The sequence below is a fragment of the Parabacteroides sp. AF27-14 genome, from assembly GCF_003635425.1.
Taxonomy (GTDB): domain Bacteria; phylum Bacteroidota; class Bacteroidia; order Bacteroidales; family Tannerellaceae; genus Parabacteroides; species Parabacteroides distasonis.
Window position 1 is genome coordinate 64,576 of record NZ_QTLZ01000017.1, and the last position, 51,687, is coordinate 116,262.

43 protein-coding genes and 2 pseudogenes (1 of these 45 only partly in view) are annotated in these 51,687 nt (G+C 47.0%); 12 read left to right on the top strand and 33 right to left on the bottom strand.

The features are described 5' to 3' along the window. Positions 1–304, bottom strand: partial view of a phospholipase D-like domain-containing protein gene (locus DWY79_RS16090; RefSeq protein WP_122369734.1) — the 5' portion only. 176 nt of this gene lie to the left of the window's left edge; 304 of the gene's 480 nt are visible here — the first part of the coding sequence; it begins with the start codon at positions 302–304; its stop codon lies off the left edge, out of view. 403 nt (positions 305–707) lie between these two features. On the opposite strand from DWY79_RS16090, the gene DWY79_RS16095 reads away from it, so the two are divergent. Next, positions 708–1,007: a type II toxin-antitoxin system HigB family toxin gene (locus DWY79_RS16095; protein WP_008772256.1), complete on the top strand. Its 300-nt coding sequence runs from the start codon at positions 708–710 to the stop codon at positions 1,005–1,007. 11 nt (positions 1,008–1,018) lie between these two features. After that, positions 1,019–1,381, top strand: a complete 363-nt coding sequence (locus DWY79_RS16100; RefSeq protein ID WP_034531284.1) for a type II toxin-antitoxin system HigA family antitoxin — start codon at positions 1,019–1,021, stop codon at positions 1,379–1,381. A 133-nt stretch (positions 1,382–1,514) separates the two neighbouring features. Here the strand turns inward: DWY79_RS16100 and DWY79_RS16105 are convergent. From DWY79_RS16105 to DWY79_RS23085, 5 genes and pseudogenes are all read right to left on the bottom strand, one after another. Continuing rightward, positions 1,515–3,249 (bottom strand): annotated as a pseudogene (locus DWY79_RS16105) (ATP-binding protein). Positions 3,250–3,351: 102 nt separating this feature from the next. Further along, on the bottom strand, positions 3,352–3,831 hold the full coding sequence (locus DWY79_RS16110; protein WP_008772259.1) for a DNA-processing protein DprA: 480 nt from the start codon (positions 3,829–3,831) through the stop codon (positions 3,352–3,354). Positions 3,832–3,844: 13 nt separating this feature from the next. Continuing rightward, positions 3,845–4,578 (bottom strand): annotated as a pseudogene (locus DWY79_RS16115) (PDDEXK nuclease domain-containing protein). 134 nt (positions 4,579–4,712) lie between these two features. Further along, complete coding sequence (locus DWY79_RS16120) at positions 4,713–4,991, bottom strand: hypothetical protein (protein ID WP_008772261.1); 279 nt, start codon at positions 4,989–4,991, stop codon at positions 4,713–4,715. A 2-nt stretch (positions 4,992–4,993) separates the two neighbouring features. Continuing rightward, positions 4,994–5,572, bottom strand: coding sequence for a hypothetical protein (locus DWY79_RS23085; protein WP_230319781.1), 579 nt, complete (start codon positions 5,570–5,572; stop codon positions 4,994–4,996). 171 nt (positions 5,573–5,743) lie between these two features. Here DWY79_RS23085 and DWY79_RS16130 point away from each other — a divergent pair, with 171 nt between their 5' ends. After that, positions 5,744–6,643, top strand: a complete 900-nt coding sequence (locus DWY79_RS16130) for a YafY family protein (RefSeq protein WP_122369736.1) — start codon at positions 5,744–5,746, stop codon at positions 6,641–6,643. Positions 6,644–6,743: 100 nt separating this feature from the next. On the opposite strand, the gene DWY79_RS16135 is transcribed toward DWY79_RS16130, so the two are convergent. The 23 genes from DWY79_RS16135 to DWY79_RS16245 form a co-directional block, all read right to left on the bottom strand. After that, on the bottom strand, positions 6,744–8,264 hold the full coding sequence (locus DWY79_RS16135) for an MBOAT family protein (protein WP_011966257.1): 1,521 nt from the start codon (positions 8,262–8,264) through the stop codon (positions 6,744–6,746). A 9-nt stretch (positions 8,265–8,273) separates the two neighbouring features. Then, positions 8,274–9,605: a GDSL-type esterase/lipase family protein gene (locus DWY79_RS16140; protein ID WP_122369738.1), complete on the bottom strand. Its 1,332-nt coding sequence runs from the start codon at positions 9,603–9,605 to the stop codon at positions 8,274–8,276. Further along, complete coding sequence (locus tag DWY79_RS16145) at positions 9,577–11,025, bottom strand: hypothetical protein (RefSeq protein ID WP_122369740.1); 1,449 nt, start codon at positions 11,023–11,025, stop codon at positions 9,577–9,579. The genes DWY79_RS16140 and DWY79_RS16145 overlap by 29 nt, the downstream gene beginning before the upstream one ends. Positions 11,026–11,123: 98 nt before the next feature. Then, positions 11,124–11,729 carry a rhomboid family intramembrane serine protease gene (locus tag DWY79_RS16150; RefSeq protein ID WP_122369742.1) on the bottom strand — a complete coding sequence of 202 codons (606 nt, stop codon included), beginning with the start codon at positions 11,727–11,729 and terminating at the stop codon, positions 11,124–11,126. Positions 11,730–11,864: 135 nt separating this feature from the next. Beyond that, positions 11,865–12,983 carry a universal stress protein gene (locus DWY79_RS16155; RefSeq protein WP_005857223.1) on the bottom strand — a complete coding sequence of 373 codons (1,119 nt, stop codon included), beginning with the start codon at positions 12,981–12,983 and terminating at the stop codon, positions 11,865–11,867. Between the two features lie 115 nt (positions 12,984–13,098). Next, positions 13,099–13,371: a hypothetical protein gene (locus DWY79_RS16160; RefSeq protein WP_005857225.1), complete on the bottom strand. Its 273-nt coding sequence runs from the start codon at positions 13,369–13,371 to the stop codon at positions 13,099–13,101. Between the two features lie 139 nt (positions 13,372–13,510). After that, positions 13,511–14,203 carry a phosphatase PAP2 family protein gene (locus DWY79_RS16165; RefSeq protein ID WP_122297246.1) on the bottom strand — a complete coding sequence of 231 codons (693 nt, stop codon included), beginning with the start codon at positions 14,201–14,203 and terminating at the stop codon, positions 13,511–13,513. 3 nt (positions 14,204–14,206) lie between these two features. After that, entirely contained in the window at positions 14,207–14,974 is a 768-nt protein-coding gene (locus tag DWY79_RS16170; RefSeq protein ID WP_008779812.1) for a tetratricopeptide repeat protein, read from the bottom strand. 4 nt (positions 14,975–14,978) lie between these two features. Further along, positions 14,979–16,790 carry a BatD family protein gene (locus DWY79_RS16175; RefSeq protein ID WP_122369744.1) on the bottom strand — a complete coding sequence of 604 codons (1,812 nt, stop codon included), beginning with the start codon at positions 16,788–16,790 and terminating at the stop codon, positions 14,979–14,981. 32 nt (positions 16,791–16,822) lie between these two features. Then, positions 16,823–17,563, bottom strand: a complete 741-nt coding sequence (locus DWY79_RS16180; protein ID WP_005862642.1) for a tetratricopeptide repeat protein — start codon at positions 17,561–17,563, stop codon at positions 16,823–16,825. 12 nt (positions 17,564–17,575) lie between these two features. Continuing rightward, on the bottom strand, positions 17,576–18,595 hold the full coding sequence (locus tag DWY79_RS16185) for a VWA domain-containing protein (RefSeq protein ID WP_005857235.1): 1,020 nt from the start codon (positions 18,593–18,595) through the stop codon (positions 17,576–17,578). A 13-nt stretch (positions 18,596–18,608) separates the two neighbouring features. Next, entirely contained in the window at positions 18,609–19,595 is a 987-nt protein-coding gene (locus DWY79_RS16190; RefSeq protein WP_122369746.1) for a VWA domain-containing protein, read from the bottom strand. A 3-nt stretch (positions 19,596–19,598) separates the two neighbouring features. After that, the gene (locus DWY79_RS16195; protein ID WP_008772273.1) at positions 19,599–20,573 is read right to left on the bottom strand and encodes a hypothetical protein; all 975 of its coding nucleotides are present in this window, start codon (positions 20,571–20,573) and stop codon (positions 19,599–19,601) included. A gap of 9 nt (positions 20,574–20,582) precedes the next feature. Then, positions 20,583–21,452, bottom strand: coding sequence for a DUF58 domain-containing protein (locus DWY79_RS16200; RefSeq protein WP_005857241.1), 870 nt, complete (start codon positions 21,450–21,452; stop codon positions 20,583–20,585). Positions 21,453–21,575: 123 nt separating this feature from the next. Next, positions 21,576–22,571 carry a MoxR family ATPase gene (locus DWY79_RS16205; RefSeq protein WP_005857243.1) on the bottom strand — a complete coding sequence of 332 codons (996 nt, stop codon included), beginning with the start codon at positions 22,569–22,571 and terminating at the stop codon, positions 21,576–21,578. Between the two features lie 168 nt (positions 22,572–22,739). Then, entirely contained in the window at positions 22,740–23,831 is a 1,092-nt protein-coding gene (locus DWY79_RS16210) for an HU family DNA-binding protein (RefSeq protein WP_122369748.1), read from the bottom strand. Then, positions 23,824–24,114: an HU family DNA-binding protein gene (locus tag DWY79_RS16215; RefSeq protein ID WP_008778384.1), complete on the bottom strand. Its 291-nt coding sequence runs from the start codon at positions 24,112–24,114 to the stop codon at positions 23,824–23,826. Before DWY79_RS16215 ends, DWY79_RS16210 begins: the two co-directional genes overlap by 8 nt. Before the next feature lie 77 nt (positions 24,115–24,191). Continuing rightward, on the bottom strand, positions 24,192–25,490 hold the full coding sequence (gene rimO / locus DWY79_RS16220) for a 30S ribosomal protein S12 methylthiotransferase RimO (RefSeq protein WP_048927244.1): 1,299 nt from the start codon (positions 25,488–25,490) through the stop codon (positions 24,192–24,194). Further along, positions 25,487–26,440: a signal recognition particle-docking protein FtsY gene (gene ftsY, locus DWY79_RS16225; RefSeq protein WP_005857252.1), complete on the bottom strand. Its 954-nt coding sequence runs from the start codon at positions 26,438–26,440 to the stop codon at positions 25,487–25,489. The genes rimO and ftsY overlap by 4 nt, the downstream gene beginning before the upstream one ends. A 23-nt stretch (positions 26,441–26,463) precedes the next feature. After that, positions 26,464–26,805, bottom strand: coding sequence for a type II toxin-antitoxin system RelE/ParE family toxin (locus tag DWY79_RS16230; RefSeq protein ID WP_005862653.1), 342 nt, complete (start codon positions 26,803–26,805; stop codon positions 26,464–26,466). Continuing rightward, positions 26,795–27,034, bottom strand: coding sequence for a hypothetical protein (locus tag DWY79_RS16235; protein WP_005857256.1), 240 nt, complete (start codon positions 27,032–27,034; stop codon positions 26,795–26,797). The genes DWY79_RS16230 and DWY79_RS16235 overlap by 11 nt, the downstream gene beginning before the upstream one ends. Positions 27,035–27,054: 20 nt before the next feature. Further along, positions 27,055–28,194: a carboxynorspermidine decarboxylase gene (gene nspC / locus DWY79_RS16240; protein WP_048927242.1), complete on the bottom strand. Its 1,140-nt coding sequence runs from the start codon at positions 28,192–28,194 to the stop codon at positions 27,055–27,057. 413 nt (positions 28,195–28,607) lie between these two features. Continuing rightward, positions 28,608–30,947, bottom strand: coding sequence for an ATP-dependent helicase (locus DWY79_RS16245; RefSeq protein ID WP_122369750.1), 2,340 nt, complete (start codon positions 30,945–30,947; stop codon positions 28,608–28,610). Between the two features lie 121 nt (positions 30,948–31,068). Here DWY79_RS16245 and DWY79_RS16250 point away from each other — a divergent pair, with 121 nt between their 5' ends. Further along, positions 31,069–31,302, top strand: a complete 234-nt coding sequence (locus tag DWY79_RS16250) for a hypothetical protein (protein ID WP_005862659.1) — start codon at positions 31,069–31,071, stop codon at positions 31,300–31,302. A 171-nt stretch (positions 31,303–31,473) separates the two neighbouring features. Here the strand turns inward: DWY79_RS16250 and DWY79_RS16255 are convergent, their stop codons facing one another. Beyond that, positions 31,474–33,687, bottom strand: a complete 2,214-nt coding sequence (locus tag DWY79_RS16255) for an outer membrane beta-barrel family protein (protein ID WP_122369752.1) — start codon at positions 33,685–33,687, stop codon at positions 31,474–31,476. 231 nt (positions 33,688–33,918) lie between these two features. Here DWY79_RS16255 and DWY79_RS16260 point away from each other — a divergent pair, with 231 nt between their 5' ends. Both DWY79_RS16260 and DWY79_RS16265 read left to right on the top strand, forming a co-directional pair. Then, complete coding sequence (locus DWY79_RS16260; RefSeq protein ID WP_122369754.1) at positions 33,919–34,836, top strand: helix-turn-helix domain-containing protein; 918 nt, start codon at positions 33,919–33,921, stop codon at positions 34,834–34,836. A gap of 34 nt (positions 34,837–34,870) precedes the next feature. Further along, a complete protein-coding gene (locus DWY79_RS16265) occupies positions 34,871–36,184 on the top strand; it encodes a hypothetical protein (RefSeq protein ID WP_233563995.1) in 1,314 nt (437 codons plus the stop codon). A 222-nt stretch (positions 36,185–36,406) separates the two neighbouring features. On the opposite strand, the gene DWY79_RS16270 is transcribed toward DWY79_RS16265, so the two are convergent. Both DWY79_RS16270 and DWY79_RS16275 read right to left on the bottom strand, forming a co-directional pair. Further along, entirely contained in the window at positions 36,407–36,778 is a 372-nt protein-coding gene (locus DWY79_RS16270) for an RNA-binding protein (protein WP_005862667.1), read from the bottom strand. Between the two features lie 212 nt (positions 36,779–36,990). After that, positions 36,991–42,525 (bottom strand): alpha-2-macroglobulin, encoded by a 5,535-nt coding sequence (locus tag DWY79_RS16275; RefSeq protein ID WP_122369756.1) that lies wholly within the window; start codon positions 42,523–42,525, stop codon positions 36,991–36,993. Positions 42,526–42,693: 168 nt separating this feature from the next. Between DWY79_RS16275 and DWY79_RS16280 the strand changes: the two genes are divergently transcribed. The 3 genes from DWY79_RS16280 to pbpC are packed head-to-tail and all read left to right on the top strand — an operon-like array spanning position 42,694 to position 46,705. Then, positions 42,694–43,737, top strand: coding sequence for a virulence RhuM family protein (locus tag DWY79_RS16280; protein WP_122369758.1), 1,044 nt, complete (start codon positions 42,694–42,696; stop codon positions 43,735–43,737). 12 nt (positions 43,738–43,749) lie between these two features. Next, positions 43,750–44,187, top strand: a complete 438-nt coding sequence (locus DWY79_RS16285) for a DUF6078 family protein (protein ID WP_122369760.1) — start codon at positions 43,750–43,752, stop codon at positions 44,185–44,187. Continuing rightward, on the top strand, positions 44,159–46,705 hold the full coding sequence (gene pbpC / locus DWY79_RS16290) for a penicillin-binding protein 1C (RefSeq protein WP_122369762.1): 2,547 nt from the start codon (positions 44,159–44,161) through the stop codon (positions 46,703–46,705). The genes DWY79_RS16285 and pbpC overlap by 29 nt, the downstream gene beginning before the upstream one ends. 8 nt (positions 46,706–46,713) lie before the next feature. On the opposite strand, the gene DWY79_RS16295 is transcribed toward pbpC, so the two are convergent. Then, positions 46,714–48,162: an alpha-amylase gene (locus tag DWY79_RS16295; protein ID WP_122369764.1), complete on the bottom strand. Its 1,449-nt coding sequence runs from the start codon at positions 48,160–48,162 to the stop codon at positions 46,714–46,716. 105 nt (positions 48,163–48,267) lie between these two features. Between DWY79_RS16295 and DWY79_RS16300 the strand changes: the two genes are divergently transcribed. The 3 genes from DWY79_RS16300 (at position 48,268) to DWY79_RS16310 (ending at position 51,615) form a co-directional block, all read left to right on the top strand. Then, positions 48,268–50,034, top strand: coding sequence for an alpha-glucosidase (locus DWY79_RS16300; protein WP_122369766.1), 1,767 nt, complete (start codon positions 48,268–48,270; stop codon positions 50,032–50,034). A 97-nt stretch (positions 50,035–50,131) separates the two neighbouring features. Then, positions 50,132–50,383, top strand: a complete 252-nt coding sequence (locus DWY79_RS16305) for a GlsB/YeaQ/YmgE family stress response membrane protein (RefSeq protein ID WP_005857281.1) — start codon at positions 50,132–50,134, stop codon at positions 50,381–50,383. Positions 50,384–50,574: 191 nt separating this feature from the next. Beyond that, positions 50,575–51,615 carry a TQO small subunit DoxD gene (locus tag DWY79_RS16310; RefSeq protein ID WP_122369768.1) on the top strand — a complete coding sequence of 347 codons (1,041 nt, stop codon included), beginning with the start codon at positions 50,575–50,577 and terminating at the stop codon, positions 51,613–51,615. Positions 51,616–51,687: the final 72 nt, after the last annotated feature.

The following is a 51,687-nucleotide window of genomic DNA, read 5'->3' on the forward strand; positions in this document are numbered from 1 at the left end:
CGAAAGCGGCCCCTGTCAAATTAGCGGAGCCGATATAGGCCAGCTCCAAATCAAATATCAAGATCTTAAAATGTACCCGAGGACATAAAACCCGCTCCATCCTGCTCCATAACAACGGATACTTATCGAAATCATCCCGAAAGTTCTTTCCCGGTTCTTTCGCATGGATCAAGCGAATCTCTATACCCTCTTTCACTTTCAGCTCCAGAAGCTTCAGCAAAGGTACCGCCTCTTTTCCCTCTTTGATATAAAGATCCTTCAGATCTGCCGTCCCGATCCAAAGCGTACGTCTTACTTGTCGAATCGCCTCTACAAGAAGATCGTAGTGTTAAAATACCTATACTTGGAACTTCAAATTATCGCAGATTACCATATCTCTCTTATTTGATGTTTTCAACTTTATCAACCTTTCGCAAACTGTTCAAGAACTCAATGACCTCTTTCCTCTTTTTAAGGGTCGCTATATCTCCATTTTTGCAATCTTCGATCTCTTTCGATTCCCAGATAACATCATAATCCATAGGGTTACCGCACTCATCCAAATGTGAAGCTGAATAAAAAGATTAGAGAAGACAAAAACTGTCCGAGAACGGATAAAAAGATAAGCCAATGAATGAAGAAACAGGCGATTCCGCTTCGCAAATTTATCCATTATAAAAATTCTGCAATTCAAAATTTTCACTACCTTTGCTTCCAAATAAAGCAAGATGAGAATAGTATCACATAAGAAATTGAAGGAGTTTTATGAGATGAGCGGAAACGAGGATTCTCGTGTGGCTCTTGAACGTTGGTACGATGTGGTAGATAAAGCTTCTTGGAGAAACTTTTCGGAGATAAAGGTTGATTTCCCCGCTACTGATTATGTAGGCAACCAGCATTATGTGTTCAATATAAAAGGTAATAATTATCGTCTTGTTGTCGTTGTAAAATTTACAATAGGGTATGTATTCATACGCTGGGTTGGCACCCATAGGGAATACGATAAGATAGATTGTTCAACCATTTAAATATAACAATTATGGATTCAATAAGCAAGGAACAATATGAATTCGCTCAAGCAAGGATAGAGGAATTGTTGCCGTTGGTAAATGATAACACGCCGGCGAACGACAGAAACGCGGTTGAACTTACGATGATGTCTGATATAGTGATCGCTTACGAAAAAAAGCACTATCCCATAGGTAAGCCGACGGTCGCTGAACTGATAGGGTTGTCCATCGAGGAAAAGGGGATTACCCAGAAACAATTGGCAAGTGAGTTAGGGGTTAGCCCGTCACGGGTGAATGACTATATCTCCGGTCGTTCAGAGCCTACACTGAAAATAGCCCGCTTGCTTTGTCGGGTTTTGAATATATCTCCGGCCGCGATGTTGGGATATTAAAACCTTTGTCTTTTACAGGTCTTGCAAGGGGTACTTACTTTGCCCAAGGATATATACTTACTTTGCCAACGCAGTATATATTACTTTGCCAAGTAAGTATATCTTCTCCTAGGAACCTATATACGGTTCGGATTCAATCCCCGTCGGGTATCTCCTCCATCCGCACCAACTCGTGCCCGCGGAACTGCATCACGATACGGTGTAGCTCCGTGTCTTGTATCAATTGGCGGACACGGGGAGCGGCGGCATACCGATGGATCTGCTCGATCGCCTCTTGCCATTGTTGGTCAGCCTTCGCTTCGCTATCTTTGGAGGATAGGTATTTCATTTCGATAATGTAGCTATGAGCCACCTCATAGTGGCGCAAGTCCGGCATCAGGAACAGGTCGCAAAAGCCGTGGTTCATCTCCAATTCCGGAGCCAGCAAGTAGTAAGAGTTGATGCTCAGGTAGGCGGTAAAGAAACCTTGGAGGTTGCGCTCGCCCTCGATGGCACTGCGGACGGAGGAGTTCTCCTTATACGATTGGGCGATAAACGACAAGGCCTCTTGCCATTGCCCGTCGAAAGCCATGGCATCATAGATATCCCTCAGGTAATCCAGATTGATGTGGCGGTTTGTTTGATATTCTTCCAATGAGAATTCATATATTGCTTGCGCACGTTATTATTGGGAATGCCCAACACAAGCCGGTCTCCACGGGTACCTGTGATCGTCAGCATACCGTAATAGAATAGCAAGCCGGGGAAGATCTCCGGGTTCGCTATCTCTGAGGCGGGGAATGTCGTGGCCAAGGTGGTAACGATCTGCCCCTCGTCGGTAATCTTCCGCAGAACGCCTTTCCGGTTACCATCCAGCTTGTCCAATTGAATGAGCTTCTTCATCTTGTTGTAATCCGTGCGGGTATTCGGGTCGATCATCTGTTTGGGTGCCCCGCCTAGATTGATATAATGACGGAGATAATAAAGAACCATATCGCAATTGAACATCTTCGGGTCTCGTTTAAAGCTTTCTTCAGCGAAGCAATAATTATCGTACCAAGGTTTCATGTCCTCGATCATCGCTTCTATGTCCGTGTCCACCGGCAACTCCCCGGCTGTTTTATAATAAAGAAGCATCTCACTCACATCTTCCTCACTGAAGCCCAGCATCTTGTTAAAACGGTGATCCGTGCTGATGTTCCATCCGATGTTGAAACCACTGGTCAGGTCGTCCAACGTGACAGGGCTGACTCCCGTCATGAAGATACGGTCGAACATGCCTTTATACAGTTTGAAATGATCCCGATAGAAACCGCTGGCATGGGTCAAGGCTTGATAAACCTCGTTACCTTGCTCATTCAACACCACATTCGTGAAGTTATCATACTCGTCAATGATCAGGTAGAGCAAATAGTTGTTCTTTTTTGCCTCGATATCTATTTTCGTCAATTTATCGGCTGCTGAATCCGTACGGAAAAACTCTTCTTGCAATTCCCCGGAATAATAACCCGCATACGTACGCATAAAATCGTTCAACACCGCACAACAATACCGGTTGAAATTCTCTTCCAACGTCCCGCTTCCTGCGTTTGCCCTAGAGAAGTCGAAAAAAAGCACTTGATATTTTCCCTGCAAAGGAGTCGGATGGCTTCCGATCCACAGCTTCCCGAAGCGTTTCTCGAACTTATCCTTTTGCGACAGGTCGTAATACGCACGCAACATGCTCAAGAAGATACTTTTTCCGAAACGGCGCGGACGGATGAAAAACAGGCTATCCGGTTGATCCTCCAACAAGGGCAGGTACATCGTCTTATCTACATAATACTGGTCCGCTCCACCACGTCCACGAAGTTGGAAACTCCATACGGTATTCTTTTTGCCTTTTCCATCGCTTTGCCCTTTTATAGAATGATTATACAGATTACAAATATACGTTTATTCAACGGATTTCGCCTTATCATTGTTTGGGGAAAATGATTTTGTGGGAACATTTAAGTTCTCATCCCCTTTGTCTGTATATCTGATGCCAACAGTTTATTCTCAAATGTCGTTTTTAGAATGTTGAGGCTACTTGATTCGGTTACACCTACAAACAAAATCCGTTCTGATATTTCGCAAATGTATCTGTTGCGTGCCAAAGCTGTGGTTCTTGATTGGCGTGTAGCATTGCTGACAGATATTATAAGCAGGCGGTTTTGTTCCATCGGTGCTTGCAATTCAGCAGGAATGACTTTATACATCTTTCGAGCAAGAACAATGATAATGAGTTGTGTGCCCTTCAATAGGAAATGAAGCACATCCTGCTCTAACTTACTGCTGAATCCACTAATCACGCACTCTCCGTGCCTGCGCATTTCCGTTGCCCAGTCATAGCATTTCAGTACAGTTTCAGAAGAAATGGTGCTTGATGCCAGAAAAGCTGTCTTTTTCAGCTTCAGCAGTTCTTTATTTCCAAGAAATTGTACGTTCATTCCCGTTCTACAATTACTTCAGTTCATTTTCTATATCTTCAATACTTGGTAATGTACCTTTGAAATTTGTCGGATATAGTTTTGATAATTCGTATTCAGAAATACCTATCGGTTGGTTGGATGACTCCAAAGCATATTGAGCTAACACATTATCCTTTGACTTGCATATCAGAAGCCCCAATGTGGGATTGTCCATATCCTTTTTCAATATATGATTTGCTGCGGCCACATATGTACCTAATTGTCCGATATATTCCGATTCAAACTTACCTGTCTTTATTTCTACAACAACATAGCATGTTTGCTCCATCCATTTTCGAGTGTTTTTTTTACGAAGAACATTGCTTTTTCTGGAGCATTGAAGAATTTGTCTATTATATATCTGTGGTGTCCCCACGGAATACGCCAGATTGCACTCTCTTGTAATTCACCCACAGCTTGTGGGTGAATTGTAAAGTGTTTGTTGTAAAGCGTATAGAATCTTTTGGCATATCCTATACTTGTTTCTGACAATCCTTTAATCCCTGGTAATTTTACATGCAAATCGGCACTTACATATTTTAGGATTTTTTCTCCCCACCGGCTTTCAGCCTTTAATGTTACAATGTCTTTTCCTAAAGACCAATAAAACTGTAGCATCTCACTATTAACATGAGTTGCCGCCTTTATTTGACTACGTCTATACCTTTGACTGAGTTCCTCAATCCATGATGCGTAATCTTTATCTATTCTTACTAATTGGCTCATAACCTAATTTTGTTTTATTATTTAACGCTTGGCCTGTTGGCGTTATTGTGATATGCCGTTATCTCTTCGTTGAAAATTACCCGTTGGCGGAATTAATTTAGTGCGTACTTAATTAATTCCGCCAACGGGGTTGTTTATAGAAGTTTCAATATTCCTATGAGATATTCAAGGCAAATACTTATTTTTTGGAATGGTGGAGTGGAACTATTAAAGCTTGAGATTATTCTTAAATAATTTAACAATATAGAAGGGTTATAGCTTTTGGTAGTTAGCTCAAGAATATCTCTTGAATATTTAATCCAGGCATCACATATCAAATCCGACAATTGCGGGTTACCCATTTTATTCAAACCATCATTAATAGTTTCTTTAATGTATTTATAAGCTAATTCTTTATTATAATATGTATTCATGTTTAATTCTCTTTAGTTGTTTCTTCTAATTCCTTCTTTAAATCCTCTACAGTTTTAGGTGCATTCTTCATTGCTTCTTCTGCTATTTCATTAGACTTTTGTGCAACTCTGTTAGCATGTTTATTAAAATGCACTCCAAATCCTTCAAAGTTATCGAACAAAGGCAATAGTAATAATACTAACCATATTATAAAGATAAGATTCTTCCCATTGAATTCTTCAAAAAATGTAAATGAAACAAGCTCCGAGAAATTTATAAACACATATATACTTGAAGCCACAACAAGTATAAGATACCATATCTTACTAATCCAATTTAATTCAGCATCAAGCCGTTCTGAATCTGTAATAAAAGAATGAATTTTTGACCACATCTTCATTGTCTTTTTACTTAATATCCGTTTGTCATTTTCATATACATAGTCTCCTGTCAGACCATCAACTTGTTCTACCACGAGATTCCATCCTCGCAGGTTGAAATAGCCTATACAGAAATCCACACGTTTCTCTCCCACATTGGTAATGATACCTTGTAGCCCTTCTGCGAATTGAGTTTCTATGTTATCGTATATTCTTGCCATGTTTTCAAACTTTACATACATGCTCTTTCAAAAAAGGTAACAAGTCTTCACAAATCCTTTTTACTAAATACAAAGCTAACAAATAAAGAGGAATATCACGCCACGAGTGCTTGAGAAAACGAAAAATCATCCCTACTTTCGCATCTATATTAATAAATACCATATCGGCTTATGAATAAAAACGAGCGTTGCCTCTGGATCGTTGGGACTTTCATCGATTACGGGGATATGTCATTGAGGGAGCTTAACGCACGCTTCCTGGATTATACGTTGAATTATGAGGGGGAGGAGATCCAGCCGCGGACATTCGACCGCGACCGGAGATACATCGCTTCTACCTTTCAGATTGATATAGACTTTGATCCTCGCCTCAAGAAATATCATTTGGTGAATCCGGAGGAGATACAAGACAACCCGATCTTCAAATACCTGTTGGGAAGTATCCACGTGAACAATCTTTCCACGCTGGCGTTAAGGCATAAAGACAAGATCATGTTGCAAGAGATACCGACCGGTGTCGAGCTGCTACAAGTCATGCTGAACGCTATCGACTTAGGGCGAACGGTTTGCTTCGATTATACTTCCTACTACGCAAAAGGAAAGATATTCACCTACGAGGTAATCCCTTGCTTCGTCCGGATGTTCGAATCGCGCTGGTACTTGATTTGCGAATATTTGGATCATAGCCAGACACGGGTATTGGCCTTGGAACGGATGCGGCGATTGAGCATCGGGGAGAAACAGGCGACCTCTTCTCCTCATATAACCCCGCAGCAATTCTACCAGGATTGCTTCGGCATCATCCGGGATGATAAGCTACCGGAGGAGGTGGTACTGAAAGTCTATCACAACCAAGTGGATTACATCCGATCCGTCCCGCTCCATCCCTCGCAAGAGGAGGTGGAGGCTACCGACTATTACACGATCTTCCGGTACTACCTGCGGCCGTCGTACGACCTCGTACAACATTTGCTATGGCATCGGGAGAACCTTGAGGTATTGCGCCTCCGGGAAGAAATGCGAAAGTTTCTTCAAAAGATGCTGGAACGTTACCTTTCCGCGTCAGTATAGGCATCGCCTCACGCCAGTATAGGCGTAGCCTTACGGCACTATCGGTGTAGGGCTATACCGATACCGGCGTGAGGCTATGCCGACATATGTGTTTGTCCCCTTAGAATTGGAAATAAATAAACGGCTGCACTCCCGCACTCTTAAACTGAACAACAATGAAAATCGCTATCGCTAATATAGCGGCCTGTATCAATAATGGGGAACGGGTCACGACTCCTCTCAAGGCATCCTCAGAGCGTTTAGGCATAAAATGCAGCACATAACCGATCACCATCAACGCAAACACCCCTTTATATCCTAAGACGAATTGCATGAACACCTCCGGATGAAAATTCGTGAAGATCTGGCGAAGCATCTCTCCCACGGCCTTCATCGAGGTAGCCCGGAACAAGATCCATCCGAAACAAACCACATGGAAAGTAATCAGGACACCTAATACCCGTCGCCAAGGCTTCATCTCACATCCTAAGGCCTTAAAGCTACTGAAATGCCCCATGATGAACTTATGCGCAGCCAAAGCTATACCATGTAAGGCTCCCCATAAGATGAAACTAATGGAAGCCCCATGCCATAACCCGCCTAGCAGCATCGTTATCATCAGATTCATATAGGTACGAATCTTCCCCTTCCGGTTCCCCCCTAAGGATATATACAGATAATCTTTTAACCAAGAGGAAAGGGAGATATGCCAACGACGCCAAAACTCGGTAATCGTAGCCGATTGATAGGGAGAGTCGAAGTTTATATTAAAGCGGAATCCCAACAACAGAGCGATACCGATCGCCATATCCGAATACCCCGAGAAGTCACAATAAATCTGTAGCGCATACCCATAGACACCCAATAAATTCTCCACACCCGTATAAAGCAACGGAGCGTCAAAAATACGATCCACGAAATTCATACTGATATAATCCGAGATAACCGTTTTCTTGAAAAGACCACATAAGATAAGGAACAATCCCTCACCAAACTCAGATCGCGTCACCGTAGGATTCTTATACATTTGAGGGATAAAATCCCGGGCACGAACGATTGGCCCGGCAACCAGTTGAGGAAAGAACGATACATAGAAAACATAATCGATCCAACGGCCGAGAGGTTGGATTCGTCCCCGATAAACATCTATCACATAGCTTATACTCTGGAAGGTAAAGAAAGAGATTCCTACCGGAAGGAAGATGTTCATCTTAAGCCATTCTCCCCCGGCGGCCATAGTAAACAGTTCGCCTAGGAAATTGAAATACTTGAAATACCCCAGCATACCTAGGTTTATGCAGAGACTAAGCGTAACGAATAATTTACGTTTTAATACCGATGTCGTATGCGAGATACATTGCGCTATCAAGAAATCGGAAGTAGCCGTAAATACCAGCAGCCCGAACCAAAGTCCACTACTTTTATAATAGAAATAAAGGGAAAACAGTGTCACGTAAATAATGCGAGCCAACGTATGTTTCCTTAGCGACATATAAATCATCAGGAAACCGATAAACAAGAAGAAGAACAACCCGCTACTAAACAAGATCGGGGCATTATGATGATATGTCAGGATATCTCCCAGTTTCTCCCACGTGAATTGATGATTACTAAGCCAATCTCTAAGTATATTATATTCCATATAAGATTCTTATCGGTTATTATATGATTCCATGAACGCCCTAAACAAAAGCGTTCCTTGTTCTTGATACCCTTCTTTCGTAAAGTGAATCCGATCCCGTCCCATCAAACGAGAACTATGCCATTTGCGGCACGAGTTTTTCCCTCCTGTCGTAGTGAATAAATCCCAGCAAGCGACCTCTTCTTTCTTCGCTACATTCCGGATAGCACGGGCAGCCCGCTCGGTATTATCATTACGCACATACGTTCGCTGTTTTCCCGACCGGACTCTCCTATAACATTCCGGAGGAGTCGTCAGTAAGATTGCCGTATTAGGCAACTCCTTCTTGACTAACGCCAAGAAAGCCTCTATCTGACCGGAAAACTCATCGGTATTAAAACGTCTGCCAAACGTCTCGTTGGTTCCCATAGAGATGATTAATAAGGACGGTTTTAATAAAGCCAACTGACGTATATAAGCCTCGTCCGTATAATTCACATACATCGCCCCATTCACTCCGATGGAATGGTATAAGATACCCCTGCCTCCATTCTTCAGTGTCAGGCCATAATATAAATTCGTAAAGGATGAGGCCGGTCGCAATGTATTCGTGCCCTCTTTCCGTCTCGTACTCTGCAATTGTAGAGTATCGGTCAAGCAGGAGATCCGGAAAGTGTCGGCTAATACACCGGGAACACATACGGTATCCGCACGAAATGTTTGGACCGAGTCTTTCAAAGCCCCGGCAGGAAGCATGGGCATCGACTTCTCCCCTCTATATAAGATCGCCTCATTAAACTCGTATCCGGCACCATTATTCGGAGTTATCACGACATCAAAATTAATCGAGGGGGAAACAGACTTAATCCCGATCCCACCGATCCCTATCGGGGTTTTCCGGACATGCTGAATACAACGTCCGGCAATCCAATCCTTAGCGACGGATTTGATAAAGTAATCATCCGGCTCGTTGGTCTTGCTCAACTTAAAAGGAGCGATCCAGCCTCGTCCGGCATTCCCGAACGCCTGTTGGAAAAGGCGCATGACACGACCGCTTAAATGTCCGGCTTGGATATGCGAATCCCCCAACTGGACGATCGTGATAGCCGTATCTTTCCCTGCACGCAACGAATCCAGTTCATTGAAGAAATCATTCCACGCCTTACTAGAATCCGGTAAGATCAACGTATCTTTTCCCACTTTCATAGAATAAGATAAAGGAGGCAACGCTACAGTATCCCGAACCGCCAAACTATCAAGAGATACATCTCCGTTTGTCCCGGCTTTAGGTCTCGGAACAGAGAAACCCATGATCACTCCTAAAACAACCAGACTAATTAACCACTTTCTCCGCTTCATCATAAAAATCTTTTTCTGATAATAACGCTTTCAGCAAGGCCCCGGCAATCTCCCGTCCACCCCTGAAGCTTAAATGCGTATAATCCTTACTAGCCCAGTTTAATTCTACGAAACGGACCATACTGTTCTCTCCTCCCATGGCACCGAATACATTCCAGAAAGGAACCCCTGCCTTTTTAGCGGCTTGCCTTTGCGCGTGCAGCAAGGCTAACACGGCCGGCATCGTCTCGAATTCCCCATCGTCTTGACGGCTTCTGTCCGACACCCCCAACATCAATATATCAGCTTCCGGAAAACAAAGTTGTATATGGTTAATGACCTTTACCATCCGGCTACTATACCATCCATAATTCATCACGTTGTCGCTCACGACATTCAACCCATACTGCAAGACAATCAAGTCATACGGACGGATCTTATTCAATGCTTGGCAACGGGAGACATCCAATCGCTCCAATATCATACCCGAGTTTCCCCGAAGAGAGAAATTATCGACCACGACACCTAAATGATCCTCCATAGCGACCCCTAATGCCCGGAACTCAGGAGTATTCTTAAAAGTGAAATCCGCTTCGGTGAACATCCCTTCCAACTCGTATTGGGTTACGATCGATGTGGCGGGAAGCATCTCTTGTAGGGTATCGGCGGAAGCGTTGCAAACCAAGCGCATCTCCGTATTCTTATTCTGCTCATAAATCAGTTTCAAAGAAGAGAACGTCTGAAGCTCCGGATAACGCTTAGTCGTCTTCACATGGATGGAGGCGTTTTCCTCGTTTGCCTCGAACATCATCCCAGATAAAGTATATCCATGCTCATGATCTGTCAGCATAGACCAAGTAGTCCATCCGGAGGCACGTTGCTCCACGGTTGGACGGAACTGTGCCGCTACGGATGTGACCGGTACAAAACCAACACCCCGCCCCCCAAATTCCTTCTGCATCCCGGAACGGAAATCGGCCACCATAATATCTCCTTCGATAAAAGAATCTCCTAAAAAGGCCACACGTACCGGACGATTCAATTCCCGCCTGTTTTTTAAGGCGGCGAAGAATCGTTGCAAACCGATATGTCCAAGAGAATAGTCCTCGATATGAGCCCCCAGCGAATCCGCTCCTTGGACAGCATAGACCGCTTTGTATAACGAATCACGAAGGGCCAAAGCCGCAGAATCTATTCCGGCGGAACGCATGATAGAATCCCTTAATGCTACCGAATCTACTTGAAGGGTGTCCGCTTGTTCCAATTGTTGTTTCAAAGAATCCAAGGAGAGCTTTTCCTCTTTCACCTTGAAATCCGATAAAAGATCTACCTTTTTGATCTTATACCCGAACAATGTATCCGGAAGGCTATATAAACCAAAGCTCATCAACAACGTCAGCGACAGTAACGCTAACACTCTACCCAAATTATTATCTTTGTTCATCTAACTTTTGCTTATAAGGGGACAAAGATAGACAAGTTTACCTACCCGGAAATAATCTTCGGACAAAAAATAACCTTAAATTATCCGTTCAGGGTGGATCATCCCTTAAACGTAAGTTGAGACAAAAAGAGATGCAATAACGAAGGCTCCAGCAGCATTGGGAAAATCAATCCATAAATAGCCCCGTAGAAATGGGCATTATGATTTATGTTATCTCCTGTTTGTTTCGCCATATACTGGCAATAGGCCAGATATAGCAAGCCGAATACGATTCCGGGGACAGGCAGCACGGCGAAAAACAAGATCTTTCCCCAAGGATCAAGGAATATAGAGGTAAATAGAACCGCCGATACCGCTCCAGACGCACCGATAGAGACATAATACGGATCATTACGTCGTTTTATCAAATCATAAAGCGAAGCCACGGTCATTCCCCCGAAATAAAGAGCCAGATAAGCCCCACTGCCGAATCCCATATATCGGAACGTTCGTTCAATATAGAGACCAAATGACCAGAACGTGAACATATTCACTAGCAAATGTGTCATATCCGCATGGATAAATCCATGTGTCACGATACGATAATATTCATGATTCCGGATCGTACGATATGGGATAAACGCTAATTTCATAAATAACTCCCTATTACTAAAACAGATAAAAGAGAGAATCACTGTTATTCCAATAATTAAATAAGTAATCATATATTCTATTATTTTTCTGATGAGCCACAAAGCAAAGCATAAATTCCGGTTTATACAAATATCAGGATATATAATAAAAAAGTGGATATAGGCTTTTCACATATCCACTTTTTTATTTGTTACTTGAATAAGAAGCTACTTCTTGCTATCAATTACCAATAACGGAGTATCGGTGTGGAATAACATTTTTCTCGCGATCGAAGGATTGAACATTCGGGCTAGGATATTACGGCGATATGTGCTTAGGGCTATAACATCAATTTGTTTATCACGAACAAATTTCTCGATGGCTAACAGCAAGTCACCATCGGCTAGAACCGTATGGGAAATATGGGCATGTGGATATTGTTTCTTGAAATATTCACGAACGCCCGTCAAACGAATCTCATTCCATTCATCATTACTGGTAGAGATATTGAATAGATGGATATTAAGATCAAAGCCTTTGATGATTTCCATAAACTCGTCAAACGCAACCAAATCTCTCTGGTTAAACGATGTCGCGAAAGCGATATTCTTAGCGTCTCTCAAATCCGTGAAAGGAACATTCTCCGGTATCGCCAATACAGGAACCCGGTTCACCTCGATTACCTCTCCGGTCACACTACCGATCAGATCCATATCTTTTTGGCTCTTACCTCTCGTTCCCATCACGATCAATGTCGGATGATACTCCTTGCTATAAGCGATGATCTCCTCTTCCGGCAAGCCTTCACGTAATACATAATCGTATTTTACCTTGGGTAATTCGCCAGAGGACATCTTCCGGTTGATATGCGTACAAATATTCTCCATATCGATACGGACACGTTGTAAGATATGCTGTACGGATTCCTCCTCGTTTACTTGGTAAGCCAATGTATCTCCCATCGGGATAGCGGATGGAAAATAGGGGCTGAAATAGGCGTGCATGATCATCACCTCCGCACCTACCGCATGCGCGTAATTAATTCCCAACTCACAAGCCTTGGCGGAATAATCCGAGAAATCAATCGGGATCAGAACTTTCTTGACCGCATTAACCTTCGCTTCTTCCTCTTTCGGCTCCTCAAACCATTTATTATCTTCAATAATGCGTAAAGCATGCGGTAAATCACTCTCCTTAATACGCACACGCACTCCTGCCGAAACGACGGGCTGAATCTGGTTTACATTATGTATATAGACCTCTATGCCTTCTGTTTCGAGGATTGTCTTGAGAATCTGGGCTTTCTCGAACGTGTGGATAGCCAATGTCACTAATTTATCTTCCATACTCAATACATTTTTATAGATGAAACAATCGGGATTTATGAATTGTTGAATATAAAAAAATCCCAAAGCGTTCTTTCATTTAGCTATGGGATTTTTTTATACGAATGAATTTCTCTTACGCTTTTTGTGCTTCGGCATCCTGACTCTCGGCCAATATCTGCAAAGCACGCTCGAAAATAGTCGTGTCATCTAAAACAACCAACCCTCCGTCCGGACCGGGCTCGATATGGAAACCACAACTCCGTCCATCTTGAAAATTATGTCCACCGAAATAGTTACGAACTGTCTCTACCTTTAATCCCAGCTCATCGGCGATGCGTTGTGTACTTCCGTCAGGTAACGAATCTTTAATTCTTCTCAGTTCGTTAAATGTAATCGTCTTTGTCATGGCTTTCTTATTTTGAAGGTTAATACTTTTGTTTAATATTATGGCACTAACTTAGTCATTTAATAGCATTGAAACAAATTATTATTGAGAAAATGAATCGAAAACAAATATGCTTTACGACATACTCAACCAAACTCTCTTATCTAAAGCATGATACCAATTGCTCATTAAATAGAGCTATTAAAAGGATGGTCAACCAAATCGCATAGGTGATCCAGCGTTTCCGGGTATCCGAGTAAATGGCCTCCGGACGTACCCAAGAATCTACCGGAATCAATTTAGGCCTTATATAGAGGTATAACAGATATACAACATACCCGAATAACAGACCGGATAAAGCTCCCGGAATAATATCCGTGATAAAATGCACTCCTAAATAAATACGAGTATAGGAAGTCAAAATCGCCCAAAAGAAAATAGTCCATCCAAATAACTTATTCCTGAAGATCAGCGCCATCAAGGTAGCGAAACCGAAAGCGTTCGCCGCATGGCTGGAGATAAATCCATACATACCTCCACGATAACCGAACACCACCTTTACCTGATCCATAAAATCAGGGTGATGAGTCGGACGGAAACGGGTGAAGATGGGCTTACAAACATGCGAAGCGAACTGGTCGCATAGCGTGATCGTCAAGACTATGGCCAATAAGATCAACAACCACTCCTTCCAGTTCTTCTTATAGCACAATACCACCAATATAAAAAAAGCTAACGGTAGCCAAACCGCCTTGCCTGAATAGATCCACATAAAGCGATCTAAAAAAGCGGAGTCGCTACCGTTAAGCATAAAGAACGCATCACGTTCCCAAACCAATAATTGTTCTAGCATGTATCAGATTTTTTCTATGTCTTTACTAGGCATCCATCCTACGTTCCCGTCCTCAAGCTCGATCTCGCTCCATTCGCCAAGCGTACTCTTCACGGTCACGTTCGTTCCCTCGTGTAATACGAAAAGATCCGTACCGCTAGCGTCGGGCGAGCTTTTCACCGTAACGGTCGGGGCGAATACGATGGCATGTTTACGGTTTATCATCTCATCCTTCTGGTCGCTGGCGAATATATTGGCAAAAACAACCATGATAATAAATAGGACACCCAAATAGAAACCGATCTTCTTCAAGCGTACCCAACGGGAGAAAAAGAACAAGATCAAGCAACCGATAAACAACAGGAAGCACACGATACCTGTCTTCGCCCAAGAGTCTGCGGATCCGAGATTCTCCACGCTCTTAAACCATTTGACCAAGAAGAAATCACCAACCGGCTCAATCTTATCGATCGTCTTCTGACGGGCCATCTGTAAATTGAAGCGAGCATCGCTATCACCCGGATCCAGCAGAAGACAACGTTCGTAGTTCAATATAGCCGGAGCGATCTTACCCGCCTTATAATAGGCATTTCCCAAATTATAATAAACGGCGGCAGACTCGCCATTGCTCTTCAAGATTCCCTCATATAGCTCGATCGCCTTCGCGTAATCTTCTTTCGTGTAAGCGACCTCGGCCTCCTTCAAGGCGGTATCTTGCGCATAAGCAGATCCTATCAGACATAGAGTCAATAAGAAAAACAATACCTTTCTTAAATTTATAGTCATCTTCATCTTCTTACTTTTTAATTGTATTCTCCATTTTACCAATAGCGTCTACCGTCAGCTCATACAGCTTATCCATAGCGTCTGACGCTTGGGACGGAGCGTAACGAGCGAACTCACAAGTATTCAAGATATCCATGAACTCATTCGTCAAGGATTCGTCTACACCGTATTTAGCCAATTCTGTCTCTACGTTATCCTTGGTCAGATCGGATTGCGGGATACTCAGCTTATCGCTCAAATAGCCCCACAACGTACGCAGTACCTCGTCGTAGAATTCTTCCTTCTTGTTCTCTTTCATCAGCTTGCCGGCGTTCTTCAGACGTCTAACCGCCATCTTGTTCGCCTTCTTGGTACGAACCAAGGCGATGTCGGCGTTTTCCTTCACCTGCTTACGATAAATAAAGAAGAATACGATAAACAAGATAGCCGGTACGATATAGCAAAGATAATACATAAAGGAACCGAAGAATATACCATCACCTCCCTCGATAAAGGAGAAGCCTTTCGTCTTTAGGTAACGGATATCCTTGCCTAAGTATTTCACGCTCTCTTTATTACTGAAGTTCGATACGACCGGGGAAGAACCGCTACCGCCCTTGCCTTGCTCCACATGCAACTTATAAGGCTCGGACTTGATGGTCTTATAGGAACCGGACTTGATATCGAAATAGGAGAAAGCGATCGCCGGGATCTCGAAATCACCTGCGTAACGGGGTATCGCCATATATTCGATCGTCTTGCTTCCACTGACACCGGCAGTCGTGGTCTTGATGTCCATCTCTACTTTTGGGTCGTAGACATCGAAATCGTTCGGGAAAACCACTTCCGGGTTCTTCACCAACTTCACGTTTCCGTTACCCGTGATTTTCACCTTTATGGTTACAGCCTCGTCTGTCTTGACGTTGTTCGAGCTGATATCAGCCGTCATGGAGAACGTACCTACGGCACCGGAGAAAGAAGCGGGCTTACCGGAGGGCAAAGGCTTCACGTCGATAGTAACCGGAGAGGTGGTCAACACCTTGCTCACATCCCGATACGAGTCGAAGAAGCTATCGAAGATACTACCGCCACCCGCTTGTTGCATACGGACCTTCACCACGGCGTCGAACTTGCCACTACTGATCGTAATCTTTCCAGAGCGTTGCGGATACAGGATCACTTGACGCATCACGGCCGACTGGTAGTTACGTCCGTTGTAGTTTTCCAAGGTCAGTTGTTTCTCTTGCGGAAGCTCGATCTCTTGCACAAGAAAACCCTCAAACTCAGGATACTTCAAGCCAGTAATTGCGAAGTTCTCTAAGGAATAGACCTTGAAAGTCACCAAGAAACCTTCTTGCTCGAACACGCTTCGTTTGGATACGTCCATCTTCACGAACAGCCGATCGTTAGAGATCGCCCCGCTCGCCGTCGTTGTCTCCGCCTCTTGCTTACCCGCCTTATCAGCCGGAAGCACCTTGATGGCCAAGCCATTCGATGTATAATTAGAGCCGTTCACCTTGATCGTTGCCGGAGCTATATTAAACGTACCTTCCTTCTTCGGCATCAAGACATACGTATACGTAACGGTTGTCTCGCTGGTACTCTTCCCGTTCACCCAGCTACTGCTATAGGAGGTGGATTGGGAGGGACCCATTAATACGTCAAAGTCTGGCATCTCCTGCACTCTCAAATCCTTGCCTTCGGCATTGACGGTGAAAGTCAAGCGAAACTGCTCTCCCATTACCACCGCTTGGGGCGCCGAGGCCTTGAAGGTCACATCCGCGGCCTTTGTCGCCACCCCTACCGTTAACATCAGGATGAATAAGAAAATTAATTTCCTCATTGTGTATCTCATTTTTTCGTTAATTATCCAGTTTACCACTCCTTCTCGGTCTTCCGGCGTTGTTGCTGCTGCATCTGCGCCTTCTTCACCTTCTCTTGGGTGTCTTTCTCGTCTTGCAGGAAGGCGTCCAACATCTGCTGGGCATTGTCCTTGCTCATTTGCTCGTTGGATTGCTGTTGCTCTTGGGTCTTATCCTGCTTCTGGTCGTCTTGCGGCTGTTGTTGTTGCTGTTGCTGCTGATCGTCCTTCTGATCCTTGTTCTCCTGCTTGTCGTCGTTCTGTTGATCTTGGCTCTGATCCTGATTCTGCTGATCCGACAGCAGTTTCTGGGCCAAGGCCAAGTTATAACGGGTCTCGTCATCTTTCGGGTTCAAGCGAAGCGATTGCTTATACACCTCCACGGCCTTGCCGTAATCCTTGTTCTGCATGAAGATATTCCCCATATTATGATACACCTCCGACAAGCGTGCCTTCCCTTCCGGCGTAGCCACCATCTTCTCCCCTTGCCCGGCGATCAATTGATATTGCTCGGCGGCCTCGGGGAACTTGCCTTGCTTGTATAGGGAGTTTCCCAGATTATAGGTTCCTTCCGTAGAGCGGGGATTCACCTCCAAGCTCTTGCGATAAGCGATCTCGGACTCGGTGTATTTCTCGCTCTCATAAAGCTTATTCCCCTCACGCACGTTCTTCCGTTCCGCTTTCTGGGCAGAGACCGCCCCAGCGCTGAGCGCCAAGACCGATACCCATATCATAGATTTATATATACGTCTCATCACTTCGTCGAATTAAGAGAATAATTTTACTTTCCTAAATATACGGTTCTTACGATCCAAGGTCATGAAATCGGCGATCAAGAGGAACAAAGCTATCCAAGCGAAAATCTGGAACTGCTCGTCATACTCGGAATAAACCTTGCTATCCAGCTCCGTCTTATTCATTTTCTCGATTTCCTTCTGAAGGGCTTTCAAGGCAGAGTTCGTATTGTCCGCACGCACATACATACCGTTTCCGGCGGCGGCGATCTCTTGACCCATCTGCTCGTTCAGCTTCGTGATCACCACGTTTCCATCCTTATCCTTCATATAATTATTGCTTCCTTGGATGGGGATCGGAGAACCTTTCGGATCACCCATTCCCACGATGTTCACGTGGATGCCCTTCTCGGCGGCGGCTTTGGCGGCACCGATAGCGTCGTCCTCATGGTTCTCGCCGTCGGTGATCAAGATAATCGCCTTATCGGTCGTCTCGTCCGGGGTAAAGGAACGGGCGGCCAAGTTGATGGCGGCACCGATCGCCGTACCTTGCGTAGAGACCATCGACGGGTTGATAGAGGACAAGAACATCTTGGCGGAGATATAATCCGAGGTGATCGGCAACTGCGTGAAAGCGTCGCCGGCGAACACGATCAAACCTACCTTATCATTCGTAAAGCCGTCCGTCAATCGGGATAGCATCTGTTTGGCTTTATCCAAACGGTTGGGCGACACGTCCTCGGCCAACATGGAGTTGGATACGTCCAGACACACCATGATCTCTACTCCCTGACGCTTCACCGTCTCCAGTTTCGAGCCGAATTGAGGCCCCGCTATAATAAAGATAACCATGGTAATGGCTCCGAACAACAGCCAAAACTTCAGATGCTGGCGCTTGGTCGATACCTCGGGCATCAACTCGGCCAACAACGTAGGGTTACCGTATTTCTTTATCGCTTTCTTCTTCACGATCATGGCGTACACGTAGAACGCCACCAACGCCGGAAGGAGAAAAAGCAAATATAAAAAGTCCGGATGCGCAAATCGAAACATAAGCCTTTTATCTTTATGGTATATTTCTCAACAATGTATTTCTCAATAAGATCTCCACCAGCAACAAGGCGAACACCAGCAAGGCCCAGTTCTTATACTCCTCCTGCTTCTTGCTGTACTCCTGTACGCTGATCTTGGTCTTCTCCATCTGGTCGATCTCGGAATAGATCTCCTTCAGGCTGGCGTTGTCCGTAGCACGGAAATATTGCCCGCCCGTGGTAGAGGCGATCTGCTTCAACGTAGCCTCGTCGATCTCTACCGGTATATTCTGGTACTGCACGCCGAAAGCGGTCTGGAACGGATACGGCGCCATGCCTTTCGTTCCGACTCCGATCGTATAGACACGCACGCCGAACGTCTTGGCGATCTCGGCGGCGGTAACCGGAGCGATCTCGCCGGCGTTGTTCGAACCATCGGTCAGAAGGATGATCACCTTCGACTTAGCGTGGCTGTCCTTGATACGGCTCACGGCATTCGCCAAGCCCAACCCGATAGCCGTTCCGTCTTGGATCATACCGCTTTGGATATCCTTGAAGAGATTCAGCAAGACCGTATGATCGGTTGTCAACGGGCATTGCGTAAAGCTCTCGGCAGAAAAGACCACGAGACCGATGTTATCGTTCGGACGGCCGTTGATGAACGACGCGGCCACATCCTTCGCCGCCTCCAAGCGGTTCGGTTTCAAGTCTTGCGCCAGCATACTACCCGAGATATCCATCGCCAACATGATATCGATACCTTCCGTGGAAGAATTGGACCAACTATTCGTGGATTGCGGACGGGCCAAGATCACGATCAGCAGCGCTACCGCTACCATACGCAACACGAAAGGCAGGTGACGCAAGTACACGATCCATGATGCCGCTCCCGGCGCCTCGAACGCCTCCGACGAGGAGACCTGCAAGCTGGCCTGACTCTTGCTCAGCTTGTAGACGTACCATCCGATCATCGGGATGAGCAACAACAATAAATATAAATAATTAGGATTCGCAAATACCATCTCTTAATCCTTTAAATTAGTTGTATCGTTCGTAGATTCCGGCTCTTGCATCTCCTCCACCTTCGTCTGGTTCACGAACAAATACGCGTTCATCATACTCAAATCATTCTCATCCGGCAGCGGGTTCATCTTGGCGAATTTCACGAAGTCGGCCAATTGCAGAATCTGCCTCAAGTTATCGTACACGCTCTGCGCCTCGGAGTTCTTGCGGATCAGGTCCAAGATCTCACCGGAAGTCATCTCCATGGCACTGATGCCGAAACGATCCTCGATATACTTACGCAGCGTATCCGTGATCAAGGTGTAATACTCCTTGCTTCGTCCTTGCTGCCAGAGTTTCTGTTGCTTGATCTCGTCCAGTTCCTTGATGGCCTGCTCGTGAGGCGGAAGCTTCGGCTCCTCTTTCTTGAATGGTATCAACGACTTCTTCGCACGGATCCGTTTCACGATATAGGCGATCACGCAAATCAAGAACAGGGCCAGCAAGATCCCGTAAATGATCGGATAATAATCGGCCCATACGAAAGGTGGCTTCCATACGGTCTTGATGTCGTTGAACTCCTCCGGCTTGTCCGCGTTCACGGGAATCGTGGAGACCTTCAAGGCGACTTGGTTGGAATATACGGTATCCACCCCGTCTATCACCTTCAACGGAGGTAATAGATAGAGTGACGAATCAAACGAGGTAATCAATACATCCTGCTTGATAACGAGCCGGTCGTTCTCGATCTCCGTAGAGTCCGCCTTGGAGAGATTCAGTACCTCCACACCCGTCATCAAGGTATCGTTCGGGATCACGATCTGCACAGGGCGATCCTTATCCGCCGTTACCGTAAGGTGCAAGGTAGTCTGCTCTCCGATCAATATGGCGGCCGAGTCGATAGCGACATCGATCAACGGTCTCTGCGCATATGCCCTTCCCCCCGCGAGGGAAGCGGCGGCGACCAGAAACAGGATACTTTTCTTTATCAATTTCATCTGCTTGCTTTAATTACGTTTGTCAAAAAGAGCAATCAATGCTTTCACATAATCATCCTCGGTACGGACAGAGACGGAGTCTACACGGCATTTCTTGAACGTATCGCTCATCTTCGCCTGCCGTTTCTCCCACCATTCCTTATAGGCCGCACGCACACGGGCGGAGGAACTGTCTATCCATTGCTCCTTCCCGGTCTCGGCGTCCTTGATCTTCATAAGGCCTACGGCGGGAAGCTCGGTCTCACGACGGTCGTACACCTGAATGGCTACCATGTCATGCTTGCGGTTGGCCACCGTCAAGGCGTCCTTGAAACCCTCCTTGTCGATAAAATCGGAGATAAGGAAAGCCGTGCAACGCTTCTTGATGGCGTTGGTCAAGTATTTCAACACTTGGCTGATATCCGTTCTTGTCTCCTCGGGATGGAAATCGATCAGCTCCCGGATAATATAGAGGATATGTTTCTTTCCTTTCTGGGGCGGGATAAACTTCTCGATCTTGTCTGAGAAGAACACCACGCCGATCTTATCGTTGTTCTGTATCGCCGAGAAAGCCAAGGTAGCGGCGATCTCGGTGATCACCTCCTTCTTCATGACGTTGACGGAGCCAAAGTCACGGCTACCGGACACGTCGATCAGCAGCATCACCGTCAGCTCACGCTCCTCCTCGAACACCTTGACGTAGGGGCGGACGTAGCGGGCGGTCACGTTCCAGTCGATATCCCGGATATCATCGCCGTATTGATATTCCCTTACCTCGCTGAACGCCATACCACGGCCCTTGAAAGCCGAATGGTACTGGCCGGCGAAGATGTTACGGGAAAGACCACGGGTCTTTATCTCGATACGGCGGACCTTTTTTAATAATTCACTTGTCTCCACTTGGTAATTGAAAATTGAAAATGAAAAATTGAAAATTTATTGTTGGTAATTGAAGGTTGAGAATTGAAAATTGGCTTGTCTCTTTCGATTAATTTTCAATTTTCAATTCTTAATTTTCAATTCTCAAGGAACTTCTACTTTATTTAGTATCTCGCTGATTACCTCCTCTGAAGTCAAGTTGTTCGCCTCGGCCTCATAACTCAAGCCGATACGATGGCGCATCACGTCGTGGCATACCGCACGGATATCCTCCGGGATCACATAGCCCCTACGCTTGATGAAAGCGTACGCACGGGCGGCCAACGCCAAGTTGATAGACGCACGAGGGGAAGCGCCGAAAGAGATCATGCTCGCCAAGTTCGGCAAACCAGCCTCAGCCGGGAAACGGGTAGCGAAGACGATATCCACGATGTAACGCTCGATCTTCTCGTCCAAATAAACCTCACGAACCACGTTACGGGCGTCGAGGATCTCCTCTTTCGTCAAGATCGGCTTGATCTCCGGACGTTCTCCGGATATATTCTGGCGTATGATTAATTTCTCTTCCTCCTTCTTCGGGTAATTGATGATCACCTTCAACATGAAACGGTCTACCTGCGCCTCAGGCAACGGGTACGTACCCTCCTGCTCGATCGGGTTCTGGGTAGCCATTACCAAGAAAGGCTTCGGCAACTTGTAGGTATGCTCGCTGATCGTGACCTGACGCTCCTGCATGGCCTCCAACAAGGCACTCTGTACTTTCGCCGGGGCACGGTTGATCTCGTCCGCTAACACAAAATTAGCGAAGATCGGGCCTTGCTTTACCTGGAACTCTTCGCTTTTCTGACTGTAAATCATCGTACCGATCACATCGGCCGGGAGTAAGTCCGGGGTGAACTGGATTCGGCTGTATTTAGCGTCGATCAACGACGACAATGTTTTAATGGCAAGTGTCTTAGCCAAACCCGGCACACCTTCCAACAGGATATGTCCGTCCGAAAGCAAACCGATCAACAAGGATTCAACCAAATGCTTTTGTCCGACGATTACTTTGTCCATACCCATCGTAATCATGTTCACAAACGAGCTTTTACTTTCAATTCGCTCATTCAACTCACGAATGTCTACTGTCTGACTCATAAGATTTATTCTATTATATTGTTATTATATTGTCCCAATTTTACGTTGATTTTTTAGGATGCACAAAATTAGAAATGTTAAATTCGTATCCTTCACTTTTGCAGTTAAATAATACTAACCAACACTTCCTTGTTTTGTTTTATTTTACTTAAAAAAGGGGGATTTCTCTTACTTCCCGGCAAGTATCTCTGTTTGTAGGGCGGCGGCTTTCTCCCGCGACTCACGGCTCTTGGCATCGATGCCATACGATTCCGGAGCGGGTATCTCGATCACGGTACCGATCGGGACGTTGTTCGGGTCTTTTATAACAGCCTTATTATGTTGGTAAATATATACCCAGAATAATTTATTGCCATAATATTCCAAGGCGATCACGGTGAGGCGGTCGCCATGCTTGATCTTCACCTGCCCCAATGGTTTGGGCGCCGGTTCCACATAAGGCTCCGGTTCCGTATGCGGGGTCTTCTCCGCTACCGAGTCCGGATGAAGCATCCAAGCTGATTCTTGAACCGTGTCCTTGACCGTATCCTTGGCTTCCGTTACCACCTCCTCTTGGGCAGGTGCCGGTTTCCAATTATTCCTTCCCAGATAGAAGAATACAGAGATTACGATTATCAAAAAGGCGACGATCATTAATACCCCCTTCTCCTCCGGTTTCTTAGGGGCTCGCTCTTCCGGTCTCTCTGGTATGGGAGATGGCTCCGCGACCGGTTCCGGTTCCAATTCAAGTTCCGGTTCAGATACCGATGGCCGTTCCGGATCAAACGCTTGCTCTGGCTCAAGCAATGGTTCAGGTTCAGGTTCTAGTATCGGTTCGGGCTTCTCTTTGGGCTGGGTATTTGCCAAAGGGATTTCCTTATCCGGCATCACCTCCTCCACGGACTCGTCTTCCGTTTCCTTCTCCTCCACGGACTCATCCATGTCCGAGAAATCCACGTTCTCGTTGATCTCTGTCGTCTCAAAGATAGAGAAAGGCTTGTTTACCTGTTCCCGCAGGTCTTTATCCGGCAGGAAAGAGAATTTATAATGTTCGGGGATCAAGAAACGTTCGCCGGTATTCACGTGGATACTCTCCCGCTTCTCCACGGAGATAATCTTGAAAGTACCCAAGCCCTTTACTTTTACGATCTTATCCGTATAGACCCCTTCGGATACCACCGAGATAAAATCTCTCAAGAAACGCTCTACCTCTCCTCTGTCCTTGCCGGTACGCTCCGATAATAAACCGGCTAAATCTTGTATATTCAGCCGGTTATTCATGATCACCCAATTCCTTTAAACGATTCTTCACGGTCGTTCCGGGCTTGAACACGGGAACTAATTTAGGGGGAACCAGATATCGCTTCCCGTTCGCCGGATTCACGGAAATACGTTCCGCTTTCTTTTTCACCTCGAACTGGCCGAAGCCTTGCAGATAGATCGTATCGTTATCCACTAATTTCGAACTTACGACGGAACTGAGCGCAGAAAGCATGTCGGATACCTCCTTCGAGGTCCAATCCATGCGATTCGCCAATTCCGTTATAAGTTCCTTGTTTTTCATATCTAATTCCATAACAGTTCGTGCTGCTATATTAGTTATTTTTTCGTTAACCGACAAATATATTGACAGTTTTTACATCAATTCAACACTTTACCATACAGATCAAACGCTTGTGCGTCAATCACCTTTACTTGGTAAAAGCTACCCGGACTCAAGGGAGTATCCTTGGAAATCAATATTTCCGGATCTACCTCGGGCGAGTCGTATTGCGTACGTCCCACGTAGAAATCCTCCTCCTCCCGGTCTACGATCACTCGGAAGGTCTGCCCTACTTTCGAGGCGTTCACGTCGGCGGAGATGCCTTCTTGCACACGCATCAAGTAATCCAGTCGGTCTTGCTTCACCTCCTGCGGGATCTCGTCTTTATAATGCTGATAGGCATAGGTACCCTCCTCATGGCTATAGGCGAAAGCGCCCATACGCTCGAAGCGGATATCTTTCACGAAGCGGATCAACTCCTCGAAATCCTGTTCCGTCTCGCCGGGATGACCCACCATCAAGGTGGTGCGTAGATGGATGCCCGGCACTTCCCGGCGCATACGCTCCAGCAGCTCATACGTCTCGGCCTTCGTGATATTGCGGCGCATCATCCTCAACATCGGGTCGCTGATATGCTGGAGGGCGATGTCCATATACTTGCAAACGTTATCACGCTCACGCATCACCGGCAACAGGTCATAGGGGAAATGAGACGGATACCCGTAATGCAAACGAATCCACTCCACGCCCGGGATGTCGGATACCCGCTCCACCAGTTCTGGCAAGGCCATTCGCTTATAGCGATCGAGGCCATAAAACGTAAGATCTTGGGCGATCATCTGGAATTCTTTTACGCCTTGCGCGACCAAGCCACGAACCTCGTCTACGATCTCGTCCATCGGACGGGATTGATAAGCCCCGGTTATGATCGGGATCGAACAGTAGGAGCAGGTACGGTTGCATCCCTCCCCGATCTTCACGTAAGCGTAGTGTCTCGGGGTGGTGAGCACACGATCCGTAGCCAGCTCTTGATGGTACGACTTGCCCAGATCGGAGATCAACTCCTTCCAATTGAATTTCCCGTAGAAACGATCTACCTCGGGAAGTTCCTTCTCCAGATCTTTCAAGAAACGCTCCGACAAGCACCCCATCACGAAGAGCTTCCCGATCCGTCCTTTCTGCTTTTGCTCGCCCAGCTCGAGGATCATATTGATCGATTCCTCTTGGGCGTCGCCGATGAAACCGCAGGTATTCACCACCACGATCTCGCCATTGATCTTATGGGGATCATGCTCTACCGTATAGCCATTGGCAACGAATTGGCGCATAAGTTGCTCCGAGTCCACTAGGTTTTTCGAACACCCCAGCGTAATAATATCTACTTTATTTTTTCTCATTCTCCAAATAACGAATTGACAAACTCACGTTTGCGGAATACTTGCAAATCCTCCATCCCCTCGCCGAGTCCGATATATTTCACGGGGATACGGAAATGGTCGGAGATACCGATCACGACACCCCCCTTGGCGGTACCGTCCAACTTGGTCACGGCCAAGGCGTTCACCTCGGTGGCGGCGGTAAATTGTTTCGCTTGCTCGAAAGCGTTCTGCCCGGTAGAGCCGTCCAATACCAACAATATCTCGTGGGGGGCGTCCGGAATCACCTTTTTCATCACGTTCTTGATCTTGGTAAGCTCGTTCATCAAGTTGATCTTGTTATGCAGACGTCCGGCAGTATCGATAATCACCACGTCGGCATCGTTCGCCTTGGCGGAGCTCAGCGTATCGAAAGCCACGGAAGCGGGGTCCGAGCCCATGTTCTGCTTCACGATAGGTACGCCTACCCGCTCGCTCCAGATCACTAGTTGCTCCACGGCGGCGGCACGGAACGTATCGGCGGCGCCCAGATAGACCTTCTTGCCGGCTTTCTTGAACTGGTAAGCCAGCTTACCGATCGTGGTCGTCTTACCCACCCCGTTCACGCCTACAACCATGATCACGTAGGGTTTCTTGCCCTCCGGAAGTGCGAATCCCTCGGCATCCTCCGTATTGTTCTCTGTCAGCAAGCTAGCGATCTCGTCACGCAGCAGGGTGGTCAATTCTTGGGTGGTGACATACTTGTCACGGGCCACACGCTTCTCGATACGGTCGATGATTTTCAACGTGGTATCTACACCGACATCCGAGGTAATCAGTACTTCCTCCAAATTATCCAACACATCGTCGTCCACCTTACTCTTACCGGCGATCGCCTTGGTAATCTTGGAAAAAACACTCTCCTTCGTCTTCGACAGACCTTTATCCAAGGTTTCCTTCTTGTCCTTACTGAAAAAGCTAAAAATACCCATATTTATTTTGTTTCTGTTTTTATTTACTTCAAATCACACTTATCAAGTAGTTTCCGGATCTCCTTAACGGACATAGACTCAATCTCGCTCTTATCATACATCGTCACAAGAAAAATTGTTCCTTCATCAACGCTGACAAGTACCGTAAAAGTTATCACCCGAGCTCCCCCTCTCTTGCCCTGTGATTTCGAGTGGATGGACATCCGGACCTTACGGAGGCCACCTCCCAAATCCGTTCCCGACAAAGGGTTCTCCAGCAGTTCGTCCCTCAACCTTAGGATATCTTCTTTCAACGACTTATATCGTTTCGCCAAATATTTCACCTCCTTAGCGAAGGGCGGTAATGCCTCAATCTTATAACTCATTCAATAGATCCTCCAATGGGCGAGAGGTTATTTTTCCCGCCTTCAAGTCTTTTACGCTCTGGAAAGCCTCTTCCAGCACCTCCCGCTCGCTTCGCTTGGCAGGCGAGAAGGTCTTCTCTTTTAAGTTCCGCAAGAGCGATAAAGCCTTACGCATAAGCTCCTCATTATCCAAGATACTCATGGCTTCTTCCATGTATGTATATTTCAACTCATTCGCTGTCATGGTCATATTCCTCCCTTTGCTTGTTTTTAATCCATCCTGTTCTTATAATCCTCATAGCCGAACGTACGGTACACCACCAGCTGGTCGTCCTTGTTCCAAAGGGCCAAGGAAGGGTGCGGTATGCCGTTGAACATATTCGTCTTCACGATCGTGTAGTGGATCATATCCTCGAAAATCAGCTTGTCGCCGATCGCCAAAGGCTTATCGAACGACCAATCCCCCATATAATCACCGCTCAAACAGCTATTTCCCCCGATCCGGTAGGTAGGTTTCCCTTCCACGGCATCCGTAGCGAAACGGATAGCCGGTTTGTAGGGCATCTCCAAGCAATCCGGCATATGGCAGGTGAACGAGGCGTCGATAATCGCCGTCTTGATACCGTGGTTCTCCACGATATCCACCACGGTTGTCAGCAAGAACCCGGTCTGCCAAGCGAAGGCGCTACCCGGCTCCATGATCAACTCCAAGTTCGGATATCTCTCCTTAAAGCCTTTCAGTAAAGCGATTAAATGCTCCACGTCGTAATCCTTACGGGTCATCAAATGACCACCTCCCATATTCAGCCACTTGACGTGAGGCAGGAAACGGCCAAAACGCCTCTCCACCTCGGCCAGCGTCCGCTCCAGATCATAGGAAGTGGACTCGCACAAGGTATGGAAGTGCAGCCCCTCGATACCCTCCGGCAACGTGTCTCCCAGCAAGTCGCCGGTCACCCCCATCCGGGAACCCGGGGCACAAGGATTATACAAGTCCGTCTCCACGTCCGAGTATTCCGGATTGATCCGCAACCCACAAGACACCCGGTTACCATCCGCCCGCACCATCGGATAAAAACGATGGAACTGAGAAAGCGAGTTGAACGTAACGTGACTACTGTATCTCAAGATCAACGGGAAATCAGCCTCCGTATAAGCCGGGGAATAGGTATGCGCCGGACTTCCCATTTCCTCGAAGGCCAACTGGGCCTCAAATTTAGAACTTGCTGTCGAAAAAGGAATGTACTCACGTACGATCGGGAACGCTTTCCATAAAGCGAAAGCCTTAAAAGCCAATATGATATTCACTCCCGCACGTTCTTTTACGCTCTTGATCAAGGACAGGTTGTTTCTCAGTAATTTCTCCTCCATCACATAGCAAGGCGAGGGTATCTTGTTGATGTCTATCATGCTGTATCTCAATATTTCATATTAACATGCAAATATAAGAAAAACATTCTGATTTTACAACTATTATCGGGGTAATTCATTGAATATGTCGCAGAAAAAAGACAGTTGTGTTAACTTGCGAATACTACTGTGTTCGTAGACAAATACTATAGTACTTGGGCACAAGCACTATAGTATTTCTGGGTTCTTTTCATTCTCTTTTTAATCGAAAAAAAAGAAAGGAGGCATCTTGCCTCTATTCTTTATATTTTTATTATAATATCTATTTATATCTTATATGATGCGAAAGTGAGTTCGAAAGCCCATTCGAAAATAAACCTTTCCTTTTCTGCCAATCATTAAAATCCAACGACTTAGCTTCAAAAAGCAGTGTTCGATTCGGCATTCGAAAATGAATTCGAGCAAAAACGCACTTAGCCTAACACGCTGAGTTTGGCAAACTTAAGCAAAAGTCGCCTTTCTCCGAAATTCTTGAAGGCGACCGTCACTTTCGCATCACCTCCCTCACCTTCCATCGAGACGATCTCGCCATCGCCGAAACGGTCGTGATTGACCTTCTGGCCCACCCTCAAAACAGAGGCATCCGTGGCCGGAGCCGCCGAAAAGGACGATTCCATCGTGTTTTTTAACTTCGTAAGATGCCCTTGACGCTGTGCCGCTTGCTTCACCGGCGACACGAAATCATCCTCAACCGCCCTTGGTTGCCGGAATGGAGAGGCAAAAGCCGGGCGCCCGTAGCGTTCACGGGCCGAGGCGAATGCATCTGAAGCGCCGGCATCCGAAGGCATATCCAGATACTTAACGTCTATATCCTTCAAGAAACGGCTGGGCGTACACATATCCGTCTTCCCGTTACGATAGCGGCTCTTCGCATAGCTCAATACGCAATTTTGCTCCGCACGGGTAATCGCCACGTAGAACAAACGACGCTCCTCCTCTACCGCTCTCGGGTTATCTTTCGATAGGGACGAGGGGAATAGGTCTTCCTCCAAGCCTACCACGAAAACATTCGTGAATTCCAATCCCTTGGCGGCATGCACGGTCATCATCGTGACCTTATCGGAGTTTTCCTCTTTATCGTTATCTTGATCGGTGAGCAAGGATACCTCCGCCAAAAAGTCGGACATGGCGACTTGCTCCATGCCCTCCTCACGCCGGATCTCGCAAAACTCGGCGATACCTTTCAGCAACTCCTGCAAGTTCTCTTGCTTGCTCACGCCCTCTACGGAACGGTCTTGAAACAGGTCGGAAACGATGCCGCTACGCTTCACCACCAAGGTAGCCAATTCCTCCGCGGAGAGTTTTTTATTCTCTTCAATGAAAACTTCAATCAAACTACGGAAATCGCTCAGTTTCTTAGCTGTACCATTATTTATCGGTAGCGAATATTCCAAGGGGGCTTGAAGTACGGTCCACAGGCTTACCCCGTATTCGGTAGCGGCGCCGACAAGCTTACCTACCGTCGTATCCCCGATTCCCCGGGTGGGATAATTGATGATTCGCTTCAGGGCCTCCTCATCGTGCGGGTTCACGATCAGGCGGAAGTAAGAGATCACGTCCTTGATCTCTTTCCGCTGGTAAAAAGACAAACCGCCGTAAATCTTGTAAGGGATGCCCCGCTTTCGCAACGCCTCTTCCAAGATACGGGACTGGGCGTTGGTACGATACAAGATAGCGAAATCAGCATACGAGAATTTCCCTAATATCCCGTGCATCTCATTGATTCGGGCGGCTACGGTGTAGCCCTCCTCATAATCGGAGTACGAAGTGAAAACACTCACCTTGCTGCCCGCCTCTTTCTCGGAATAGACCGTTTTGGGTATCTGACGTGTATTCTTGTCGATCAAGCTATTGGCGGCGTTCACGATATTCTGGGTGGAACGGTAATTCCGTTCCAGCTTGAAGATACGGCAACCGGTATAAAGATTCTTGAATTGCAGGATATTATCTATATTAGCGCCTCGGAAGGAATAGATGCTCTGGGCGTCATCCCCTACCACGCAGATATGGCCGTGTCTCTCGCAAAGCCGTTGCACGATCAAGTGTTGGGCGAAGTTCGTATCTTGATACTCATCCACCAATACATACCGGAAGAAGTTCCGGTATTTCTCCAAGACGGCCGGATGATCCCGGAACAGGATATTGGTTTGCAGCAACAAGTCGTCGAAATCCATGGCTCCCGCTTGCAGGCAACGGCTCTGGTAACGTTTGTAGATTTCCCGGAGCAAGGGGACCTTGGCGTTTATATCGCTTTCCACGAGCTCTTTATTTTGCTCGTAGGCCGTATAAGTTATCAAGGAGTTCTTCGCGTTGGAGATCCGGCTCTGCACCATTCCTAGGCGGTACACCTTATCGTCCAATTGCATTTCCTTGATGATGGATTTCAGTAAGCTCTTGGAATCAGTGGCGTCATAAATCGTGAAATTGGAAGGATAACCGATATGCTCCGCCTCGTTCCGTAAAATACGGGAGAAGATGGAATGGAACGTTCCCATCCATAGCCGACGGGCCGTTTGGTCACCGGTGATGGCCGCAATACGCTCTTTCATCTCCCGGGCCGCCTTATTGGTAAAGGTCAGCGCCAAGATACTATAGGGAGGCAATCCCAATTGCAATAAATAAGCGATCTTATAGGTCAGTACCCTTGTCTTACCGGAGCCAGCCCCGGCCACGACCAAGGATGGCCCCTCATTGTAAACCACCGCTTCCCGCTGGCTCTCATTCAGTTGATTCAAATACTCTTCCACATTCATCCGTTTTAGGGATACAAAATTAGGGAAAATAAGCGATTCCACATAAAAAAGTTGGGCAGGTCGCCGATAATATATACATTTGCCTGCATATAATCAGTAGTATTAACCAAAACAAGGGACTATGGGAAATTGGGAGAGACAACAGACAATGAGGAAAGAACGGGACAAGGTCCGAAGGGAGACTTTAGGGAAGTTCTTTTTTGACTTGGCTAAATTAATGTTTACGACGATGGTATTAGGAGAAATGCTCCTATTAGCAAAAGACATCGGCGACATTAATAATTGGGGTATGTTAAATATAGGGATTTTAGGTACTTACCTATTAGCCCGAGTTGGAAATAGAATATTAAAATAATATGATCATGATAAAAGATTTAAATGGATTGACAGTGTTGATGCTCGTTGTTACCATTTTAGCCGCTATCTTCTTAGCTTGGCTTTACACAAAGCCCGGCAAGAAATGGTTGGATGAGTTATGATACCGTAGGTGGTGTGCCATATTGTGGATCATGGCACACCATCTTCTTTATTTAGCGTCCAACAGATCATCATTCCTTATGCTCCTCCCCGCCTTCTTCACGCTCGCTTTTAAATCACCGATCCGGTAGCTAATGGCGATGCCGAAACCACGGCTAAACATACGCTCGGTCTGCCGGATATGAAAGTCCGGATATCGCTCGTTAATCTGTATCGTCTTATGATCTCCCAGAAAATCTTGCGCCCGCAGCGTACAAGTCAATTTATCCTTCAAGAAGCTCTTTACCACACTCAAGCCGTAAAAATAAAAGCCGTACGAGTCCATCCCCACATTCGGCTCGGAACGCACGTATCCACCCGACAGGACAAAACGCCACCCGTACTTAAACTTCTGCGAGAAATCGACAAAAGCAGAGCCACAAAAGCCGGAATTACGCACATCCGTATCGTAAACCTCATTCCCCTCCTGCGCCCGTAAATCCAGATAATGCAACATGCTGTTCAGCGACACGCTTGTCCGGGGCGAAGGATTATAGCTTAGATAAAGGTTTCCTCCCGCTGCTTTCACGTCCACGAGATTATCATACGTACTATTCACCACATTCGCCGAATCAATGAACAGATACTCATCAATCACCCCTTTTCCCAAGGTGCAGAGCACGGAAGCCTGCACATTCAATTTCGTTCCGTAATAACTGTATGACGCCGAAAGACGATGATGTTTCTCCGATACCAATCCCGGATTTCCATACGAGATAGAGGTCCCAGACACGAACACCGTAGGATTCAAATAGCTGATATTCGGGCGACGTAAACGTAAGTTGTAAGCCAAGCGAAACAAATTCCGGTCGTCCAAGCGGAAAGCGGAGGTCCAAGAAGGAACCCAATCCGTTACACGATAATTAAAATCCTTGCCTTCGCCTTGTTTATAAGTCACGTCCTGCCAAGTATGTTCCATACGAATGCCCGGGTTCAAGCTCCATTTACCATACTTAAATCCATATCCCGCATAGGCGGAGCCTATATTCTGCACATGCCGATATTCCACCAAAGGTTGTAAATCAGCGGGTAACCAGACACCCTCACCCAACTCCTTTACCTCCGAAGTAGCGTGGCTCGTACTGTTACGCCGAATCAGCTTCAAACCGCCCTCGATGGAATGCGTACTTGTAAAAGGATTCACGTAATCAAGCTGGGCCGTATGCTCATGGGTGCGGGCATGACTGATTTGCCGGGTATAATCGGCCTCCAGTTGGGGTAACGAGACATTGCCCATCTTGTCCTTATCATGAAACACGCTATAAATATCGTTCGGGATATAATCGTACTGATAGGAAAGCGTTAGCATCTCTTCCTTATTTCGTTTGAATAAACGCTGATAATCCGCTTTTAAGGAGGCGCTACCCCATTCGTTCTTCTTACTCATATCCTCGTTATAAGCATAGATTTCTTCCCCCTCTTTATCAAACCTGCTATAATGGCTATTCCAAATAGAGTTGCTGTTTCCGATATTCAAGTTTCCGGACAAGGAGATCAAATTCAATGTATCGATCTCGAAACTGCCTTCCAGACTTCCATAATGGGCCGGATATTTCACGTCTACGTCCGAGAGCATCCGGAGCTTCGCACCGTCTCCCGACTGAGTACGGAGATAATCCGACTCGCTCTCGGACGATTGTTGGCTAAACATATAATTTCCGGAAAGCGATAATCGGCCATATTTCAGCGTAGCGAAACCACCGACACTCTTAAATAAGTTCATCACCGTAGTGTTTATACTCGCGTTATATCCCTCGAACTCCGCTCCTTTCGTCACGATATTCAAGATTCCGCTGACACCCTCCGCATCGTAACGGGCACCGGGATCTGTTATCACCTCCACTTTCTTGATCATGCTGGCGGGGATACTACGCAAGACCTCCTTGGGATTATTGGAGAACATATTCGAGGGACGCCCGTTCATATAAATCTTAAAACTGGATTGTCCGTTTACCTTCACGTTATCCTCGCCATCCACGGTCACTAGAGGGACTTTCCGCAACATCTCCAGCAAGGTATAGGTTCGGGAATCCGGGTCCTCGGCGATACTGTAAGTAGTCTTATCCGCCTCTGCCTTAATCAAGGGTTTCACGGCGACAATGTTTATCTCGGGCAAGTCCTCGTTCAAATACAATGAATCGGGAGAGACGAGTTGGGCAGTCAACGTCGAGTTCCAGTTTCCCACAAGCCCTATCAAGGCCATCATCATCAGAAATCTTTTCATATCCGTATCTTATTTGATTTGTTTTCGGGCAAAAGTAGAGGCAACAGACAACAACAACGTAAATAATCGCCGGATAAGTAGCTGACATTTCCATGACATTTCCATGACATCCGGTCATTTAGCAGGATTTATGTCTATTTCATCCCGAATCCTATCGAAAAGGATACTTTCCTTCTATAATATTTAGTACCTTCGAGCGTTCTTTTTATGTTAATTCTAATCTAGCGAATAATGAATACACGACTATCGGCCAATCTATCCGTTTTGGGTACCTCCTTAATGCTGATCCTCTCGTTCAGCTTCGGTTTCCATAGTTATACGGAAGCCAAGAAAACGATCGTGACAGACTTGAATCAAGCGTTGCAACAAACGATCCTGCAAAACTCCCACCTATGGATGAGCCAAGATTCCATACGCACCTATGCCAATCTATCCAAGCTTTTCGGCAATCCGGTATCCATAGAAAGTTATAACAAGGACTTTTCCGACGCATTGAGTTATACGCCCGACAAGAAGAAAACGGGAATCGTGATCCACGTACTCAATAAAGATCCTCAAACCGAAAACGCTCCCGCTAATGCCAACAAGAAACTCAACGAATATTATATCGCCAGCGATACGATTATCTGGGCTTCATCCATAGCGAACAGCCCCAATACTGCCACGGATCATATCGGGATCTCATTCCAAGGGTACGCCAATTGCTCCACCCTTGCGGTTATCGGGCTATCGGACAAATCTTTGCCCGGCCTATTCCTCGGGCTTGCCTTTTTATCCGCTACCCTGCCCCTATTGCTCAAACGCTATAGAAAGGAACTGATAACGCCTCAATCTATCCATCCGGAAAAGATCATCTCTTTCGGTAATTTGAACCTTTCTTGTGAAACCGCCTCCTTCTATAAGGAGAATGAGGAGAAACTAAAACTCACCCCTCAGCAATATGCCTTGATGGAGATGTTTTTCCTATCGCCTACGCATATCTTGAACCGCTCGGATATCTGCGAGAGCTTATGGCCGGGAAAGATCAACGCCGACGAGACCTTGAACACCTTGATCCGAAGGCTACGGCCTTTAGTGGAGGAAAACAGTAACCTAAAGATCACGACAGACAGAGGACGAGCTTATGCGCTTGAAATAAAAGAGGAATAAATTTTGTACTCCATTTTTAGAATTTAGCAAAATTATGAAATCACAAAGAATAACAACCCCCAAAATGCTACGCACCATCGAGATAGCAGTAAAGAAGCCGCTTCATACTACACCGTCTATCATCCAATTTTTGCAGCAAAGCAAATCCCAAGTTATGCAGCGTGAGAAAGAATCAGACGTTGTATTACAACGAATGAGGATTGGTTCAGAAATCCCTTTGATAACACTATCAGATGGCGTTGCTATTCGATGGTGGGTCCAAGAAGGGGTTCCGGGAAAATATTCATATAAACCATGGTATTCTAATGTATTTCGTTTCGCTTACACACTTGGCGAACAATACATAAAAGAAGGGAAAGAGTTTAAGGATCCAGCGGATGCCATAAATCATGTTTATATTCAGTTTTTATCTCAAAGAGAAAATGCTTCCCTCGTGTTTCCCGATAAAAAAGAGGCTAGGAAACCGGAGTTAGAACTACGTACATTGTTCATTAAGCAGAAAATGGATAGCCAAGGGTATGTTGTTCTAGATGTAAAAGAACTACAACAGAATGACGGAAAAAACAATCAGGGAGCATTTATTGTCACAGCACTCAATAAAGATGCTATAGCATCCGATAAGCCTGAATGTTTCTTTGTAAAAGTGGTCAGGGAATTAAATAATTTTAAAGATTTGATAAAGAGACAGGAAGGAGTGGAAGCTGCTGATCCCAAAAAGTCAGTACCTCGTATGACTGCTGATCAGTTAAATACTTTTACTTCCTTAAAAGATCATTTTGATGTGGGTGGCAGGGCTATTGGTATCTTTCCGGCTGTCCGTGGCATCACCTTGCTGGATCTGCATCGTAACTGGTTATGTGGTAGAGCTTCTGATGATGCATTGATAAGCGCTTGGCATAATGTAGGAAATGTTTTGTCTCGCTTCCATAACCCTAACTTACAGACATTGCCTTCTTCTACCAGATGCGGAGGTAAGATTTTGGGTGGTAAGGGACTTTATACCCACGGAGATCTAAATCCATCAAATATAATGATAGATGCCGAGCAAGGTTCTGCTATGTTAATTGATATTGATGGAGGTCATAATGATTCAGAATATTCCGGCTTAGGAATAGAACTTACTAATCTATTTGAGGCATTTGATGTAGGTATAAAAAGAACAAAAGGGTATGGGGTGGATGGATGTATAAAGGAGGCTGGGAATATTGCAGAAATGTATAAATTACTGTTAGACAGGTTTGAAAGTGCATATTTGGAACGTATTATAAACAACGAAGTTTTTAAGAGATTTGTGAGAGATGAAATTCAACGTAAGAAAGAAGGGATAGAACGTCTGATTGTGCATTGATAATGCGCTTAGCAAACTGGAAGAAATGTCTTGTCTCACCTCTATATATAGTTATATGTCCTATTTAAGGACAAATCTCCTGTTAAGTTCACACAAGATAAACAAGGAGCCGTATTAAAACTTAAGGAGGGTACTTACGAATATCGATCATGTTGTAAGGATTGATTTCTAACAAAAAGAGCGACCATCTCTGATCGCTCTTTCCTTTTTATCTAGATAGAATTAATATCTTCCACCATCCCGGTTAGAACCATAACCGCCACCTCTGTTAGAGCCATAGCCACCGCCTCTGTTGGAACCGTAGCCGCCACCTCTGTTGTTATTGAAACGACCACCTCTGTCGCCTCTATCCTCTCTAGGTCTGGCTTCTGTTATATTGATGACTTTGCCGTCATAACTTGCTTGGTTTAACTCCTCGATAGCCTTTTTAGCTAGCTCATCATCGCTCAGCTCAACGAAACCGAAGCCTCTTGAACGGCCGGTTTCTCTATCCATAATAACTTTTGCTGAAGTAATCTCACCGTAATCAGCAAATAACTGTCTTAAGTCCTCATCAGAGATGTTGTAACTTAGATTTGAAATGTAAAGATTCATTTTGTAAACTTTAATTAAATGGTTAATTGAGCTGAGTATGTCGACTAAAAAAGTTTACCTAACAAATCAAGTTGTGAGCAAATACTTTCTAATACAAACTTAAATCAATCTCAAATATGCTGCGAATGTAATGGTTTTATTCGAGCATACAACTATAAATCCAATAAATTTCGAAAAAATATAAGGGCGGGGTCTGCCCGCCCCCCACGAAATTAGAATACGGTAACTTCTTGTCCCGCGGTATTCGCACGGATTAAATAATCGTACATCGCCTCGCAATACACCGGAGGCAGGTAGAAGCGGCCCGGGTAGACTGCGCAAAGATTGATCTTCACGGTCACTTGACTGCCTGCCGGCAGACGGTCTATATAACTATAAACACGGTCGTCACGAATATCCTGATAATTCACTCCGGCGCTCAAGCTGTCCGTAGCGGACTCATTCAAGAAACGGGTATTCAGTATTTCCCATCCGGCAGGGAAGATCTCCGATAATACCAAATTATTATATCCCCGGGCCGAAGGGTTCTTTACCGTAACCACGGCGGAGAAATTCGTACCTTGCTCCAATTGGGCGACATTGACCGGACGTCCGTTCAAGTCCACATAGCTAACCGCCAACGAGACACCATTCGCATACGCTTTTTCCTCTCCCTGCTCCGGTATTCCCTCGGTTATGATACGGGCGAAGAGCGTAGATTTACCCGTGTTCTTCAACTCGACGCTCGCCGAGGTCCCCGCCTTATCCAATAAGGTCTCGGACCATATATTCTTATCTGTTTTCACCTGTCCATCCTTTCCGCCACAAGCATACGTGAAATCCATGGCCCCGTCTACCCGATATTTAGCTAGGTAGTCCGACAAGGCAACTAAAGCGAATGCCGTAGATTGTGTGCTCAACCAATCATCCGAAGAAAGCTGTTTGGACAACTCTTCCACCAAAGTAGCGGCCTCCTTGCCTTTATCCAACAAGCAAAGCGTCATTAACTGGATGGATTGATCCCGGACATCACTGCCGAACGTCTCGTCATACTCGGAATAACCGGAAGGAAGAGCCGTCGTCTTACTGATCAAGTCTTGAGCGACATCCTCACGGCCGACCAAGGCATAGGCGGAAGCTAGCGACCAGCGACTCATGGAGGCCAAGTCTTTCATCTCTTTCAAGCGGTTCATGGCACCCATCTCCGGCGACCCGGCCAAAGCCAATACATACAGGCGATAGGCTTGGGTAGTCTCTTCCGAATCCATATAATAAGAGGTAGCCGGCTTCCAATTACGGGCTACCCGGCGTAGATTATTCAATACGCTTTGTTTCATGGCCTCGGGAACCAAGTAGCCTTTCTTCGAGGCTTCCAGCAAGAAATGAGTAGCGTAAACCGTACCCCAGCCATTGCTGCTCGTTCCACCCGGCCAATAGGCGAAAGCCCCATCTACAGTCTGGTAAGAGCGCAGACGGCGGATCACCTCTTTCACGGCCTCCTCCGTGGATTTCGCCTGTTGAGGGGTCAAATCCGTAAACGAGGAGATATAAAGCTGCGGGAATCCTTTCGAGGTGATCTGTTCCAGACATCCGTGCGGATAACCCAACAAATAAGATAGACGTGAGGATAAGTTCACGGGGGCGATATCCGACACTTCTAAAGTCAACTGGTTCGTACCCGTGGCACCCGGCATCGCAACCGTCTTTTTCCAAGACTTGCCGGCCTCCAAGGTAGCGGCGCTAACTTTCACTTGCGGGCGGCGTACCGTACGGATCTCCAGTTCCGTCTCATAAACGGATTTATCCCCTTTACCCGTAGCGGTTATCGTTACCTTCCCGATACCCGGGTTCTTCTTCACCCGGATACGGAACGAGGCTTGCTGATCCCCTTTCCGCTCGAAGCTCAAGCTCCTCGTCGCCTCGCCGACCACTTCCATATTCGAGCTGCAAGCGATAGATACATTCACGGCCCCTACGCCATCCTCGGTAGCGAATACCGTAGCGGGTACTACCATCTCCTCGCCCACGCCGATCACCCGGGGCAAGGTTCCTAGCAGCATTACGGGCTTACGTACCATCACGCTCTTATCGGCATGTCCATAAGCCTCCCCGTTTCCGGCTACCACCATGATCTTGACACGCCCGTTATAATTCGGCATCTGATAGGTATGCCGGGCGGTCTTCCCCTTCTTCAGCAAGAACGGGCCGTCAAATCGCACCACGGGCTTGAAGCGGTTCACGATCGCTTTCGGGCCTTTGTTCAGCGCATCGTCGCCGCCGATACTGAACAATTGCTCGATACGGCCGCCGTAAGCGCCAACCACGTAGTTATACAAATCCCATGTATTCACGCCCAACGCTTCCCGCGCGTTAAACGCCTTCCAAGGCTCCGGCGTACGGAAACGGGTCAGGTCCAGCAAGCCCTCATCCACGATCGCCAGCGTATAAGCCATCTCCTTTCCATTCTTCTCGAAGACGGAGACGGTATAAGAGGCATCCGGTTTCAGCTCGGCGGGAGATTGGATGACCGGAGTCAGATGGCTCTCCGGAGAAGTTACCGTGAACGGGACCACACCATACAAGCGGATCGGCAAATCGTTCTTCGTGATGCCATGAGGCTGCAAAAGGGTGATATAGACGTAAGCGTTCGGCTGCATATCTTTCGTCACATCCAGTCTCACGGTCGTTTGTTTATCCTCGCACGTATGTTCCGTCAAGGAAAGGACACGCACGCCGTTCTCTATACTGATAATCGCACGGCTTCCTTTCGTAGAGGGGAAGGTGACTACCATCTTCTCGCCGGGCGTATAACTATCCTTATCGATCTTGAAACTAAGCATCGTGGCGGACTCGCTGCCATCGGTGTTACGTCGGCCCTCATTATAAGGCCAGTCGAAATAACTCATCACTCCCGTAGAGTGCTTGCTCTCCTTATCTTTCACGGAGATGAAATACGTTCCCCACTCCTTATCCGGGAAAGAGAGCTGGAACGTACCCCGACCGGCCCCATCCGTACGGACGGTAAATGTCTTTACCGGCTTATTGTAGGAATCCGATACGTAATTGGCCAGACCGCTACTGTTGGAGTCCCACCACCAATACCAATAGACCTTATATACTTTCACGTCTAATTCCGTATTCGCTTGCGGTTTCCCTAAATAATCAACAGAAGCGACCTCGTAGGTGTAATTGGTTCCGGTATTTAGTTGTTCCTTATCTTTCTGCGGAGATTTGATACCGGCATACCGGCGATAAGGCGAGTAAAGCATCCGGTCCGCGTCGATACTGAAATCGCCGGATTCCTCATAGACCCGGGTCACTAGGTTTGCCAGCAACATTCCGGGAGCGGTAGAACCCAGCTCGAAGCGGGCTTGTACCGTGGCATCGCCCCGCTCATTGGTAACGCCGGAGATCAACTTGCTCTCTTCCGTATTAAATACACGGGAAGGATCGTCGAAATAGAAACCCTTATAGCCCTCGAAGGTAGTCGGGGTGGCGATAAAGGTACCTTGTATATCGTATTTCAAGTTACGGGCGATAGCTCCTTGCAGCCATTCCACATGCAGGCGGGCATCCATAGGCTCACCACGCAACAAGGTCTTCTCCGGCATGGATAAGGCGATCTTCAGGCGGTTTGGCTTGATGGACTCGATGCGTAAGCGCTTCGAGAAAGAGACCCCACCCACTTGCGCCTTCACATTCCACGCACCCGTGGGGGCATCCGCCTCGGTAACGAAATCGAAGACATAAAGCCCCAGCTCGCCACGGGTCTGCGTCTTACGGGCATACATTTGCCCTAACGGGTTGTACAGCTCCATCACCACCGGATGCTCTGCCGGCAATTGCTTCGCCCGGTCGTTCAGCATAAAGCCCAGATGCAACGTATCACCCGGACGCCATACGCCTCGCTCACCATAAATAAAGCCCTTGATCCCTTTCTGGACTACCTCGCCCGATACATCGAACGAACTGAGCGAGAGAGCCGATCCGTTATCCACCCGCAGATAGGAACGTTGGGTTCCCTGTGAGGCGATCAGGTAGAACGGACGTCCCGAGGAGAGATCCAGCCGTACCTGTCCCTTGTCATCGGTCGTGCCCGAGGCCAACGCTTGGTGTTGGTAATTATAGGCGGTAACCGTAACTCCTCGCTCCGGCTCCGTATTCTGTATATTATGCACCAACACGGTCATATCATTATCCTGCCCCATCAAGGCGACCAGTCCCAAATTGGTAGCCAAGATATTCTTTCCCTCTACCTTATTAAAGTAATAACTATCCGAGCAAGGATCGTTCCATTCTTTCCAATTATAACTAGACCAATCGTATTGACGGTAATAATACGCTCCCTCGTCAAAACGGGCGGACTCTTCCTTGAAACGGATCTCGTCCGAGGCCAATATCTGCTCCTTCGAGATCTTCACCGTATCATTCCCGCAAGGATAGGCCGACAAAGGCCGGTCAAACGAAAGCTCCAGACGGTAGATAGCGCCCGGTTCCGGCTCGATCAACCGCTTTAAATCGACCGCGAACGTATTCCACCGGGACAGGTCAAGACCCTCCTCATCCAAGAAGATCGTCTTACGGGCGATCAAGCGCCCGACACGCATTAACTCCCCGGACTCATCCAAGTTGTTCGATTGCAGGAACTGACCGATATTCTGCTCCAATATCTTGATAACGCTCACCGTAACCCCTCGCAAATAAATCGCTTGGAAAGGAACGGATAATTGCGTGGATTGCGGGATGATCACTCCTTTCCCGATAAAACGGACGCCGGGTTTCTGCTCATCTAGGATTATTTGACGCACGACAGCCTCTTTCAGGTTCAAGCCGCTCTTGCTGCGGATGCCTTGGTTCAGGTGGATATTCATCACGCCCTTTTGCCACAAATCGGCATCCGGATATAGGCGTAGCTTGTTTCCGTCCACGGTTACGGTCTCCGACGTATTCTCGGCGATAAAGGCCAAGCCTCTCATATCCTGGCCCACATCCAATAACTTCGTGAAAGCGACCTCCACGTAACGCTCCGGCTCGGACACATACGTCACGTCGTACACCGAGAAATCATTCTGATCCGGAACGCTCACTGTCACGACATCGGCCTTTTCCACGCCTAGTTTATTAGAAGATACGGAAAGCTTGAGTGTCCGTTCCCCCTCCATCCCGGCGGAGACATTGAGTAAGGTCACCTCATGTTTCTTCCCATCCGGGCTGTGTTGCCAAGTAGCGTCTACCTTCTCCGAGAAATCCACCAACGACTCCACGGTCTCCGGAGATTCCTTATCCGGCGTGAAAAGCACGGCGGTCAGATCGTACCCATTCTCGTTTTTCTTGTTGATATCCATCGATTCCAGATTCCCCCGAAGGGCTAAAGGGAGCGTGGTAAAACCAAAAGCGAACCACTTATCCTTACCTTGTGCCTCAAACCATTCGGACAAATCGGCTTTCACTTGATAAGAGGTGTTTCGCTCAAAGCCTTTCTCCGGCTTGAATACCAACGTCCGGTTATTCTCGAAAGCCCATTTCCCCGGCACATCGGGCTTGAGGCGCACGAGTTTCCCCAATCGGTCCGCCTTTAATCGATCCGCCGGGATCTCTTGATTAAAGATCAGGTAAACGGGAGAATACCGGGAAATCTTCCCGGTAGTAAACGCCTCTACATTCGGATTATAAGGGGGGAGATCTTGATCCGTGGAGCTTGTCGTATGACAACTTGTCAAGATAGACAAGAGACAAAATACGCAGAATAAACCGATAGACCGTATCATACACATGAATGTTTAAATGGTTAATCCACAAATGTACATAAATAGAAGGATTTCTCTCCTATACTTTCAGACAAACTGATAATTTTCGTACATTTGTCTTAAATATGGAGCGACCAGTATGCCACCAAAGAAGTACAGGAGTCGCTAAACAAGAGGAAAGAAAAGTATATGGCGAAGAAATTCGAAATTCGAAATAGCACGGCGGAATTCCTTATCTTCATGCTAGAAGGCAAGGAAGATGGCATACAGGTAATGTATCATAACGAAACCATCTGGTGCACGCAGAAAGCGATGTCTACCCTGTTTGACTGCTCTACAGACAATATCGGATTACACCTAAAGAACATCTTTACATCCGGTGAATTACGGAAAGATTCAACTACCGAGTTTTTCTCGGTAGTTCAAATCGAGGGCGGACGGCAAGTATCCCGAAAAACATTGTTTTATAACCTTGATGCGATCATTTCTGTCGGTTATCGTGTAAACAGCGTTCGTGCTACACAATTTCGCCAATGGTGCACATCGGTCATCCGTCAATTCGCTATCCGTGGTTATGTGATAGACAAGAAGCGTATGGAGAACGGCTCTTTCATCGGTGAAGATTATTTTGAACATCTACTAGCCGAGATACGGGAGATACGGTTAAGCGAGCGTCACTTTTACCAAAAGTTGACCGATATCTATGCTACCGCTATTGACTATAATCGTGACGCACCAACCACCCGCCTCTTTTTCCAAAAGGTACAAAATAAGATACATTATGCCGTACACGGTCATACCGCCGCCGAGTTAATCGTGAACCGAGCCAACTCGGAAAAAGAACATATGGGACTGACCACATGGGAAAATGCGCCTAAAGGGAAGATCGTAAAAACAGATGTGGCCATTGCCAAGAACTACCTTAACGAGATGGAGTTGGACGACATGGGACATTTAGTCAACGCAGTTCTGGATATGGCAGAGCGCATGGCTAAACGACATATACCCATGACCATGGAAGACTGGGCAAAACGTATCGACCTGATACTCGAAGCCGGAGATAATGACTTATTGACCAACGCCGGCAAGGTGACAGCCGAATTAGCCAAAGCTTTCGCAGAAGCCGAGTTCGAGAAGTATCGGGTCATTCAAGACCGTCTCTTCCAATCGGATTTTGACCGTTTCGATAGCGAGACCTTGTTCCCGACAGATTTCAATCCCGATAATACATAAAATAACAAGATCATGACCAAGAAACTACACAAGGAAATCCCCATCGACTACGCCGTCTGCCAGCAACAAGATTGCCCTCGGGCCGGAAAGTGCCTGCACCAGATCGCCTACCGGCCGCTCATCGAACAACCGGCAACCGTATTACGGCTGCTGAACCCCACCCTCTGTACCCGGGATGAGGCTTGCCCCTACTTCCGAGACTCCGCTCCCGTCACCTACGCGCGGGGCTTCACCGGGATGCAGAGCCGGATGTTCCCGGCGCAATACCAGCAATTCATGTCGATACTCATGTCCCATTTCGGACGTAACCCCTACTTCGAGCGGCGAAGGGGCGAATTTCCACTCTCACCTAAAGAGCAAAGGATCGTGCTAAACGCCTTGCGAAGGGTCGGAGTGACGGAAGAGCTAAGGTTCGATCATTATGAGGAGAGTGTCAATTGGTATGATTGAGGCAGTACTCCTTATAAAGTACCGCAATACTCAGCCGGACAGTACCGCAGTACTTCGTAAGGAGTACCGCAGTACTTTGCGCACAGTACTACAGTACTTCCTACGGAGTACTGGCAGATGCCTCAGCCATCTATCCAAGTCGCTATTACCGAGGCCGGGACGAGTGCCATGGCGCCTCCTCGCATCCCTCTTGGGGATCGGCGTGACGGCGTGGTGTATCCTGTATGGCATCGTGCCCCGGCAATTATTTCCCGCCCCCTGCTCTACCTTATTATATTCGGCCGAGGGCGAGCTTTTAGGCGCACGTATCGCACCGGACGGGCAATGGCGTTTCCCGGCGGCGGATAGCTTGCCCGACAGATTCGTGGATTGCTTGCTCACGTACGAGGACAAACGGTTCTTTTACCATCCCGGGATAGACCCCGCCGCCATCGTCCGGGCGATCCGCTTGAACGGGAAAGCGGGGCGTGTGGTGAGCGGAGGAAGTACCTTGACCATGCAATTGGCACGCATAGCGAGAGGGAACCAAGACCGGACCTTCTACGAGAAAACGATCGAGATGTGCTGGGCGCTCTTTCTGGAAACCACCTATAGCAAACAAGAGATACTGAACCTCTATGCCTCGCACGCTCCCTTCGGGGGAAACGTAATCGGGCTGGAGACCGCCGCATGGCGTTATTTCGGACGAAGCGCCTCCGAGCTATCGTGGGCCGAGAGCGCCACGCTCGCGGTTCTTCCTAACTCCCCCGCCTTGATCCACCCCGGGAGAAACCGGAAACAACTGAAGGAGAAGCGGGATCGCTTATTGGCTTCCCTTCAAAAGAAAGGTGTATTGGAAGAGACCGAATACGAGCTGGCCTGCATGGAGCCACTTCCCGAAGCCCCTCTCCCTTTACCTAATGATGCCCCGCACCTGTTAGAAAGACTGGCCGCGGAACAACCGGGGCAACGCATCCAAACCTCCGTCCGCCAAGCCCTGCAACGGCAGACACAGGCCCTCGTAAACCGTTATGCCCGTGAATACAGTTCCAACCATATCCATAATCTGGCGGCGATCGTAGCGGACGTGGAGACCGGGGAGGTATTGGCCTACGCCGGAAACGCTACCTATCCGGCCGACGAGCGGCGGGGGAACCAAGTGGATATCATCACCTCGCCCCGCAGCACGGGAAGCATCCTCAAGCCCTTCCTGTATGCCGGTATGCTGCACGACGGGCTGTTGCTCCCCTCCATGCTGGTATCGGACGTGCCCTTGAATATAAATGGCTTCTCCCCCCATAATTACAACAAGACATTCTACGGGGCGGTACCGGCCCATGTAGCCATAGAGCGCTCCTTGAACGTGCCCTTGGTACGTATGCTCTCCCAGTATAATACCGGACGCTTTATGTCTTTACTGAAATCGTGGGGAATGACTACCTTACGTTTCTCCGAGGAACATTACGGGGCCTCCTTGATCTTGGGAGGGGCCGAGGGAACCTTATGGGATCTTTCCGGTATGTATGCCTCCATGTCTCGTGTGCTTAAACATTACCGTACTTACAACGGACGCTATAATCCGGCGGACATCCATCCGCTGACTCCCTTTCCTGCGGAGAGGAAGGAACCCATCCGTTCCCTTACCGATAGCCGGCTCACCGATAAGGCGCTCCTTTCCTCCGCGGCCCTGTGGTACACGTTCGAGGCGATGTCCGCCCTGAACCGTCCCGAGGAAGAGGCCGACTGGCAACAATTCGAGTCGATGAAACGGATCGCGTGGAAGACCGGGACGAGTTACGGGGGACGAGACGCTTGGGCGATCGGCACGACTCCCCGCTACGTCGTCGGCGTATGGGCCGGTAACGCTTCCGGCGAGGGCCGTCCAGGACTTACGGGTGTCGGCAACGCCGCCCCGGTCCTTTTCGATCTCTTTTCCCTATTGCCCGGTAGCGAATGGTTCGACCTGCCCTACGATGAGACGCTTCCCCTGGCGATCTGCCGGAACAGCGGACATAAAGCCTCGCCCTACTGCGAGCAAACGGACACCTTATACATGCCGCTGTCCGGCAATAACACGGGGATTTGCCCCTACCATAAGCTCGTGCATCTATCGGCGGACGGACGGTACAGGGTCAATAGTTCCTGCGAGTCTGTCGACCGGATGATCAGCCGCCCGTGGTTCGTGCTTCCTCCCGCGCAGGAGTATTACTACCGCAACTATCACATCGATTATATCCCGCTCCCTCCGGTAAAACCCGGCTGCGGGCAAGACCTGAACCGCCAGATCGAACTGATCTATCCCGAGCATAACGCCATTCTCTACCTTCCGAAAGGCTTCTCCGGAAAGTCCGAGAAATTTATCTTCAAGGCCGCCCACGCCCGCCGTGACGCTACGATTTACTGGCATCTGGACGAAAGCTATCTGGGAGAGACCACCGAGAATCACCAGATCAGTTGCTCCGTGAGCCAAGGAAAACATCTCCTTACCCTCATCGACAACGAGGGGAACCAGAAGAAAATACAATTCGAGGTCAAGTAAAGCATCCGTTAAGCCTTGACCTTGCCCCAAACAGCCAATTTGCCTCCCTTGACAAGGAAACAGCCTTTCCCTTCCTCATCAATCGTCACGGTATCTTTTACCGAGCCTGTGATCTCATGCCATACCTCGCCTTTCCGGTTCTCCCCCACAGACATTGTTTTCTCTCCATCTTCCCCGTTCGAGATAACCAACGCCAAGCCCGAATCAGCATGTCCCGGATCTCCCAAGCGTACGAAGCCGATCGTGTTCGGATGATCAAAATAATCCACCTCTTCCCCGTACGCATATTCTTTCCGGGTACGCAATAGCATATCCAATACCTTACGATGGGGAGATTTCTTCCCTTTTACGCCATAATAATCCCCATAAAAGATACACGGATACCCTTTCTTCATCAACAGGATCAAACCGTAGGCGGAAGGTTTGAACCAATCCTTCACCTGCGACTCCAAAGAACTGTTTTTCTGGGAATCATGGTTATCCACGAAGGTGACGGCTTGATCCGGGCATATCTCGACCAAGGTCCCTTTTAATAGATCGCGTAAATCATAGTCACGACCTTTCTCGGAAGCCTCATTCAAGTTATAATGTAAGGCTACGTCAAACAAATCCACGTTATATTCTACTTGCGACAGGTAAGCCTCCAACGATTCGGTATCGTTTTTCCAATATTCCCCGACAGCGTAGAAGCCCTCTCCCCGATCCGCTCTCACCGCCTCCAGAAAATGCTTGATAAACTGGTCGTTCATATGCTTGATCGCATCGAGTCGCATACCGTCCAAGTTTAGTTCGTTCGATACCCAGATCCCCCATTCCTGCATCTCACGCACGACTTCAGGGTTATCGAAATCCAGATCGGCGAACATGAGATAGTCGTAATTTCCATTCTCATCATCGACTCCCTCACTCCAATGTTTTCCCTCTCCCAAAATCTGGAATATACCTTCCTTCTTGCGGGACACATCATAGTCCGTCCCGGAGAAATGAAACCAATGCCATTTAAAATTAGAATACATATTGCCACGCCCCGGGAAGTCGAAGCCAGTCCATCCCTCTATCTCATGGGGTTCGCTGGTAGCGTTTTCCCGTTGCCCAGGATCTACCTCTTGCGCCATAAACCACTCGGTATAATCGGCTCCCGCCTTATGGTTCATCACGGCATCCAGATATACGCCAATCTGGTTCCGGTGAAGTTCCTCGATCATTTCTTGAAGTTCCTGTTTAGTTCCATACTTGGTGCGTATGGTCCCTTTTTGGTCGAACTCCCCCAAATCATATAGATCATAGGTTCCATACCCCTCGTCCGCTTGCTCATGGCCTTTGTACGCGGGTGGGATCCATACGGCGCTGATCCCGATCTCATGTAAATGCGAGGCGTCATCCTTCAGCCGTTTCCACAGCATTCCATCGTTCGGCAGATTCCATTCGAAATACTGCATCATTACTCCATTTTCCATATGTTTCTTCTATTTGTTGATAAAACAACACTTCCCAAGCGTCATAAGTTGCTGAAACTAACCACCACATCCTTTTGTTATAGTAAAAAACTAAAGAATAATAAGATGGATTCAAAGCATGTTACAGAGAGTACGTCCGGTCAAGAGGACATTCAAAAGACTTGGTGGAAAGAAGCGATTATATACCAAATCTATCCCCGTAGCTTTCAGGACAGCGATGACGACGGAATCGGTGACTTAAACGGTATCACCTCCCGCTTGGATTATATACAAAGCTTGGGTGTGGATATCATCTGGTTAAACCCGATCTTTCTCTCTCCCAACGATGATAATGGTTACGACATCAGCGACTATCGGGAAATCATGAGAGAATTCGGTACGATGGAAGATTTCGACCGCCTCCTGAAAGAGATTCATAAACGGGAGATGCGACTGGTACTGGACTTGGTAGTAAACCATACCAGCGACGAGCATCCTTGGTTCGAGGAAGCCCGTAAATCCAGACATAATCCCTATTATAATTATTACCATTGGTGGCCGGCCGAGAAAGGTGAGCCTCCCTTGCGCCTCAGCTATTTCGACGAGGAAGGCAACGCTTGGATGTATAACAAGCCAACCGACTCGTATTACCTGCATTATTTCTCCCGGAAACAACCCGACTTAAATTGGGAGAACCCGGAGGTACGCCAAGAGATTTTCGATATGATGCGCTTCTGGTTCGATAAAGGGATAGACGGTTTTCGCATGGATTCCATCTCTCTTATCGCCAAAGATCCCTCATTCCCTCTCATAGATTCCAAGAAATATCCGGATATCTTTTCTTTCTATGCCAAAGAGCCTCGCCTGCACCTCTATCTTCACGAGATGAATCGGCAGGTATTAAGCAAATACGATTGTATGAGTGTTGGAGAAGGTTCGGCCGTGATGGTAGATGATGTCGCTAAATTTGTCGATCCGGCCCGGGAAGAGTTGAATATGCTTTATCATTTCGACGCCGCCCGCATCCGGAATACAACCCTACCGGACAATCCGGAATCCGGTATAGACTATAGCTTGATCGCCCTAAAGAAGATGTTTACGGAATGGGATAAGGCGGTAGATAAGGGTTGGCCCTCGATCTACTTGGGTAATCATGACCAGCCCCGTATGGTCAGTCGCTTTGGTAGCGATAAGGATGAGTTCAGGGCCTTGTCCACCAAGATGCTTATTACTTTTCTGCTTACGATGAGAGGAACGCCTTATTGGTTCGCCGGGGACGAGATAGGTATGCGTAACATTCGGTTCGACCGTATCGAGGATTATAACGATATCGATACGATCAACCGCTATAAGAAAGCGAAAGCAGAGGGTAAAGATCCGCAGGCGGTATTGGACGAACAGAAAGAGACCGGACGAGACAACGCCCGCACTCCTTTCCAATGGGATCGCTCGCCGGAAGCGGGATTTACGGCAGGAACCCCTTGGTTAAAGGTAAATCCGGATTATACTTGGATAAACGTAGCGGACGAAGAAAAAGATCCGACCTCCATACTTAATTATTTTAAGAAAGTAGTCAGCTTCCGTAAGGAGAATCCGAGTTTGATTTATGGCAGTTATCATTTGCTGGATGCGGAGAATCCCCAATCCTATACCTTCTTACGCAAGACTGGGGCCGACACTTATCTGATTATGCTCAATTTCTCCCCCAAGGCGGCAATCTCCACTCCGGGGATAGATATGAGTAACGCACACGTCCTATTGGATAATTACGGGGACCGAAGTCATATGGCGCCTCAAAAAGATATCACGCTCCGTCCTTTCGAAGCGATTGTCTTTCAATTGAACCATCCCGTCTATAAATCCTTCATCGATTCGCTAGATCTTTTGGAATGATTCGTTAAAAAGAGGTACAAAGCGCAACTAAAGACTTTTCGGATGTGTTTAAATACAAAGCATCAGAACTTTTTAATAAAATATAAAACTATTCGTTATGGGATTTATTTGGTCTATTATCATCGGTATCGTTGCCGGCTATCTGGCTGGTAAGATCATGCGTGGAGGAGGTTTCGGGGTCATTGTTAATTTGATCCTAGGTATTATTGGAGGTGTATTGGGTGGCTGGGTATTCAGCTTACTAGGCATATCGGCCGGTGGTATCTTAGGGAGCTTGATAACCTCTACGGTCGGAGCTATTTTGTTATTATGGATCGGCTCGCTATTCAACAAATCCAAAGAGGTTTAAGAAGGCTTGTCCAATTGTTAAACGACTGTATAAATATATCAACAAGCCTATAAAATTCAAGGATTCTATAGGTTTGTTGTCTTTTTCATTAAAAGAATGTTATCCTTCCCATCCCTTCATCCTTTTCATCTGTTTCTTTTTTGAGGGAGTATTTTTACGCTAGCTACATAAATCGAAAAAAGAATCATACTATGGCTTATCAAGAGAGTAAACAGAATATGCTAAGGGCATATTCAATCGCCGGGCTATTTACCTTATCCTTGCGTCTGGTAGTAGGTTGGACTTACTTCTCCGCATTTTGGAGACGGGTCGTTTTGGAAAACAAGTTAATCCCGGATACCGTAGGGTATATCGGCGAGAAGTTTAATCATTTTCTTCCGAACGCTTTCGGGATAAAACCGATTATCGAATATCTAGTCAATAACCCCGATCACCTATGGTGGGCTATGGTTATTTTTACGATTATAGAAGGTATCGTCGGTTTGTTTTTCATATTGGGATTCTTTACCCGGTTGATGAGCGTAGGCGTCTTGAGTCTAGCGACAGGTATACTACTCGGCTCCGGTTGGTTAGGAACGACCTGTGTGGATGAGTGGCAAATCGGTATCTTAGGAGTGGCGGCAGGTTTCACCTTATTTATGACAGGCGGAGGCCCGTATTCGCTCGACTCGTATTTAAGGCCGAAGATGCCTTGGTTATATGGCCACAGATGGACCAACTGGATAACCTCCGGCTTTTTACCCCTGTCTGAAAGCTCACTAAAAAAGACCTCTGTCTGCGGAGCGGTTCTTATCGTATTTCTATCCTTACTTACCAACCAAGTATTTCATGGCGGTGTCTGGGGAACCTTACATAATAAATCCGTAAAGCCTAAAATCGAGATTTCCGACGCTAGCATCGATAACGATAAATTATATTTAACGGTTTACCGAGTTGAGGGAGTGGATGTCTACGGCTCTTTCCTTATCGGATTAACGCTAAAAGACGAGCAGGGAAACATTGTTCTAAATAAGGACGGAGAGCAACTCTCCCATTTTTCTCAAAAAGACATTCATAATAAGTATGTGGCGAAAGTACAACCGGGGAAACATAGTCTCGTAATTCCCTTAGGAAGTAAGGCGGAATTGACGTTAAGCGATCCGGTCATCGCCACTCTTCCCAAAGGTTCATATCAAGTCCTATTAACGGATATAAGCGGGATTACATGGCAACAAGATCTCACGAAACTTTAGTTACGGCATAATATAATGTAAAGGGGCTGTCCAAAAAGTGTGACAGCCCCTTTTTGCTATTGTTTATTTCAG

Bases quoted from the DNA above. Each gene is read 5' to 3' on its own strand.
- DWY79_RS16095 (WP_008772256.1), top strand. From the start codon at position 708: ATGAGAATAGTATCACATAAGAAATTGAAGGAGTTTTATGAGATGAGC.
- DWY79_RS16100 (WP_034531284.1), top strand. From the start codon at position 1,019: ATGGATTCAATAAGCAAGGAACAATATGAATTCGCTCAAGCAAGGATA.
- DWY79_RS16110 (WP_008772259.1), bottom strand. From the start codon at position 3,831: ATGAACGTACAATTTCTTGGAAATAAAGAACTGCTGAAGCTGAAAAAG.
- DWY79_RS16120 (WP_008772261.1), bottom strand. From the start codon at position 4,991: ATGAATACATATTATAATAAAGAATTAGCTTATAAATACATTAAAGAA.
- DWY79_RS23085 (WP_230319781.1), bottom strand. From the start codon at position 5,572: ATGGCAAGAATATACGATAACATAGAAACTCAATTCGCAGAAGGGCTA.
- DWY79_RS16130 (WP_122369736.1), top strand. From the start codon at position 5,744: ATGAATAAAAACGAGCGTTGCCTCTGGATCGTTGGGACTTTCATCGAT.
- DWY79_RS16135 (WP_011966257.1), bottom strand. From the start codon at position 8,264: ATGGAATATAATATACTTAGAGATTGGCTTAGTAATCATCAATTCACG.
- DWY79_RS16140 (WP_122369738.1), bottom strand. From the start codon at position 9,605: ATGATGAAGCGGAGAAAGTGGTTAATTAGTCTGGTTGTTTTAGGAGTG.
- DWY79_RS16145 (WP_122369740.1), bottom strand. From the start codon at position 11,025: ATGAACAAAGATAATAATTTGGGTAGAGTGTTAGCGTTACTGTCGCTG.
- DWY79_RS16150 (WP_122369742.1), bottom strand. From the start codon at position 11,729: ATGATTACTTATTTAATTATTGGAATAACAGTGATTCTCTCTTTTATC.
- DWY79_RS16155 (WP_005857223.1), bottom strand. From the start codon at position 12,983: ATGGAAGATAAATTAGTGACATTGGCTATCCACACGTTCGAGAAAGCC.
- DWY79_RS16160 (WP_005857225.1), bottom strand. From the start codon at position 13,371: ATGACAAAGACGATTACATTTAACGAACTGAGAAGAATTAAAGATTCG.
- DWY79_RS16165 (WP_122297246.1), bottom strand. From the start codon at position 14,203: ATGCTAGAACAATTATTGGTTTGGGAACGTGATGCGTTCTTTATGCTT.
- DWY79_RS16170 (WP_008779812.1), bottom strand. From the start codon at position 14,974: ATGAAGATGACTATAAATTTAAGAAAGGTATTGTTTTTCTTATTGACT.
- DWY79_RS16175 (WP_122369744.1), bottom strand. From the start codon at position 16,790: ATGAGGAAATTAATTTTCTTATTCATCCTGATGTTAACGGTAGGGGTG.
- DWY79_RS16180 (WP_005862642.1), bottom strand. From the start codon at position 17,563: ATGAGACGTATATATAAATCTATGATATGGGTATCGGTCTTGGCGCTC.
- DWY79_RS16185 (WP_005857235.1), bottom strand. From the start codon at position 18,595: ATGTTTCGATTTGCGCATCCGGACTTTTTATATTTGCTTTTTCTCCTT.
- DWY79_RS16190 (WP_122369746.1), bottom strand. From the start codon at position 19,595: ATGGTATTTGCGAATCCTAATTATTTATATTTATTGTTGTTGCTCATC.
- DWY79_RS16195 (WP_008772273.1), bottom strand. From the start codon at position 20,573: ATGAAATTGATAAAGAAAAGTATCCTGTTTCTGGTCGCCGCCGCTTCC.
- DWY79_RS16205 (WP_005857243.1), bottom strand. From the start codon at position 22,571: ATGAGTCAGACAGTAGACATTCGTGAGTTGAATGAGCGAATTGAAAGT.
- DWY79_RS16210 (WP_122369748.1), bottom strand. From the start codon at position 23,831: ATGAATAACCGGCTGAATATACAAGATTTAGCCGGTTTATTATCGGAG.
- DWY79_RS16215 (WP_008778384.1), bottom strand. From the start codon at position 24,114: ATGAAAAACAAGGAACTTATAACGGAATTGGCGAATCGCATGGATTGG.
- rimO (WP_048927244.1), bottom strand. From the start codon at position 25,490: ATGAGAAAAAATAAAGTAGATATTATTACGCTGGGGTGTTCGAAAAAC.
- ftsY (WP_005857252.1), bottom strand. From the start codon at position 26,440: ATGGGTATTTTTAGCTTTTTCAGTAAGGACAAGAAGGAAACCTTGGAT.
- DWY79_RS16230 (WP_005862653.1), bottom strand. From the start codon at position 26,805: ATGAGTTATAAGATTGAGGCATTACCGCCCTTCGCTAAGGAGGTGAAA.
- DWY79_RS16235 (WP_005857256.1), bottom strand. From the start codon at position 27,034: ATGACCATGACAGCGAATGAGTTGAAATATACATACATGGAAGAAGCC.
- nspC (WP_048927242.1), bottom strand. From the start codon at position 28,194: ATGATAGACATCAACAAGATACCCTCGCCTTGCTATGTGATGGAGGAG.
- DWY79_RS16245 (WP_122369750.1), bottom strand. From the start codon at position 30,947: ATGAATGTGGAAGAGTATTTGAATCAACTGAATGAGAGCCAGCGGGAA.
- DWY79_RS16250 (WP_005862659.1), top strand. From the start codon at position 31,069: ATGGGAAATTGGGAGAGACAACAGACAATGAGGAAAGAACGGGACAAG.
- DWY79_RS16255 (WP_122369752.1), bottom strand. From the start codon at position 33,687: ATGAAAAGATTTCTGATGATGATGGCCTTGATAGGGCTTGTGGGAAAC.
- DWY79_RS16260 (WP_122369754.1), top strand. From the start codon at position 33,919: ATGAATACACGACTATCGGCCAATCTATCCGTTTTGGGTACCTCCTTA.
- DWY79_RS16265 (WP_233563995.1), top strand. From the start codon at position 34,871: ATGAAATCACAAAGAATAACAACCCCCAAAATGCTACGCACCATCGAG.
- DWY79_RS16270 (WP_005862667.1), bottom strand. From the start codon at position 36,778: ATGAATCTTTACATTTCAAATCTAAGTTACAACATCTCTGATGAGGAC.
- DWY79_RS16275 (WP_122369756.1), bottom strand. From the start codon at position 42,525: ATGATACGGTCTATCGGTTTATTCTGCGTATTTTGTCTCTTGTCTATC.
- DWY79_RS16280 (WP_122369758.1), top strand. From the start codon at position 42,694: ATGGCGAAGAAATTCGAAATTCGAAATAGCACGGCGGAATTCCTTATC.
- DWY79_RS16285 (WP_122369760.1), top strand. From the start codon at position 43,750: ATGACCAAGAAACTACACAAGGAAATCCCCATCGACTACGCCGTCTGC.
- pbpC (WP_122369762.1), top strand. From the start codon at position 44,159: ATGAGGAGAGTGTCAATTGGTATGATTGAGGCAGTACTCCTTATAAAG.
- DWY79_RS16295 (WP_122369764.1), bottom strand. From the start codon at position 48,162: ATGGAAAATGGAGTAATGATGCAGTATTTCGAATGGAATCTGCCGAAC.
- DWY79_RS16300 (WP_122369766.1), top strand. From the start codon at position 48,268: ATGGATTCAAAGCATGTTACAGAGAGTACGTCCGGTCAAGAGGACATT.
- DWY79_RS16305 (WP_005857281.1), top strand. From the start codon at position 50,132: ATGGGATTTATTTGGTCTATTATCATCGGTATCGTTGCCGGCTATCTG.
- DWY79_RS16310 (WP_122369768.1), top strand. From the start codon at position 50,575: ATGGCTTATCAAGAGAGTAAACAGAATATGCTAAGGGCATATTCAATC.